42 protein-coding genes and 1 pseudogene are annotated in these 40,834 nt (G+C 70.9%); 22 read left to right on the top strand and 21 right to left on the bottom strand.

Annotation, left to right across the window (positions count from 1 at the left end):
- Positions 1–125: 125 nt before the first annotated feature.
- A complete protein-coding gene (locus tag LXN57_RS45435) occupies positions 126–923 on the bottom strand; it encodes a class I SAM-dependent methyltransferase (RefSeq protein ID WP_251804532.1) in 798 nt (265 codons plus the stop codon).
- A gap of 112 nt (positions 924–1,035) precedes the next feature.
- On the opposite strand from LXN57_RS45435, the gene LXN57_RS45430 reads away from it, so the two are divergent.
- Together LXN57_RS45430 and LXN57_RS45425 are read left to right on the top strand one after the other, a co-directional pair.
- Positions 1,036–2,061 (top strand): aspartate-semialdehyde dehydrogenase, encoded by a 1,026-nt coding sequence (locus LXN57_RS45430; protein WP_251804531.1) that lies wholly within the window; start codon positions 1,036–1,038, stop codon positions 2,059–2,061.
- A 137-nt stretch (positions 2,062–2,198) separates the two neighbouring features.
- Positions 2,199–2,402, top strand: a complete 204-nt coding sequence (locus tag LXN57_RS45425) for a hypothetical protein (protein WP_221376276.1) — start codon at positions 2,199–2,201, stop codon at positions 2,400–2,402.
- Between the two features lie 203 nt (positions 2,403–2,605).
- Here LXN57_RS45425 and LXN57_RS45420 read toward each other — a convergent pair whose 3' ends face one another.
- Complete coding sequence (locus LXN57_RS45420) at positions 2,606–2,902, bottom strand: hypothetical protein (RefSeq protein WP_251804530.1); 297 nt, start codon at positions 2,900–2,902, stop codon at positions 2,606–2,608.
- A 43-nt stretch (positions 2,903–2,945) separates the two neighbouring features.
- On the opposite strand from LXN57_RS45420, the gene LXN57_RS45415 reads away from it, so the two are divergent.
- Both LXN57_RS45415 and LXN57_RS45410 read left to right on the top strand, forming a co-directional pair.
- Positions 2,946–4,394: a hypothetical protein gene (locus tag LXN57_RS45415; protein ID WP_251804529.1), complete on the top strand. Its 1,449-nt coding sequence runs from the start codon at positions 2,946–2,948 to the stop codon at positions 4,392–4,394.
- 298 nt (positions 4,395–4,692) lie between these two features.
- Positions 4,693–6,111 (top strand): RNB domain-containing ribonuclease, encoded by a 1,419-nt coding sequence (locus LXN57_RS45410; RefSeq protein ID WP_251804528.1) that lies wholly within the window; start codon positions 4,693–4,695, stop codon positions 6,109–6,111.
- Between the two features lie 170 nt (positions 6,112–6,281).
- Here the strand turns inward: LXN57_RS45410 and panB are convergent, their stop codons facing one another.
- Complete coding sequence (gene panB / locus LXN57_RS45405; protein WP_251804527.1) at positions 6,282–7,112, bottom strand: 3-methyl-2-oxobutanoate hydroxymethyltransferase; 831 nt, start codon at positions 7,110–7,112, stop codon at positions 6,282–6,284.
- A gap of 214 nt (positions 7,113–7,326) precedes the next feature.
- Here panB and LXN57_RS45400 point away from each other — a divergent pair, with 214 nt between their 5' ends.
- Complete coding sequence (locus tag LXN57_RS45400) at positions 7,327–8,679, top strand: glutamine synthetase family protein (RefSeq protein WP_221376271.1); 1,353 nt, start codon at positions 7,327–7,329, stop codon at positions 8,677–8,679.
- 96 nt (positions 8,680–8,775) lie between these two features.
- Positions 8,776–9,201 carry a DUF350 domain-containing protein gene (locus tag LXN57_RS45395; protein WP_251804526.1) on the top strand — a complete coding sequence of 142 codons (426 nt, stop codon included), beginning with the start codon at positions 8,776–8,778 and terminating at the stop codon, positions 9,199–9,201.
- Positions 9,202–9,402: 201 nt separating this feature from the next.
- On the opposite strand, the gene LXN57_RS48485 is transcribed toward LXN57_RS45395, so the two are convergent.
- A complete protein-coding gene (locus tag LXN57_RS48485) occupies positions 9,403–9,546 on the bottom strand; it encodes a transposase (protein ID WP_369077309.1) in 144 nt (47 codons plus the stop codon).
- Between LXN57_RS48485 and LXN57_RS45385 the strand changes: the two genes are divergently transcribed.
- Positions 9,541–10,773: an RNA-guided endonuclease InsQ/TnpB family protein gene (locus LXN57_RS45385; protein WP_251804525.1), complete on the top strand. Its 1,233-nt coding sequence runs from the start codon at positions 9,541–9,543 to the stop codon at positions 10,771–10,773. The genes LXN57_RS48485 and LXN57_RS45385 overlap by 6 nt on opposite strands.
- Positions 10,774–10,860: 87 nt before the next feature.
- Positions 10,861–11,124 (top strand): GNAT family N-acetyltransferase, encoded by a 264-nt coding sequence (locus LXN57_RS45380; protein ID WP_308206711.1) that lies wholly within the window; start codon positions 10,861–10,863, stop codon positions 11,122–11,124.
- On the opposite strand, the gene LXN57_RS45375 is transcribed toward LXN57_RS45380, so the two are convergent.
- On the bottom strand, positions 11,006–11,929 hold the full coding sequence (locus tag LXN57_RS45375; protein WP_251804523.1) for an EamA family transporter: 924 nt from the start codon (positions 11,927–11,929) through the stop codon (positions 11,006–11,008). The two genes, LXN57_RS45380 and LXN57_RS45375, sit on opposite strands and share 119 nt — an antisense overlap.
- A 27-nt stretch (positions 11,930–11,956) precedes the next feature.
- Here LXN57_RS45375 and LXN57_RS45370 point away from each other — a divergent pair, with 27 nt between their 5' ends.
- From LXN57_RS45370 to LXN57_RS45355, 4 genes are read left to right on the top strand one after another with little or no spacing between them, the layout of a single operon-like run.
- Positions 11,957–12,772, top strand: coding sequence for an alpha/beta fold hydrolase (locus LXN57_RS45370; protein ID WP_251804522.1), 816 nt, complete (start codon positions 11,957–11,959; stop codon positions 12,770–12,772).
- Positions 12,773–12,782: 10 nt separating this feature from the next.
- Positions 12,783–13,568 carry a type 1 glutamine amidotransferase gene (locus tag LXN57_RS45365; RefSeq protein ID WP_251804521.1) on the top strand — a complete coding sequence of 262 codons (786 nt, stop codon included), beginning with the start codon at positions 12,783–12,785 and terminating at the stop codon, positions 13,566–13,568.
- A 2-nt stretch (positions 13,569–13,570) separates the two neighbouring features.
- Positions 13,571–16,582, top strand: a complete 3,012-nt coding sequence (locus LXN57_RS45360) for a bifunctional [glutamine synthetase] adenylyltransferase/[glutamine synthetase]-adenylyl-L-tyrosine phosphorylase (protein WP_251804520.1) — start codon at positions 13,571–13,573, stop codon at positions 16,580–16,582.
- 28 nt (positions 16,583–16,610) lie between these two features.
- A complete protein-coding gene (locus LXN57_RS45355) occupies positions 16,611–16,808 on the top strand; it encodes a hypothetical protein (RefSeq protein ID WP_251804519.1) in 198 nt (65 codons plus the stop codon).
- A 10-nt stretch (positions 16,809–16,818) separates the two neighbouring features.
- Here the strand turns inward: LXN57_RS45355 and LXN57_RS45350 are convergent, their stop codons facing one another.
- Genes LXN57_RS45350 through LXN57_RS45340 form a run of 3 tightly spaced genes read right to left on the bottom strand, consistent with a single transcriptional unit; the run spans position 16,819 to position 18,255 of the window.
- Positions 16,819–17,070 carry a hypothetical protein gene (locus tag LXN57_RS45350; protein ID WP_251804518.1) on the bottom strand — a complete coding sequence of 84 codons (252 nt, stop codon included), beginning with the start codon at positions 17,068–17,070 and terminating at the stop codon, positions 16,819–16,821.
- Between the two features lie 41 nt (positions 17,071–17,111).
- Positions 17,112–17,996 carry a helix-turn-helix domain-containing protein gene (locus LXN57_RS45345; protein ID WP_251804517.1) on the bottom strand — a complete coding sequence of 295 codons (885 nt, stop codon included), beginning with the start codon at positions 17,994–17,996 and terminating at the stop codon, positions 17,112–17,114.
- A 19-nt stretch (positions 17,997–18,015) separates the two neighbouring features.
- Positions 18,016–18,255, bottom strand: a complete 240-nt coding sequence (locus LXN57_RS45340; RefSeq protein ID WP_251804516.1) for a hypothetical protein — start codon at positions 18,253–18,255, stop codon at positions 18,016–18,018.
- Between the two features lie 386 nt (positions 18,256–18,641).
- Here LXN57_RS45340 and LXN57_RS45335 point away from each other — a divergent pair, with 386 nt between their 5' ends.
- A complete protein-coding gene (locus tag LXN57_RS45335) occupies positions 18,642–19,004 on the top strand; it encodes a hypothetical protein (protein WP_251804515.1) in 363 nt (120 codons plus the stop codon).
- Here LXN57_RS45335 and LXN57_RS45330 read toward each other — a convergent pair whose 3' ends face one another.
- Both LXN57_RS45330 and LXN57_RS45325 read right to left on the bottom strand, forming a co-directional pair.
- Complete coding sequence (locus tag LXN57_RS45330) at positions 19,005–20,027, bottom strand: Glu/Leu/Phe/Val dehydrogenase dimerization domain-containing protein (RefSeq protein WP_251804514.1); 1,023 nt, start codon at positions 20,025–20,027, stop codon at positions 19,005–19,007.
- 160 nt (positions 20,028–20,187) lie between these two features.
- A complete protein-coding gene (locus LXN57_RS45325; RefSeq protein WP_251804513.1) occupies positions 20,188–21,762 on the bottom strand; it encodes a hypothetical protein in 1,575 nt (524 codons plus the stop codon).
- On the opposite strand from LXN57_RS45325, the gene mptB reads away from it, so the two are divergent.
- From mptB to LXN57_RS45310, 3 genes are read left to right on the top strand one after another with little or no spacing between them, the layout of a single operon-like run.
- On the top strand, positions 21,701–23,314 hold the full coding sequence (gene mptB / locus LXN57_RS45320; protein WP_308206710.1) for a polyprenol phosphomannose-dependent alpha 1,6 mannosyltransferase MptB: 1,614 nt from the start codon (positions 21,701–21,703) through the stop codon (positions 23,312–23,314). The two genes, LXN57_RS45325 and mptB, sit on opposite strands and share 62 nt — an antisense overlap.
- Positions 23,238–24,389 carry a glycosyltransferase 87 family protein gene (locus tag LXN57_RS45315; RefSeq protein WP_251804511.1) on the top strand — a complete coding sequence of 384 codons (1,152 nt, stop codon included), beginning with the start codon at positions 23,238–23,240 and terminating at the stop codon, positions 24,387–24,389. Before mptB ends, LXN57_RS45315 begins: the two co-directional genes overlap by 77 nt.
- Before the next feature lie 9 nt (positions 24,390–24,398).
- Positions 24,399–26,510, top strand: a complete 2,112-nt coding sequence (locus LXN57_RS45310; RefSeq protein ID WP_251804510.1) for an esterase-like activity of phytase family protein — start codon at positions 24,399–24,401, stop codon at positions 26,508–26,510.
- 124 nt (positions 26,511–26,634) lie between these two features.
- Here LXN57_RS45310 and LXN57_RS48700 read toward each other — a convergent pair.
- The 5 genes and pseudogenes from LXN57_RS48700 to LXN57_RS45285 form a co-directional block, all read right to left on the bottom strand.
- A pseudogene (locus tag LXN57_RS48700) lies at positions 26,635–27,956 on the bottom strand (AfsR/SARP family transcriptional regulator); the annotation flags it as partial.
- Between the two features lie 14 nt (positions 27,957–27,970).
- Positions 27,971–28,561 (bottom strand): dihydrofolate reductase family protein, encoded by a 591-nt coding sequence (locus LXN57_RS45300; RefSeq protein WP_251804508.1) that lies wholly within the window; start codon positions 28,559–28,561, stop codon positions 27,971–27,973.
- 200 nt (positions 28,562–28,761) lie between these two features.
- Positions 28,762–28,929 carry a hypothetical protein gene (locus tag LXN57_RS45295; RefSeq protein WP_251804507.1) on the bottom strand — a complete coding sequence of 56 codons (168 nt, stop codon included), beginning with the start codon at positions 28,927–28,929 and terminating at the stop codon, positions 28,762–28,764.
- A gap of 27 nt (positions 28,930–28,956) precedes the next feature.
- On the bottom strand, positions 28,957–29,109 hold the full coding sequence (locus LXN57_RS45290) for a hypothetical protein (protein ID WP_251804506.1): 153 nt from the start codon (positions 29,107–29,109) through the stop codon (positions 28,957–28,959).
- Between the two features lie 64 nt (positions 29,110–29,173).
- Positions 29,174–29,647: an MSMEG_6728 family protein gene (locus LXN57_RS45285; RefSeq protein WP_251804505.1), complete on the bottom strand. Its 474-nt coding sequence runs from the start codon at positions 29,645–29,647 to the stop codon at positions 29,174–29,176.
- Between the two features lie 106 nt (positions 29,648–29,753).
- Between LXN57_RS45285 and LXN57_RS45280 the strand changes: the two genes are divergently transcribed.
- Complete coding sequence (locus tag LXN57_RS45280; protein ID WP_251804504.1) at positions 29,754–30,056, top strand: GNAT family N-acetyltransferase; 303 nt, start codon at positions 29,754–29,756, stop codon at positions 30,054–30,056.
- A gap of 6 nt (positions 30,057–30,062) precedes the next feature.
- Here the strand turns inward: LXN57_RS45280 and LXN57_RS45275 are convergent, their stop codons facing one another.
- Genes LXN57_RS45275 through LXN57_RS45265 form a run of 3 tightly spaced genes read right to left on the bottom strand, consistent with a single transcriptional unit; the run spans position 30,063 to position 31,186 of the window.
- Positions 30,063–30,224: a hypothetical protein gene (locus LXN57_RS45275; protein WP_251804503.1), complete on the bottom strand. Its 162-nt coding sequence runs from the start codon at positions 30,222–30,224 to the stop codon at positions 30,063–30,065.
- A 29-nt stretch (positions 30,225–30,253) separates the two neighbouring features.
- A complete protein-coding gene (locus LXN57_RS45270; RefSeq protein WP_251804502.1) occupies positions 30,254–30,589 on the bottom strand; it encodes a TraR/DksA family transcriptional regulator in 336 nt (111 codons plus the stop codon).
- A 33-nt stretch (positions 30,590–30,622) separates the two neighbouring features.
- Positions 30,623–31,186, bottom strand: a complete 564-nt coding sequence (locus LXN57_RS45265; protein ID WP_251804501.1) for a TetR/AcrR family transcriptional regulator — start codon at positions 31,184–31,186, stop codon at positions 30,623–30,625.
- 45 nt (positions 31,187–31,231) lie between these two features.
- On the opposite strand from LXN57_RS45265, the gene LXN57_RS45260 reads away from it, so the two are divergent.
- Entirely contained in the window at positions 31,232–31,819 is a 588-nt protein-coding gene (locus LXN57_RS45260) for a dihydrofolate reductase family protein (protein WP_251804500.1), read from the top strand.
- Between the two features lie 36 nt (positions 31,820–31,855).
- Here the strand turns inward: LXN57_RS45260 and LXN57_RS45255 are convergent, their stop codons facing one another.
- Complete coding sequence (locus LXN57_RS45255) at positions 31,856–32,986, bottom strand: erythromycin esterase family protein (RefSeq protein ID WP_251804499.1); 1,131 nt, start codon at positions 32,984–32,986, stop codon at positions 31,856–31,858.
- A gap of 59 nt (positions 32,987–33,045) precedes the next feature.
- Here LXN57_RS45255 and LXN57_RS45250 point away from each other — a divergent pair, with 59 nt between their 5' ends.
- Positions 33,046–33,765 carry a TioE family transcriptional regulator gene (locus tag LXN57_RS45250; protein ID WP_251804498.1) on the top strand — a complete coding sequence of 240 codons (720 nt, stop codon included), beginning with the start codon at positions 33,046–33,048 and terminating at the stop codon, positions 33,763–33,765.
- A gap of 274 nt (positions 33,766–34,039) precedes the next feature.
- Here LXN57_RS45250 and glnA read toward each other — a convergent pair whose 3' ends face one another.
- Complete coding sequence (gene glnA, locus LXN57_RS45245; protein WP_251804533.1) at positions 34,040–35,464, bottom strand: type I glutamate--ammonia ligase; 1,425 nt, start codon at positions 35,462–35,464, stop codon at positions 34,040–34,042.
- Between the two features lie 202 nt (positions 35,465–35,666).
- On the opposite strand from glnA, the gene LXN57_RS45240 reads away from it, so the two are divergent.
- The gene (locus LXN57_RS45240; RefSeq protein WP_221376243.1) at positions 35,667–36,071 is read left to right on the top strand and encodes an RDD family protein; all 405 of its coding nucleotides are present in this window, start codon (positions 35,667–35,669) and stop codon (positions 36,069–36,071) included.
- A gap of 211 nt (positions 36,072–36,282) precedes the next feature.
- On the opposite strand, the gene LXN57_RS45235 is transcribed toward LXN57_RS45240, so the two are convergent.
- On the bottom strand, positions 36,283–36,972 hold the full coding sequence (locus LXN57_RS45235; RefSeq protein WP_251804497.1) for a DUF4191 domain-containing protein: 690 nt from the start codon (positions 36,970–36,972) through the stop codon (positions 36,283–36,285).
- A 161-nt stretch (positions 36,973–37,133) separates the two neighbouring features.
- On the opposite strand from LXN57_RS45235, the gene LXN57_RS45230 reads away from it, so the two are divergent.
- Entirely contained in the window at positions 37,134–37,316 is a 183-nt protein-coding gene (locus tag LXN57_RS45230) for a hypothetical protein (protein ID WP_251804496.1), read from the top strand.
- A 65-nt stretch (positions 37,317–37,381) separates the two neighbouring features.
- On the top strand, positions 37,382–40,372 hold the full coding sequence (locus LXN57_RS45225; RefSeq protein WP_438872986.1) for a helix-turn-helix transcriptional regulator: 2,991 nt from the start codon (positions 37,382–37,384) through the stop codon (positions 40,370–40,372).
- Positions 40,373–40,834: the final 462 nt, after the last annotated feature.

Here is a 40,834-nt window from a genome sequence, read left to right as displayed (position 1 = left end):
TCCAGATTTCGTCTGGTGGTGGCCCGTGGAAGCCCGGCTCCCGGTGTTGGAACCGGGTTTTCGCGGGACGCCGCCAGACGAAATCTGGACCGCGCCTCGCTCCCACCCCAACTACGAAACAGAACCTAGACGCGGGCGATCAGCTCGCCGTGCAGCAGTGACATCCAGCCGTCGGGGTCGGCGGCCCAGCGCTGCCAGGCGGCCGAGATGCGGGTCAGGTCGGCCCGGGTCGCCGCGCCGGTGCGCTCGGCCGTGGCCGCCATCTCCGACTTCAGGATCCGGTCGGCCCACATGCCGCCCCACCACTCGCGGTCGGCCGGGGTGGCCAAGCACCACGTGCTGGACGTCGCTGTCACGTCGGTCAGCCCGGCCGCGTGGGCCCAGGCCAGCAGGCGCCGACCGGCGTCCGGCTCGCCGCCGTTGCCCCGCGCCACCCGCTGATAGAGGCCGAGCCACTCGTCGAGCTCGGGCAGCTGCGGATACCAGGTGAAGGCCGCGTAGTCGCTGTCGCGCACCGCGATCAGCCCGCCCGGCCGGGCGACGCGGCGCATCTCGCGCAGGGCGGCCACCGGGTCGCCCACATGCTGCAGCACCTGGTGGGCGTGCACGACGTCGAACGTGTCGTCGGCGAAGTCCAGCCGGTGCACGTCGCCGACGGCGAAGTCGACGTTGGTCAGCCCGCGCCGGATGATCTCGGCCCGGGCCAGGTTCAGCGCGTCCTCCGTCACCTCCAGGGCGGTGACTCTCGCCGGAGTGACGAGGCTCGCGAAGTCGGCGGTGATCGTGCCGGGACCGCAGCCGATGTCGAGCACCGTCACGCCGGAGGAAAGGTGCGGCAGCAGGTACTCCGCCGAATTCTCTGCGGTGCGCCACCGGTGCGAGCGCAAGACCGATTCATGATGACCATGGGTGTACGTCGCCATGCCACCGACCGTATGCCCGCCGTCCCTTAATGTGGGACATATTTCCCACTGTGTGAAACTCGAAGAGCAAACTGATTTCTCCGTACGCAGATCAAGCCGTACTTTTGTCGCCATGAGGATCGGCATTGTGGGCGCGACGGGACAGGTGGGCGGCGTCATGCGGCGCATCCTGGCCGAGCGTGCCTTCCCCGTTGAGCAGCTTCGTCTTTTCGCCTCCGCCCGCAGCGCGGGCCGCGCCCTCGCCTGGGGTGACGGCGAGGTGACCGTGGAGGACGCGTCGGCCGCCGACTACAGCGGTCTCGACATCGTCCTGTTCTCGGCGGGCAAGGGCAGCTCCAAAGAGCTCGCGCCCCGGGTGGCCGAGGCCGGCGCCGTCGTCGTCGACAACTCGTCGGCCTGGCGCATGGACCCGGAGGTGCCGCTGGTCGTCAGCGAGGTCAACCCCGGCGCCGCGCGCAACCGGCCCAAGGGCATCATCGCCAACCCCAACTGCACCACCATGGCCGCGATGCCGGTGCTGCGCCCGCTGCACGACGAGGCCGGACTGGTCGCGATGGTGGCCACGACGTATCAGGCCGTCGGTGGCGCCGGGCTGGCCGGCGTCAGCGAGCTCGACGAGCAGATCAAGAAGGTGGCCGACCGGGCCACCGAGCTGACCTTCGACGGGTCCGCCGTCGAGTTCCCGGCCCCGCGCTCGTTCGCCAAGCCGATCGCGTTCAACGTGCTGCCGCTGGCCGGCTCGATCGTCGACGACGGCCTCGGCGAGACCGACGAGGAACAGAAGCTCCGTAACGAGAGCCGCAAAATTCTCGATCTTCCGTCGCTGCTCGTCTCGGGCACCTGCGTGCGTGTCCCGGTCTTCACCGGCCACTCGCTCCAGATCAACGCCCGCTTCGCCCGTCCGGTCACCCCGGCCCGGGCCCGCGAGCTGCTCGCGAGCGCGCCCGGCGTCGAACTGTCCGAGGTGCCGACGCCGCTCGAGGCGGCCGGCCGCGATCCGTCCTACGTGGGCCGCATCCGCGCCGACGAGACGGTCGACAACGGTCTCGCGCTGTTCGTCTCGAACGACAATCTGCGCAAGGGCGCGGCGCTCAATGCCGTCCAGATCGCCGAATTGGTCGCCGCCGAACTCCGGTAGCGCCAGTAATACAGAACCGCCCCGGCCGTACGGCCGGGGCGGTTTTTGTGCTCTTCCCCTCATCATCCAATGTGGAAATCTAGGACTTTTTGCCCGAATCGGTGGCGGATGGTCGGTTTGAGGTGCAGAGTGATTGCATGAGCGACAGTGGGTCCGGCGGTGGCTGGTTCTGGTGCCTCCGCCACCATCGGGTCGAGCACGGCGACGACGTTTGTCCTGCTCAATATCGACTCGGCCCCTACGCCACGGCCGACGAAGCTTCGCATGCCCTCGAGACGGTCGAGAAGCGCAACGCGGACTGGGACGCCGAAGATGCCCGCTGGAACGGGGAGGTCAGCTGACCGAGGCGCCAGCTGAATCAGCCGCCTCCAGCTTCGCTATCGATCGTTCTCTTACTGAACGTCGCAGTCTCCGTGCGGAGACGAGCCCGCAGCCATTCGCGCAGTCATTCGCAAGGAGGAAACACCCAGATGGCCGCTGCCAAAAAGGCCCCCCGTTCTGCCACCACGGCGGACAAAAGCCGTATTTCGCGTACGGGGGCAAGTCAGTCCACGAAGTCTTCCGCGCCCGCCGCCGCCCGGAAGCCGGCCACCGCGGCCACCGCCCGTAAGTCGGCCACCGCGTCCGCTGCCGCCCGGAAGCCGGCCACCGCGTCCGGCGCCGCCCGGAAGCCGGCCACCACTGCGGCCCGGCCCGCCGCGGCTCGATCGGCAGCAGCAAAGGCGACCGCGAAGCGGCCCGTGACCCCGCGGCGCACCGTTGCGGCGGCCGAGCCGGGCCCGGCCACCACGACGGCGACGATCGCCGCGCCCAAGAAGACGACGGCCAGGACTGCGGTCAAGAAGGCTGCGCCGAAGAAGACGGCGGCAACCAAGGCTGGTGCGATGACGACTGCGAGCAAGAAGACCGCGGCCGCGAAGAAGGCGGCGACGGGGGCCGGCAGCGCCGCTTCGCGCAACGCGACGGCGTCGGCCAACAAATCGGCTGCCGCCGCGTCGAAGGCGGCGACCGCGGCCGGTAGTGCCGCCGCGCGTAGTGCCACGGCGACGGCGAACAAGTCGGCTGCCGGTACGTCCAAGGTAGCGTCGTCGGCCCGTAGTGCTGCCGCGCGTAGTGCCACTGCGGCGGCGAACAAGTCGGCTGCCGCTGCGTCGAAGGCGGCGTCCGCGGCTGGTAGTGCTGCCGCGCGTAGTGCCACGGCGTCGGCGAACAAGTCGGCTGCCACCACGGCGAAGGCCGGTTACCACCGCAGCTCCACCGCGTCGGCCAACAAGGCGGCGGCGACCAGCGCCAAGTCGGGCGCCAACCGGGTCGCCGCGTCGGCCGACCGCAGTTCGGCGGCGTCGGCCAACCGGGCCGCGGCGGCCGCGGCCAAGGGCGCCAAGGCGACCGCGACGGCGCGGAAGGCGGCGAGCGGCGCGGCCAAGCCCGCTACCAAGAAGGCCGCCCCGGCCAAGAAGGCAACGCCGGCGAAGGCTGCCGCCGCCAAGGCGACGGCGGCCAAGAAGACGGCCGCCACTGCGGCTAAGACGGCCGCCACTGCGGTGAAGAAGGCCGCTGCCACTGCGGCCAAGAAGACCGCTACTGCGGCCAAGAAGGCCACCGCCACCGCGGGCGGTAAGACCGCTGCCACGAAGGCGACGACGGCCCGGAAGGCCGCGGCGACGAAGGCTCCGGCGACCAAGGTGGCCGCGAAGAAGGCGCCCGCCACGAAGGCCGTGTCGAAGAAGGCCCCCACCACCAAGGCCCCCACCACCAAGGCCCCGGCCACGAAGGCCGCCAACGCGGCCGCCAACGCGGCCGCCACCAAGCGCGCGTCGACGGCCAAGGCAGCCGCGGCCAAGAAGGCGCCGGCCACCAGGACGGCTGCGAAGCAGGCGCCCGCGACCAAGGCGGCGACGGCCCGCAAGGCCACGCCGCCCCGCTCGCTCGGGCGCACGGCGATCGAGGGCACGGCGGCCTCCCGGCCCGCGACCAGCTCCCGCTCGGCGACCAGCTCCCGCTCGGCAAGTGGCTCGCGCTCGGCGGTGGCCAAGGTGGCCGGGCTGAGCCCGGTTGCGGCCCGCGGCGGCAACAAGCCCGCCGCCACGCCTACGGCTAAGCGCAGCACCGCCAACGAGGCCGGGGCGACCCGCGATCGGGCGGCGCGGACGGCGAACGTTCCGCGGGCCGGAGCCACCGCCAAGACTTCGGCCACCAACGCGTCGCGGGTCAAGCGGGCCACCACGGCCGCCGCAGCCCGTCAGGCCGCGCTGGGCAACACCCCGGCCGCGGACATGATGGACGCCGCCCCGGCCAAGCCCCGCAAGACGGCCACCCGCCGCAGCCGCTAGAACCACCGCACAAGGAAGGGCCGCGCCACTCCGGCGCGGCCCTTCCTCGGCTTCAGCGGCTGCTTCGTAGTTCGGTCGGGCCGACCTCGGCCGCGAGGCCGACCGGCGCGACGCGGACGGGCGTGTGGCCAGATTCTGCGCGACGCGGACGGGCGTGTGGCCAGATCCTGCGTGGCGGCGTCCTGTCGAAGCCTGCTTTCAACAGCCGGGCTTTGACGGGCCACCACCGGGCGAAATCTGAACCGCGGCTCGCTCCCGTCCGAACTGCGAAGCGCGCGCCGGCTGGTAAGAATGAGCCGTGCCGATCAGACGAGTGTGGGCGCCGCATATCGACTTCGCTGCGCTGCGGGGTGAGCTCGGGCTTCCGGCGGCGTTTCCGCCCGAGGCGCTCGGCGAGGCCGAAGCCGCGGCCGCCGGGCCGATGCCGCCGGTGGCCGACCGCACCGACGTGCCGTTCGTGACGATCGACCCGGCCACCTCCAAGGACCTCGACCAGGCCATGCACCTGAGCCGGCGGCCGGGCGGCGGTTACCGGGTGCTCTACGCGATCGCCGACGTCGCCTCCTACGTGAGCCCGGGGGGCGCGCTCGAGGCCGAGACCTGGGTCCGCGGCCAGACGATCTATCTGCCCGACGGCCGCGTCCCGCTGCACCCGGCGGTGCTGAGCGAGGACGCGGTCAGCCTGTTTCCCGACGTCGACCGGGCCGCCGTGGTGTGGACGATCGAGCTCGACGCCGACGGCGCGACAACCTCGGTGGCGCTCGAACGGGCGCGGGTCCGCAGCCGGGCCAAGCTCAGCTACGAAGAGGTGCAGCAGCAGGTGGACGCGGGCGCGCCGCCCGAGCCGCTGGCGCTGCTGCCCGAGCTCGGCACGCTGCTCGCGGCCCGGGCCACGGAGCGCGGGGCGGTGAACCTGCCGCTGCCCGAGCAGGAGGTCGAGGAGCACGAGGGCGGCTGGCGTCTGGTGCTCCGGGCGCCGCTCGCGATCGAGGAGCACAACGCCCAGATCTCCCTGCTCACCGGCATGGCCGCGGCCGACCTGATGCTGCGGGGCGGCGTGGGCCTGCTGCGCACGATGCCGGCGCCGAAGCCGGAGGCGGTGGCCAAGCTCCAGGCCGCCGCGAAGTCGCTGGGCGTGCTGTGGCCGGCGGGGGCACCGGTCGGCACGGTGGTCGCCGCCGTCGACCCGGCCAGCCCGCGCGGTGCCGCGTTCCTCGATCAGGCGGCCGATCTGTTGCGGGGCGCGGCGTACACCCCGTTCGACGGGACGCCGCCCGAGCAGACCGGGCACGGCGGGGTGGGTGCGCCGTACGCGCACGTCACGGCCCCGCTGCGGCGGCTGGCCGACCGTTACGCGACCGAGGTCTGCCTGGCCGTCGCGGCCGGCGACCCGATTCCGGAGTGGGCCCGGGCGGCGCTGCCGCGGCTGCCCAAGGCGATATCCGAGTCCGACCGGCTGGCCGGCGCGGCCAACCGCGGCGCGATCGACCTGGCCGAGGCGGTGTTGCTGCACGACCGCGTCGGTGAGCTGTTCGACGCGGGCGTGGTCGACCTCGACGAGCCCTCGAAGAACCGCCCGCCCGGCGGCACGGTCGCGATCGACGATCCCGCCGTGCGGGCGCGTTGCCTGGGTGCGCTGCCGTTGGGCGCGCGTATCCAGGCGCGTCTGATCGAGGCCGACCCGGCCACCCGCAAGGTGCGGTTCGAGCAGGCCTGAATTCAGTCGGGCGGCCCGGCGTGGCGGGGTTCGAGCGTCACCACTCACGCACGTCGTCGTGGTGGGGTGAGCGCCCTGGACGCGCCAGCGGCCAGCTCACCCCGCCGCGACCCTCGGCGGGAGCAGCGGTCGGTTACCCACCACCCCGCTACGAAATCTGCCTTTAAGCCTTAAAACGTATGCTCGGACGCCGGGAACTCGCCGCCTCGTACCTCCGCCGCAAACTGCTGAGTAGCCGAAGCAAGCACCCCGGCCAGATCGGCGTACTGCTTGACGAAGCGCGGCATGCGACCCGTGCGCAGGCCCGCCATGTCCTGCCAGACCAGCACCTGGGCGTCGGCGTCGGGGCCGGCGCCGATGCCCACCGTGGGGATCGCCAGCTCCTTGGTGATGGTCTTGGCGACCTCGCCCGGCACCATCTCGAGCACCACGGCGAACGCGCCCGCCCCGGCCACCGCGCGGGCGTCGGCCAGCACCTCGGCGCCGTCCTGCTCGCGGCCCTGCACGCGGTAACCGCCCAGCGTGTGCTCGCTCTGCGGGGTGAAGCCGACGTGGCCCATGACCGGGATGCCGGCGCCGGTCAGCGCCTCGATCTGGGCGGCCACGCGGCGCCCGCCCTCGAGCTTGACGGCGTGCGCGCCGCTCTCCTTCATGAACCGGACGGCCGTGCGCAGGGCCTGGGTCGGCCCCTCCTCGTAGCTGCCGAACGGCAGGTCGGCCACGATCAGGGCCGTCCTGGTGGCCCGGACGACCGCGCGGACCAGCGGCAACAGCTCGTCGACGGTGATCGGCAGGGTGGTCTCGTGGCCGAATACGTTGTTGGCCGCCGAGTCGCCGACCAGCAGCACGGGCACGCCGTTCTGATCGAAGATCGAGGCGGTGTACTGGTCGTAGGAGGTCAGCATCGGCCATCGGTCGCCGCGGCTCTTGGCGGCGATGAGGTCGCGGGTGCGTACCCGTCGGGTGGGCGGGCCACCGTACAGGGCCGGGATCTCCGACATTGTGCTTCTCCTTCCCTCGAGGCCGCGGAAGTGCAGTCCCCGGGTATGGACGAATCGTCGCACCCGGGACAGCGCGGCAGTCAGGGGTGAGTGGAGGTTCTCACAACCCGATTATCGTGACCCGGGGCGTCGGCCGGGGGCCGGGCCAGCGTAATCTCGGCGTAATCGAGTCGGGGAAGACTGGCTCGTCAGGGCATCGTCACGAGGGGTGAACGTGGACCGACAGCAGGAGTTCGTGCTCCGGACTCTCGAGGAGCGCGACATCCGTTTTGTCCGGCTCTGGTTCACCGATGTGCTCGGCACGCTCAAGAGCGTGTCGGTGGCCCCGGCCGAGCTCGAGTCCGCCTTCGAAGAGGGCATCGGCATCGACGGCTCGGCGATCGAGGGCTTCGCCCGGGTCTTCGAGTCCGACATGGTGGCCATGCCCGACCCGACCACCTTCCAGGTGTTCCCGTTCGAGGGCGGCGCCAGCGGCGAGAGCGCCCGCATGTTCTGCGACATCCTGCTGCCCGACGGCAGCGCCGCCTGGGCCGACCCGCGGCACGTGCTGCGCCGCGCCCTGGCCAAGGCGGCCGAGAAGGGCTTCACCTTCTACACCCACCCCGAGGTCGAGTTCTTCCTGGTGCAGGACGGTCCGCTCGACGGCTCGCTGCCCATCCCGGTCGACAACGGCGGCTACTTCGACCACACCACCCACTCGATCGCCCGCGATTTCCGCCGCCAGGCGGTGCTCGCGCTCGAGCGGATCGGCATCTCGGTCGAGTTCAGCCACCACGAGGTCGCCCCCGGCCAGCAGGAGATCGACCTGCGCTACGCCGACGCGCTGACCACGGCCGACAACATCATGACCTTCCGCCACGTGGTCAAAGAGGTGGCGCTGTCCCAGGGGGTGCGGGCCACCTTCATGCCGAAGCCATACACCGACCAGCCCGGCAGCGGCATGCACACCCACCTGTCGCTCATGGAAGGCGAGCGCAACGCCTTCTACGACGCCGACGACCCGCAGAAGCTGTCCAAGACCGCGCGCTCGTTCATCGCCGGTCTGCTGGTGCACGCCCGCGAATACACCGCCGTCACCAACCAGTACGTCAACTCGTACAAGCGCCTGTTCCCGCTCCAGCTGCCGAACGTGGTCACCGAGTCCCCGGCCTTCGTGAGCTGGGGCCACCTCAACCGCTCGGCTCTGGTTCGCGTGCCGGCGTTCGGCAAGCCCAGCTCGGCCCGCGTCGAGGTCCGCTCGATCGACTCGGCCACCAACCCCTACCTGGCCTTCGCGGTCATGCTCGGGGCCGGCCTCAAGGGCATCGAGGAGGGCTACGAACTGCCCCCCGGCGCCGAGGACGACGTGTGGTCGCTCTCGCCGGCAGAGCGCAAGGCCGCCGGCTACGAGGCGCTGCCGGAGAACCTGTCCGAGGCGATCGACGTGATGAGCAAGTCGGAGCTGGTGGCCGAGGTTCTCGGCGAGCACGTCTTCGACTTCTTCCTGCGTAACAAAACGGCCGAATGGGAGCAGTACCGGCGCGAGGTGACGCCGTACGAGCGGCAGCGTTACCTGGGCGCGCTGTAAATCCAGGTTCGCCTGTGGTTTTCGGCTGCAGGGATGCGCAGACGTAGCTACTGTCTTGTACGGTCTCTCCTGACGTCGCATGACAAGGGAGAGGCCGTGCTGGAAGATCTGCTAGAGGGTGCCGGGCGCAGCATCGTGTTCGGGTTGGTGGGCATCGGACTGATGGCCGTCGGTTACCTGCTCATCGACGTGCTCACGCCGGGCAAGCTGCGCGACCTGATCTTCGTGGAGCGCAACCCCAACGCCTCGCTTCTGCTGGCGGCCAACCAGCTGGGTATCGCGGCCATCGTCTTCACCGCGATCTTCACGACCTACGACTCGTTCGGCCGGGGCCTGGCCTCCACGGTCATCTTCGGCCTGCTCGGCATCGGGATCATGGGCCTGGCGTTCCTGGTGCTCGACTGGATGACCCCGGGCAAGCTGGGCGAGGTGATCTGCACCCCCGAGCGGCACGGTGGAGCCCTGGTCAGCGCGGCCTCGCACTTCGGCGCCGCCCTGATCGTGTGCGCCGCGATCTCCTGACGGCGCGATGGCACCCGATCCGACGATCGAGCTGGTTCCGGTTACCGCTGAGAACTGGCGCGACTGCGCCGAACTTTCTGTGCACCGCGAGCAGCAGCGGTTCGTGAGCGCCGTCAGCTACCTGAATGCGGGCCAGTGCTCCGGCCTTCAGGCCGGGGGTGAAGGCCCGCGCTGGGAGGGCCGCCAGGCCCGAGCAGTGCCTTAGCCGGGACGGGTCTGCTGCTCGATGTACTGCTTGATCACACTCAGCGGTGCGCCGCCGACGGACCCGGCGAAGTACGAGCCGGACCAGAGCTTGTTGGCCTGGTAGTAGTGGCGTACGAGGTTACGGTGTTGTCCATGCAGCTCCGTTACAACTTCCGGGTCACCCCGGACGCCGCCCAGCGCACCGCGCTGGCGCAGGCGTTCGGGTGTGCCCGCGTGGTTTTCAACGATGCGCTGCGGCTGCGTCAGCAGGCCCGCGAGGCGGGCGAGAAGTACGTCTCCGACGGCGACCTGTCGCGCCGGATCATCACCGAGGCGAAGGCGACCGCGGAACGGGCGTGGCTGGGCGAGGTTTCGGCCGTGGTGTTGCAGCAGGCCCTCGCTGACCTGAACACCGCGTATCGCAACTTCTTCGCCTCGATCTCGGGCAAGCGTAAGGGCCGCAAGGTGGCCCCGCCCCGGTACCGCTCACGCAAGGACAACCGGCAGGCTGTCCGGTTCACCAAGAACAGCAGGTTCAAGGTCCTCGACAACGGCCGGCTGCGGCTGCGGAAGATCGGCGACCTTGCGGTCCGCTGGTCGCGAACCCTGCCCTCGGACCCGTCCAGCGTCACGATCATCAAGGACGCGGCAGGCCGGTATTCCGCCTCGTTCGTCGTGACCATCGGCGAGGACGAGACGCTGCCGCCGGTCGAGCCGGAGATCGGCATCGACCTGGGGCTGACCCACTTCGCCGTGATGTCCGACGGTAGCAAGGTGACCGCGCCGAAGTTCCTGCGCCGCGCAGCCCGCAAACTCAAGCGGTTGCAGCAGGCACTTTCGCGTAAGACCAAGGGCAGCAACCGGCGCAAGAAAGCCGTCATGCAGGTCGCCCGCGCTCACGCGCGGGTGGCCGACACTCGGCGCGACTGGCAGCACAAGCTGTCCACGGCGATCATCCGCGACAACCAAGCGGTGTACGTCGAGGACCTGTGCGTGGTCGGTCTCGGTCGGACCCGGCTCGCGAAGTCCGTGCACGATGCGGGCTGGGCCAGTTTCACCAGCATGTTGGAGTACAAAGCGGCGCGGTCCGGGCGCAGGTTCGGCCGGGTCGACCGGTGGTTCCCGTCCACCCGGATGTGCTCCGGCTGCGGCCGGATCAACCACAAGATGGCGCTGAACGTCCGGGAGTGGGACTGCCCGTGCGGCAGTCACCACAACCGGGACGTCAACGCCGCCATCAACATCAAGGCCGCCGGACAGGCGGACTTCAACGACCGTGGAGCGCAGGTAAGACCAGGACTTGTCCCGGCACCGCGCGGCGAAGCGGTAACCCACCCGGACGTTGCGTGTTCCACGCGCAGCGTGGAGGGAACCTCCGTCCTTTAAGGCGGAGAGGATGTCAATACCTGTGCCTGTGCAACTACTACTACTACTACTACTACTACTACTACTACGGCGACACCTGGAATCCGCATGTGGGGGATGGACGACGACCGCAGCGCCTGGATCGGTGGGCTGGTGGTCGACGGGCGGCGCCAGCGGCAGGGGATCGGGCATGCGATCGTCCGGCAGCTTCGGGAGCGGCTGATCGCCGAGCCGGGCACGCCGAATGTCGCGCTCAGCTATGCCGCCGACAACACGGCTGCCCGTCATCTGTATCGGACGCTCGGCTTTCACGAGACGGGCGAGACTGAGGGGACGGAGCTGGTGGCCCGCTGGCGCCCGGCACGAGGGTGACGCCGGCGCCGGCCAGCGTCACCAGGGCGAGCGCGATGACCTCGGGCGGGCCCAGGCGCTGATCCAGGACGATCAGTCCGGCCAGCGCCGCTGCGGCGGGGTTGAGGCTGGCGAGGATGCCGAAGACCCGGGTGGGCAGCCTGCGCAGGGCGGCCAGCTCCAGGACGTACGGGAAAATGGTCTGCAACAGCGCCACGGCCCCGGCGCCCACCAGCAGAGCGGGTCGCTCGACGACCGCACCCGCGCCGGTCGCGCCGAACGGCAGGGCTATGGCAGCCGCGACGGTCAGCGAAACCGGCAGCCCGCCCGCGCCCGGCACCAGACCGCCCAGCCGTGCCGTCAGCAGTATGTAGCCGGCCCCGCACACCCCCGCCAGCGCGGCCAGCAGGAGCCCGCCGAGCGGCACCGAAGCGCCCGGCTGCCACCACAGCAGTGCCACCCCGCCTCCGGCGAGCAGGGCCCACAACAGGTCCAGCAGCCGGCGCGTCTGCACCAGCGAGACCGTGAGCGGCCCCAGGAACGACACCGTGACCACCACGCCCAGCGGGACCGTCCGCAACGCCAGCGCGGACAGCAGATTCAGACCGGCGACCGCGACCCCGAGCAGCGCCGCCGCCCGCCAGGCCGCCCGCGTCCAGCTTCGCAGACGGGGCCGGGTCACCACGGCCAGAACCACCGCCGAGATCGCCACGCGCAGCAGCACCACACCGGTGGCGCCTAGATCGTCGAACAGGGTGCGCCCGACGGCCTGCCCGAACTGGATCGAGACGACCGACATCAGCACCAGCAGGGGTGCGGCGTTCATGTCGTACCCCCGGTCTAGGTTTCCGCCATGGACGCTATCGAGCCGGTCAACGGGATCAAACTCTTCGTCCGCCGTCTCGGTGACCCCGCGCTGCCGATGCTGGTGGTGATCCACGGTGGACCGCCCTGGGACCACTCGTATCTGCTGCCCCTGGCCGAGCTGGCCGACGCGTTCCACGTCGTGTTCTTCGACCTGCGGGGCAGCGGCCGGTCCAGCCGCGACGTGCCCCTGCAGCCCGACCTGATCGCCGACGACGTGGCCGCCCTGATCCGCCATCTGGGCGCCGATCGGGCCAACGTGCTGGGCTTCTCGTACGGCGGTGGCGTCGCCATGCGGGTGGCCGAGCAACATCCGGCGGTGATCCGGCGGTTGATCCTCGCGTCCACCACGGCGTACGGCGATTTCGAGCCCGCCATCCCGGCCGAGCGGGCGGCCCTGTGCGGCGAGGTCGACGAGACCGGCAACGGCGAAGACGGCGCGCTGGCCCGGGCGCTGGCCGAGGCCGACCTGCCGGTGACGATCTGGCGGCTCGACCGGGCCGACGAGTGGCGGGCCGTGCTGGCCGAGGTCCGCTTCTCCAGCGCGTGGGACGGCCCGTACGCGGAAGGAAAGCTGAAACCGGCCCGCCCGCACGACCCGCCTGCCGTTCTGCGCCGGTGGGGCGGCGAGGTGCTGATCCTGCACGGCGAGCGCGAGATGACGTTTCCGCCCGAGGTGGCCCACCGCCTGCACGCCGCCGTGCCCGGCAGCCGGCTGCGGCTGATCCCCGACGCGGCCCACATGGCCCAGTTCGACAATCCGGTCGCCTGGCTCGCCTCCGTGCGTGAGTTCCTGAGGGACTAGCCTCGTGACTGTGGCGACTGCACTTGTCATCGAGAACGATCCGACCGACGACCTGCGCCGGCTGGGCGATTGGCTGACCGAGGCGGGGCTCGAGCTCACCGTCCTGCGGCCGCACGCCGGTGACGAGCTTCCCGAGACGCTCGACGATCATCTGGCGCTCGTCGTCCTGGGCGGCGACCAGAGCGCGTATTCGGACGCCGAGGGAATGCCCGGGGCGCCCTGGTTCCCGGCGCTCGAGGGGCTGCTGCGCAAGGCGGTCCGCCATCGGGTGCCGACGCTCGGCGTCTGCCTCGGCGGTCAGCTGCTGGCCACGGCGCACGGCGGCCTGGTCGAGCGCAGCACCAGCGGGCCCGAGATCGGCCCCGGCCTGGTGGGCAAGCGCGACGCCGCCGACAAGGACCCGCTCTTCAAGTGGGTGCCGCTGCTGCCCGACGTGATCCAGTGGCACCGCGACGAGATCACCGAGCTGCCGCTCACCGCGGTGCTGCTCGCGGCCTCGAGCCGTTTCCCGAATCAGGCCTTCCGCATCGGCGACCGGGCCTGGGGCATCCAGTTCCACATCGAGTGCGACGCCGCGATGATCGAGCAGTGGGCCGCGAGCGACCGGGCCGCCCTCGACGAGCTGGGTTACGACCCCGAGGCGGTCGTCTACGCGACGGCCGAGCAGCTGCCCGACGTCGAAGAGGTGTGGCAGCCGTTCGCCGCCCGGTTCGCCTCGCTGGCTCTGGGCACCCTGCCCGACGCCGACATACCCGACGCCGGCACCGGCCGCACCCTGCCGCTGCTGGGGAACTGACCGTGACCCGGCCCAGCCGGCTGGCCCGGTACGGCTTCGCCGACAACGGCGTCCGCGCGTCCGACCTGCTCGGCGCGACCGGTCTGCGGCTGTGGGACGCCGAGACGCAGGCGCCCCGCGACGCCGACGCCGCCGAGTTGCTCAGTTCGCTGTCCCGCGCGGCCGACCCCAACCTGGCCCTGCGCCAGCTGCACCGGCTGGTCGAGGCGGCCGGGCGGGCCGCCGCCCGCGGCAACGGCGGCCGGGTCACCGGCCCCGGCGGCGAGATCAGCACCAACGCGGCCACCGACGAGCTGATCGGCGCCCTGGCCCTCGACGCGGGCCTGCGCCGCCGCCTGATCGCCGTGCTGGGCGCCTCGTCCGCGCTCGGCGACCATCTGGTGGCCAACCCCGACGACTGGCGGGTGCTGGCCACCGGCAAGACCGGCCTGCCGCCCAACGCCGAGGGCCATCTCGAGGTCGAGGGCGACGAACCCAGCGTGCCCGCGCTGCGCCGGGCCTACCGCATTTCCCTGCTGCGCATCGCCGCCGCCGACCTCACCGGCGGGCGCGGGCTCGAGCCGACCATGGCCGCGCTGTCGCGCCTGGCCGACGAGACGCTCGCCACCGCGTACGCCATCGCCGTGGCCGGTCTGACCGCGGGCGCCGCCGAGCCGAGCCTGGCCGTGGTCGCGATGGGCAAGTGCGGCGGCAACGAGCTCAACTACGTCTCCGACGTCGACGTCATCTTCGTCGCCGACAACGACGACGACCTGAGCGCCGGCACCATCGTCGCCGCCCGGATCATCGAGATCTGCGGCATGGTGGCGTGGCCGGTCGATGCGGCGCTGCGTCCCGAGGGCAGCCGGGGCCCGCTGGTCCGTACGCTGGCCAGCCACCAGGCGTACTACCGCCGCTGGGCCCGCACCTGGGAGTTCCAGGCGCTGCTCAAGGCCCGGCCGGCCGCCGGCGATCTGGCGCTGGGCAGGCGCTGGATCGAGGACCTGGCCCCCCTGGTGTGGCACGCGGCCGAGCGGCCCGAGGCGGTCGCCGACGTCCGCGACATGCGCCGCAAGATCATCGACAACGTGCCCCCGGGCCTGGTCGACCGCGAGATCAAGCGGGGTCCGGGCGGGCTGCGCGACATCGAGTTCGCGGTCCAGTTGCTCCAGCTCGTGCACGGCCGGATCGACGAGACTCTGCGTGCCCCGGGCACCATCCCGGCGCTGCGCGCGCTGGTCACCGGGGGCTATGTGGGCCGCGACGACGGCGAGACGCTGCTGCGCGGCTACCGCTTCCTGCGCAGCGTCGAGCACCGCCTGCAACTGCAACAGCTCCGGCGTACGCACACCGTGCCCGACGACCCGGACGGCCTCCGCTGGCTGGCCGCCTCGATGGGCTACACGGCCATGCCCGGCAGCGACGCCGTCGAGGCGTTCCGCTCCGACTGGGTGGGTCACGCCGCCCAGGTGCGCCGCCTGCACGTCAAGCTGCTCTACCAGCCGCTGCTCGAGGCGGTGGCCCGGGTGCCGGCCGAGGCGCTGCGCATGACCACCGAGTCGGCCGGACGCCGCCTCGAGATCCTCGGCTTCGCCGACCCGGCCGGTGCCCTGCGCCACCTGCAGGCGCTCACCGGGGGCGTCACCCGCACGTCGGCGATCCAGCGCACCCTCCTGCCGATGCTGCTGCAAGAGTTCGCCGACGCTCCCGAGCCCGACCGCGGCCTGCTCAACTACCGCCACGTCTCCGACAAACTCGGCAGCACCCCGTGGTATCTGCGCCTGCTGCGCGACGGTGGCCCGGTGGCCCGCCGGCTGGCCCGGGTGATCAGCCTTTCCCGGTACGCGACCGACCTGCTCACCCGCGACCCCGAGGCGCTGCGGCTGCTCGCCGACGACACCGAGCTGCTGCCCCGCTCCCGCGAGTCGCTGCTCGACGGGTTCGTGGCCGCCGCCGACCGCTACGCGGACGACCCGGTGAAGGCGATCGCCGCCGTTCGTGCCCGGCGCCGGCGCGAGCTGTTCCGTCTGGCCTGCGCCGACATCCTGAGCCGGGCCGGCGAGCTGGCCCCGGCCCATCCGCTCGATGTCAACGCGATCGGCATCGCTCTCTCCGACGTCACCGACGCCACACTCAACGCGGCCCTGCGCGTGGCCCGCCGCGCTCATCCCGGCCCCGAGGGGCTGCGTTTCGCCATCATCGGCATGGGACGCCTCGGCGGCTACGAGATGAGTTACCCGTCCGACGCCGACGTCCTGTTCGTCTACGAGCCACCGGCCGGCGTCCCCGAGAACGAGTCGAGCGCCGCCGCCCAGGTCATCGCCGAAGAGTTGCGCCGCGCCCTGAACGCCCCCGCGCCCGATCCCGAGCTGGGCATCGACGCCGACCTGCGCCCCGAGGGCCGGCAGGGTCCGCTGGTCCGCAGCCTGGCCGCCTACCAGCAGTACTACGCCCGGTGGTCGCGGGTCTGGGAGGCGCAGGCCCTGCTCCGGGCCCGCTTCGTCTGCGGCGACGCCGAGCTGGGCGGCCGTTTCGAAGAGCTGGCCGACCGGATGCGCTACCCCGAGGGCGGCCTGACCCGCGAACAGGTCGTCGAGATCCGTCGCATCAAGGCCCGCGTCGAGGTCGAGCGGATGCCGCGCAACGCCGACCCGCACACCCACACCAAGCTGGGCCGGGGTGGCCTGTCCGACGTGGAATGGGCCGTCCAGCTGCTGCAACTGCGGCACGCGTACGCGGTTCCCGACCTCCGCCGCACCCGCACTCTCGAAGCGCTGGACGCAGCCGTCCAAGCCGCGCTGCTCGACCCGGCGGACGCGGCCGCGATGACCGTCGGCTGGACGCTGGCGGCCCAGGTCCGCAACGCGTTGACGCTGGTGCGTGGCCGCCCCAACGACCAACTGCCGCGCCACGGCGTCGAGCTGGCCGGCACCGTCCAGCTGCTGGGTGGCGGCGACCCGGGCGAGTTCGTCGACCGCTATCTGCGCCTGACCCGGCGTTCCCGCGCCGCCATGGAAAGGGTGCTCGAGTCTTAAGTCGCGCCCGGGTGGGTATTACCCCTGCATGCTGTTCAACTTGGTGAAGCGCTTCGCAATCATGGCCGTTGCCGTCCCGCTCGCGGCGGCGGGCGCCCGCAAGCTCAGCGAGAGGCTGGAAGCCAAGCGTGGCCCCAGCCGCGGCACCCGCGCGCTCCGGCAGGGCGCCGACTTCCTCGGCGGCCTGCGCGGCCAGCAGAAGAAGAAGCGCCGTTTCGCCTGGTGACGACGCTGTCTCAGGCCTGCTTACGAATCTGGTCGGCGGCGGCGAGCAAGACCTCGACGGGAATCTCGACGAGGCGCTCGCCGTCGGGCACCTCGACACCGGCATTCTCGCCCGATACGGCGTAGCCCTGCACCACGATCGTCGCGCGATCGGTCGAGTACACGGTCGGGCAACTGCCGCTGCTGCAGTTGGACGCGAGCGCATGCAGTCGCAGACCGATGCTGGTCGCTTCGACCGTGGTGGCGTCCTCATGGATCGTCATGACATCAACGGTACGGAAGGGAACTCTTCCGTCACAACGGGTCAGGCCGCGGCGCCGGGGAGCAACCGTACGTAGCGCTTCTGATGCGCGTCCAGGATCGGCTCGATGTCGCTGGTCGCGACGGATTCGTAAGCATCGAAGACCCGGCGGTAGTAGCGGATGGTTTGACGGCCACGCGACAGAAGGCCGGTGTTGTAGAGGTCGATCATCACGCATCGGTCGCCCATCAGTTCGAAGCCGTGCAGGGCCGCGACGGGCCAGATCGCTGACTCCGGCACGATCCGTACGTTGACATTGGGCAGGGCCGCGACCTCGCGCAGGCGGGCGATCTGGGCGAGCATGTCGGCCGGCCGGCACACCTGGTTGCTGAGGACGGACTCGGCCATGACGAAGAAGAACTGCCGGTCGGTCTCGTAGAGCACCTGGCTGCGCTGAATGCGGGCGGCCACCGTTTCCGAGACTGCGAGCGCCTTCTCGGCGATGTTGTGGTCGTCGGCCTGCTGGGCCTGCAGTCCGGTGAGAACAGCCCGGGCGTATTCACTGGTCTGTATAAGGCCGACGAACACCGAGGGCTGGAAGGTCCGGATCTCCTTGGCGTTCGCCTCGAGCTGCCGTACGAAGTGCTGACGGTGCGGCAGATCCGGCTCGGCTGACTGCCAATCGATCAGTTGATCGCTGGGGCGGTCAGTCAGGGCGACGAGGCGGCTGACCTCGGCTGCGGGCAACTCCAGCGCTTCGGCTATGCGCCGGACGTCGAGCATGTCGGGGATGGAGACGCCGGTTTCCAGCCGCGAGATCTTGGCTTGACTCATGCCCACCAGTTCGCCGAGAGCCTGGCCGGAGAGTTTCCTCTCCTTGCGCCAGCGTGCGAGCACGACGCCGACCGGCTCGTCGAGGCTCGGTGGGAGGTTGGGCGAGTCGCTCATGTCGCTCGCCCCCTTCCTCTTACTCGTGTTCGGCCGCGGCCTTCATCGCTTCCGCGAGAAGTCCGGCGGGAATCTCCACCAGTTGCTCACCCGGCGGAAGATCGAGACCAGCCGTTTCGCCGGTGACGGTGTATCCCTGCACCACGTAGGTGTCGCGGTCAGTGCGGTAGATGGTCGGGCAGGTGCTTGATCCGCAGAGAGTGGCGATGAAGGTGAGCCTCGGCGCATCCTGAGCGTCCGTTAAGGGCGTTTTTGTCACTGGCGAACGATACCGCAACGCCGGAGTTCTATGCGGGCGACTTGCATAGTCGTTATGCAACCACACGCGTGCGGGTATGGGTAACCGGTCGTTCCCATGATGAATGACGCAGAAGGAACTCATTCATCTCCCTGAGTTACTCTTGCGTCACCCTGCATAGCCGTGGATATTCATGGGTAAGGGGTCAGGGGCGAGGGCAGCACAGACCGTCATCTCCGCTTCACCTGTGTTCTCTCATCTGTCGACGATGAGGTCGGGCCCGTTTCTTCCACCGTGTATCCGGACTCCGTCGCGCTTCCCGTTCGTAGGTAGCCCTACGCGTCATCACAGCGGCCTGGCTTCGGTGCCGGCCGCACCGCCCTCATCTGCAGGACCGGAGGACTCCGATGACTTTCACCTTGCTGGCCGGGATTGTTGCGCTCATCGTGCTGCTGGTCGTTCTCAGTGAGATCGTCGCGGCCGTCATCCCTCTGATCATCGTTCTGACCTGCGTACCGGTGGGTGAGCGGGATGCGCTGGCCCGGGTGCTGGCGGCGCTCGACTCGTCGCGGCGGTTGCGGGTGTGGTCGGCACTGCGCCTCGCGGTGACGCTGCGTAGGCAGGAAATCGAGCATGCGCGGGTGGCGCGCGACCCGCGCATGAACCCGTATTCGCATCTCAACGCGTACTTCGCCGAGCCGTCGGCGGCCGCGCCGGTCAACCCGCCGTACGACCGGGCCGAACCGGTCAGCCCGCCCCTTCGCGATTGATCAACCGGCCCGGCGGCGGGCCTCGGCGGTGGCGGCGGCGCTGGGGGTGACGCCGTCGCGCTGCGCGGACGCGAACACCTCGGTGAGCGTGTCCGCGATGGCGTCCAGTCGGGCGGTGACCTGTTGCGGGGACTCGTGGTGCAGCTCGACGGCGGTGGCGCTGATGACGCCGCCGGCGCTGACCACGTAGTCGGGGGCCCAGAGGATGTCCCGGTTGTGCAGCAGGTCGGCGGTGGCGGGGGTGTCGAGCTGGTTGTTCGCTGGGCCGGCCACGGCGGCGCAGCGCAGAGCGGCCACGCTCGTGGGGGTCAGCAGTCCGCCCAGGGCGGCCGGCACCAGGACGTCGACGGCCGCAGTCAGGGCTTCTTCCGGCGTTGCCCAGGTGGCGCCCAGCTCGTCGGCCAGGGACCGCTTGGCCGGGTCGACGTCGGCGACGACGAGCTTCGCGCCGGACTCGGCGAGCAGCCGGGCCACCCGTCCGCCGACCCGGCCCAGGCCGACGACCGCGAAGGAGCGTCCGGCCGGGTCGGTTGAACCGAATCGGGCGCGGCAGACCGCCCGCAGAGCCGCGACCGTGCCGGCGGCGGTGCCCGGGGACGAGTCGCCGCTGCCGCCCGCGCCGGCCGGGCGGCAGAAGACATGGTTCGTACGGTGGCCGATCGTGACCATGTCGTCCGGGCCGGTGCCGACGTCGGGGCCGGTCGCGTAGTGGCCGCCCAGCTCCTCGATCACCGAACCCGCGTCGTGCAGGGCGGCCACTCGTAGGCCGGGATCCGGTGTGGCGCCGGTGGGAAGGGCGATCACGGTCTTGCCGCCGCCGTTGGGCAGCCCGGCCAGGGCGCACTTGTCGGTCATGGCGGCCGAGAGCCGCAGGGCGTCGGCCAGGCCGTCCTGCCATTGCGGGTACGCCTTCAAGCGGCAGCCGCCGAGGGCCGTCCCCAGCGCCGTCGAGTGCACGGCCACGATGATCGGCAGCCCCGACTCGGGGCCGCGCCGGATGATGATCCGTTCATGCGAGAACATGGGTTCAAGTTAGGCATCCGCCCGCCCGCCGAAGCGCCGTGCCGAACGAAATTCGGTGCGATTACCGAAGGTGGCCGGGTGAGCGACGTTGATTCGGCGATCGCGCGGGAACGGCAGTCGAACATCCGGCAGAAACCCCGAACCGGGTGCTGAGCGAGCGTCAACTGCTGATCGTGTAGCGGCCCTGATCGGTGACCTTGACGGCGAGCCAGTCGCCCTGGCGTTCCAGGGTGGCGTCGTTGTCGACGGTGAGCCAGCGGTTCCAGCGGACGCGTACGGGGACGGTGCCGGGGGTGGCGTCGAAGGTCAGGGAGGCCGCGTCCTGGCGGACCAGGCGGGCCGGCGCGGCGACGATGGGCCGCGGGTCGGCTACCGCGTAGAGGCGCCAGTCGGCGTTGCTCCACAGTTCGGTCAGATAGGGCAGGCCGGCCTTGATCAGCTCTGCCTCGGGGCGGCCCGACCAGGTCAGTTCGGCGTCGGGGACGGCGACGAACTGGACGGCCAGCTCGTCGAGCCAGGCGCGGTAGGTGTCGGCGGTCAGGGGTACGCCGGTGCCGCGGGCGCCGGGGATCTCGGTGAAGAAGAGCGGGTTACGGTCGATGTCGGCCTGCCGCAGCCAGCCGCGGGCCAGGGGGACGTCGCCCATGTGAGCGGCTTCCCAGTAGTCGCGCGTAGCGGGGATCTCCACCCGGCCGGTCAGGCTTTCCTGGGCCAGGCGGTCGAGCAGGGGGCGGAAGTAGGCGGCGTCCGCGGTCGGGTTGCCGATGTCGCGTACGTCGCCGGTGACGACGGGGGGCTGCCACCAGCAGGCCACGGCTACAAGGATCACTACCGCCCATCCGGGTAGTGGCCGGACGGCACCCGTCCACGGCGAGGTGCGGGAGAGGACGGGGAGGGTGGCGTAGGCGGCCAGCAGGGGAAGGGTGAACATCACGGCCAGGCGGGTGGCGTTGAGGCCGACCGGGGTGTGGATCAGGGACGCGGCCAGGACTCCGGCCGAGGAGAGCAGGGCGCCGATCCGTACCGGGCGGCGTGGCACCAGCGCCGCGACGACCAGGCCGGCGATCACTGCGCGCAGGGTGTCGGTGCGGCTGATGTTCATCCAGCCGCCGTCGCCGAACAGCAGGGCCGTCAGGGCCAGGGGGACGGCGGCGGGAATCGCCAGCAGCAGGCCGGAGCGCACCCGGCCGGACAGGATCAACGCGACACCGGCCAGGCCCAGGAACAACGCGACGACCGGGCTCGTGGCCCCGGCCAGCAGGGTGAGCAGGGCGGCCGGCCAGCCAGCAGAAATGGGGGCAGGCGCCTGCCGGGTGGTCAGGGCGACCAGCGCGCCGAGGGCCAGGCACACCCCGAGGCCGTACGTCACCCGGCCGCTCACCAGGTTGCCGGCCAGGCACGCGGTGCCGACCAGGGCGCCGAGCAGGGGGCGCGGGGCGTCGGTGCGGCGCAGCAGGACGGCGAGGAGCACGGCTGCGAACGGCAGACAGAGGGCGCCGGTCAGGCGTACGCCCAGTAACGCCATCACTGGCTGTGAGATCAGGCTGTAGCCGAGCTGGTTCACACCGGCGTACCAGCGCAGGTCGATGGGGGTGTAGCCGTGCGCGGCGAAGAAATCGGCCCGGGCCACCTGGGCTGCCAGGTCGGAGCCCATGGCCGGCAGCAGCAGATAGGTGGCGCCGAGCACCGCCGCGAGCACGGCGGTGAACACTTCCAGCCGGTGCCGGGCCCACACGCGACCAAACCCTACAGCGCGTCACGATAGGGTGCTCGCCATGCCCCGCCTCGCCGTCGTCCGCTACGCGGGCCTGGGCGGCAGCGTCCTCCTGGCGGTGGCCGCCTGGCTCGGCGGCGCGACGAATCCGTGGCAGCCGACGATCAAACCCGGGACGATCTTCGCTGGTGACGACGGCGTGCTGCTGCCGATCGCCTGGCTGCTCGGCACGGGGCTGCTGATCACCGCGTGGGTTCTCGGTGTGCGTGCCGTGCCCTCGGCGCGCTGGGCGTACGTCACGGCCGGGCTCTGGATGCTGCCCCTGCTGGCATTCCTGCCGTTGGGGAGCTACGACGCCTACTCGTACGCCTGCCAGGGCTGGCAGCAGAGTGCGGGCCTCGACCCGTACGCGGGCGGGGTCGATGTTCTGGGTTGTCCCTGGGCCGACGCCGTTGCCCCCACCTGGCGCGACGCCCCGGCCCCGTACGGCCCGCTGTTTCTGGTGCTGGCCGGCGTCGCGGCCAAGACCGGCAGCCTGGCCGGGACGCTGGCCGGGCTGCGGGTGATCGCCCTGGTCGGCGTCGCGCTGATCGCGGTGTCGTTGCCGGTGCTGGCCCGGCGTGGCGGTGTTCCGCTGGGTCGTGCGGTGTGGCTGGTGCTGGCCTGCCCGCTGGTGCCGATCCATCTGATCTCGGGCGCGCACAACGACGCGCTGATGGTGGGGCTGATGGTGTCCGGGCTGGCGTTCGCGATCGCCAGGAAGGGCTGGGCGGCCGGCCTGCTGCTGGGACTGGCGGTGGCTGTGAAGGCGACCGCGGTTGTCGTGGCGCCATTCGCGCTGCTGCTCCTGCTCGATTGTCGGAAGCTGCCTGTGGATAACTCCGCGGTTCTGTCGCCCCCGCGGCGTAGCGTTCGCCACGTCCCTGGGTGGGCGGGGGAGGCGATGGCACCCCGCGAGGCGACTTACAACACGGTGCGGCGGGGCTGGCGACCCGCCGCGGCACTGGCCGGGGGGTTGGTTCTGGCTCTGGCGGGGGTCTCGCTCGTCAGCGGGCGCGGGTTCGGGTGGGTCACGGCGCTCAGCGGCAGCGGGGTCTCGGTGCAGTGGACGTCGCTGCCCACCGCGATCGGCATGACGATCGACCTCGTCGGCCCGGATGCCGTGCCGGTCACCCGGGTTCTCGGCATCGTGGCGCTCGCCGTCGTCCTCGCGTACCTCTGGTGGAAAGCCCGCCACCGCGACGCGCTGCTCTACGCCGGGTACGCCCTCGCGGCGACCGTTCTGCTCGCGCCGGTCTTCCACCCCTGGTACGCGTTCTGGCCGCTCGCCGTCCTTGCCGCCACCCTGCACACCCACCTGAAGTGGCTGGTCGTGCCGTGCGCGGTCGCCTCCGCCCTGTGCCTGCCGGACGGTTACAACCTGGCGCTGGCGGTGAAGGCGCAGGGTGCCGTCGCCATGACCGCGTTCATCATCTACTTAGCCTGGAAATCGGTACATGAAGCGAAAAATCGCGCTGCTGAGCGTCGCCGGGCTGATCACGTTCCTGATCGTCTATCTGGCCCAGACGCGTAACGGGTACTTCGACTCCAAGGTCTACTACGGGGCGATCCAGTACTGGTTCCGCGGCGACGGCGGCATGGTCTACGACTGGCTGCGGCCCGGAACCCCCTACGGCTTCACGTATCCGCCGTTCGCGGGGCTGGTCATGTCGCCCATGGCCTTCCTGCCGTTCGGCGCGGTGGTGGTGATCGCCATCGTGGCCACGGTGCTCACCACGGCGTTGCTCATCTGGTGGTTCGCCCGGGACCTGATCCGTCGCCAGGGGTGGACGGTCTGGTTCGCGTACGGCATCGCGGTGTGCCTGGCCATCTCGTTCGAGCCGGTGCGCGAGACGATCACGTTCGGCCAGGTCAACACGCTGCTGCTCACGCTCGTGGCCGGGGACCTGCTGTTCGGCCTGGGCCGGGGGCGCAAGTGGGCCGGCGTCGGCATCGGCGTGGCCACCGCGATCAAGCTCACGCCGGGCATTTTCATCGTCTATCTGCTGGTCACCCGGCGCTGGCGGGCCGCCGCCACGGCGAGCGGCACCGCGGCCGGCGCGACCCTGCTGGCGGCCGCCATCTTCCCGGACGAGTCGCGGGAGTTCTGGACGTCGGCGCTGTGGGACACCAACCGGGTCGGCGTGCTGTCCTTTCTGTCCAACCAGTCGGAGCGCGGCTTCCTGGCCCGCCTGCCCATCGCGCAGGTCGAGGCGAAGGTGTGGCTGGTGTGCGTACTGGTCACCCTGGCCTTCTGGGCGTGGCGGGTGGCCAAGGCGCCGGACGACATCATGGGCGGCCTCGCGCTGACCGGCGTCGTCGGCTGCCTGATCAGCCCCGTCACCTGGATCCACCACTGCGTCTGGCTGCTGCCGGCGATCGTCCGCTGCGTCGACCTGGGCGCCCGCAACCAGAAGATCCTGGGTGGAGCCGCCTACCTGCTGATGACGAGCCGGCTGACCTGGCTGTGGGAGAAACGCCCGCGCCCGCCGCTGGAGCTGATCGGCGGCAACCTCTATGTCTGGTTCAGCCTGGCCCTGCTGATCTGGACACCCATCGGCACCCCTCGTTCAGCGGACGTCCATGAAGAGGACAAGATCCTCACGTAGTCAGAGCGCATGCACAAACGCTCGGCAATCGCTCTGCTCGGCCTGGCCGCCACCTTCGTCGCCACGCCGGCGGCCGCTCACGCGCCCCACGGGGAATTCCGCAGGCTGGCCACCTTCCCGGCCTATCTGAACTCGTCGATCGACGACACCGCGGCGGCGGAGATCTCCACGGTCACCGGGGACGGCCGCACGGTCGTCTACACCGACAGCCCGGGCAAGCGCCTCGGCTTCGTCGACATCAGCAATCCCAGCCGGCCGCGACCGTCCGGCACACTGGCGCTGGACGGCGAGCCCACCTCGGTGGCGCACCTCGGTCACCTGCTGCTCGCCGGCGTGAACACGCGCGAGAGCTTCACCGACCCGTCGGGCAAGCTCGTCGTGATCGACGACCGCAGCCGCGAGGTCGTGCGGCAGATCGACCTGGGTGGGCAGCCCGACTCGGTCGCGGTGGCGCCGAGCGGCCGCTACATCGCCGTGGCGATCGAGAACGAGCGCGACGAGGATGTCGACGACGGCGCGATCCCGCAGCTGCCGGCCGGCTACCTGTCGGTGATCGACACGAAGACGTGGAAGGCCTCGAAGGTGGGCCTGACCGGGCTGGCCGCGGTCGCGCCGAGCGATCCCGAGCCGGAGTACGTCAGCATCAACTCGCGCGACGAGGCGGTCGTCTCCCTGCAGGAGAACAACCACCTGGCTGTCGTGTCGCTGAGGTCGGGCAAGGTTGTCGAGGACTTCCCGGCGGGCGCGGTCACGGTGTCCGGTGTGGACACCAAGGACGACGACACCATCACGCTGGACGGCTCGATCACCGCCGAGCGGGAGCCGGACGGCGTCGCGTGGATCAGCGACGACCTGTTCGCCACGGCCAACGAGGGCGACTACGAGGGCGGCTCGCGCGGCTGGACGATCTTCTCGCGCGACGGCCGGGTCGTCTGGGACGCCGGCAACACGCTTGAGCACCTCGCCGTCGAGCACGGCCTCTACCCGGACAAGCGCTCCGACGCCAAGGGCATCGAGCCCGAGAACGTGGCGTTCGCGAAGATCGGCCGTACGCCGTACGTCTTCGTCAACTCGGAGCGGGGCAACTTCACCGCGGTGTACGACGTGTCGAACCCGCGGAAGCCGAAGTTCCAGCAACTGCTGCCGACCACCAACGGCCCCGAGGGCGTCGTCGCGGTGCCGTCGCGGGGCCTGCTGGTGGTCTCCAGCGAGGAGGAGATCCCGGACGCCAACATTCGCGGCTCGGTGCAGATCTACGGAATCGGCCGCGGCCGGTTCCCGTCGATCGTCTCGGACGACCTGATCCCGTTCGGCACGCTGTCGGCGCTGTCCGCCGTGCCCGGCAAGCGTTCCCAGCTCGTCTCGGTCACCGACTCGGCGTACACCCCGACCCGGATCCTGACGATCGACACCGCCTCCTCTCCCGCGGAGGTCGACAAGCAGCTGACCGTCACCAAGGCCGGCCGGCCGGTCGGTTACGACGCCGAGGGCATCGTGGCACGCCAGGGCGGCGGCTACTGGCTGGCCAGTGAGGGCTCGGCCGAGACCCCCAACCTTCTGGTAGGCCTCGACGCCCGCGGCGCGGTGCAGCAGGAGCTCCCGCTGCCGGCCGACATCGCCGCCGCCGTCACGACCAACGGTTTCGAGGGCGTGGCCGAGACCGGCGCCGCTGTCTGGGTCGCGATCCAGCGCCCGCTCAAGACCGACCCGGCGAACGTCGTCCGGATCGGCCGGCACGACCTCAGGACCGGCGCCTGGTCGTGGCTGCTCTACCCGCTCGACGCCGCTCCGCTGGGCTGGACCGGCCTGTCCGAGCTGGTCGCGGTCGACGGCAACACGTTCGCGGTGATCGAGCGCGACAACCAGCGCGGCCCGCAGGCCTCGATCAAGAAGATCTACCAGTTCGACGTCCCGGCCACCTGGACCGGCACGCCGACCGTCAGGAAGACGCTCGTCAAGGACCTGCTGCCCGCGCTGAAGGCCGGCAACGGCTGGGTGCAGGACAAGGTGGAGGGCCTGGCGATCGGCGGTGACGGCCGGACCTACGCCGTGACCGACAACGACGCCATCGACGACGCCACCGGCGAGACGGTCTTCCTGCGGCTGGGCCGGCTGCTCTAGAGAAGGCCCACCGCGTCGGCCACCGTGGTGCCGGTGGCCCGGCGGTAAGCCTCGTCGAAGCCCGCGTCGCCCAGTGCGGCGCGGGCTTCGACCATGATGCGGTCGACGTCGGGCACCGAACGGCCTCGGCCAGCCGCTCGAGCCCGTACTCGCGAATGGTCTCGAGCATGCGGTAGCGGCCGCCGGGGCCGAGCACGAGCAGCGACTTGTCGACCAGCGCGGCCAGCACCTCGAGATCGGTGGCGCAGACCCGCTCGGCCACGTCGACGCCGGCGCCGCCCTTGAACAGCGCGAACCGGCGCCACAGCTGCCGCTCCGGTTCGCTGAGCAGCTCCCAGCTCCAGTCGACGACCGCGCGCAGGGTCTGATGGCGGGGCAGCGCGGCGCGGTTGCCCCCGGTGAGCAGGCGGAACCGGTCGGCCAGACGGTCGGCCAGCACGGCTACGGGCAGGGTGCGCAGGCGGGCGGCGGCCAGCTCGATGGCCAGCGGCATGCCGTCGAGCTCGCGGCAGACACGGACGACGGCCCCGGTGTTCTGTGCGGTGAGGGCGAAGCCGGCGGCTCGGTCGAGCAGAAGCCGTACGGAAGCAAAAGCGGAAGCGGTCGACGCGTCCGCACCCACCGGCGGCAGAGCCAGCGGCTCGACCGGATGAAGCTGTTCGCCCGGAATGCCGAGCGGCTCGCGGCTCGTGGTCAGCACTCGCAGGCCCGGCGCGGCCCGCTCACCAGCCGGTGCTCGCCGAGCAGCCGGCGGACGGTGCTGACATCCGCCTCCCGCCCGACGAAGCTGCTCACCTCGGCCGGCAGGTTGCCGCTCGGCCTGTCCTGCAGCAGTTCGACGTGCAGGGCTCGCAGCTCGGCCGACGGGTCGGCGCCGAGCACCTCGGCCAGGCGGCGGCGAGCCTGCTCGAAGACCTCCAGCGCGCGGCCCGGGTTGCCGGCGGCCCGCAGCGCACGCATCAGCAGGGCCACCAGCTGCTCGTCGAGCCGATGCTGGGTGACCAGGCCCTCGAGCGCCGGCACGGCTCCCGCCCCGGTGACGCTGCGCTTGATCGCGTCGAGGCGCAGCTCGTGCAACCGCGCCGCCTCGGCCCGGGCCACCTCGGGAAAGTCGAGATCACCGCGCCAATAGCTGAGCGCCCGGCCCGGACCGGTGGCGGCGAGCCGGGCGAAGACGTGCGCGTCGATCTGCTCGGGCTCGATGACCAGGCGATAGCCGTACGAGGCGGCCTCGATCACCAGCCCGGCCCGGCGCAGCCGCGAGACCAGGGCCTGAAGCGCGTTGCCGGACGGTGGCTCGTCACCCCAGACGCCGTCGATCAGCCGCTCGGCCGACACGACCCGCCCCGGTTCCAGGGCGAGCAGCACCAGCAGGCTCCGCAGGCGCGCGCCCGCGACTGGCACGACCTCGCCGGTCGGGCCGCGCAGCTCCAACGGCCCGAGCACGGCGATCTCCACACCTACGATTCTGCCCGCTTGTAGCGGGCGATGAGTACGCCCTTCGTCGTGGCGACGCAGTCGATCAGCTCGAACTCGGCGAGCGGGGCCGGCTGCTCGAACAACCGCGCGCCCGATCCCAGGGTCAGCGGGTGGATCAGCAGCGTGTAATCGTCGATCAGGCCGGCCGCGTGCAGGCTGCGGACCAACGCCGCGCTGCCGTTGATGGCGAGGTCAGGGCCGGGTGACGCCTTCAGCTCGGCGACTGTCGCGGCGGCGTCACCGCGCAGCAGGATCGAATTCTCCCAGCCGCCGGCATCGTTCAGGGTGGTCGAGACGACGTACTTGGTCGCCTTGTTCATGAGAGCCGAGAACGGGTTGCCGTCGGTGGCGCGCCCCCAGACGTTCGCGAAGTCCTGCCAGGTACGCCGGCCGAACAACAGGTCACCGGCCTGGGCCATGCCTTTGCCGAGTTCCTGCCCCATGACCTCGTCGTTGTACCGCGGCCCCCAGCCACCATGGGCGAAACCGCCGCGCGCGTCCTCGTCGGGCCGCCCCAGCCCCTGCACCACCCCGTCCAAAGTCATGAACGTCGTCACACCGATCGAACGCATGCTTGTCTCCCTGTCCTGGTCCGGCCTTCCCCTCCTGTACGAACGGCGGTCGCACGTTTCGACACTGCCGGATTTCGACTGGACCCAGGAGCGGTTCGGGTGTCCTGGGTGGGCGGGAACTGAGCCCGGGTAGGGCGGCGCCGGCGAGGGGGACGCGGTCTCTGTTCGTACGACATGCTCGTTCCGCGCCGGGCGCGGTTTCAGGCCGGCTTCGCTCGGCGCAGGCGCAGCGACGGCATCATCATGACCACGGCCACCGCCGTCAGCACGATCGCGACGCTGACGCCGACCAGCACCCAGCCGGGCGCGCGGTCGTCGAAGAACGCGCCGATGCCCAGGAGCGCCGACAGGGCCCGCGAGCCGATCACGACGGCGGCGGCTTTGCGGGTCCCCCGTCACGCCGGAACGGCGGCGGCCAGGCTGATCAGGCCGAGCGTGAGCCCGGCGATGACGACCCCGACCGGTGGGCGGTTGTCGCCGAAGGGCAGTGAGCTCACCACGTCGAGCAGGGCGAGCAGGACAAGAAGGACCAGGCCGGTGCGATACAACGGAACCTCCCGATGACAGGTGCGAACATCGGGAAGGGGCGGCGGCCCTCAGCGAGATACGTCGTCAGCCCAGGTCGCGGCCGGGACGGTCGGAAACCGGCCACACGTACGGCAGGTCGTCCGGCACGTCGGGGCCGAAGAACGGCCGGTAGAGCTCCGGGTCCTTGCGCAGCAGGGCCGACTGGTGGCTACGGTGCACGGCCTCGTCGCCCAGCCACGGCGGCAGCTCGCCGACTTGTTCGAGAGCTTCCCGCGGACGAACCTGGGGCCCACCGCCCCAGTCGGCGATCAAGGTCGCCGCGGTGGTGTCGGCGCGCCCCGTCCCGGTCCACACGGCCACCATGTCGAGGCCGTAGCGCACGAGCCCCTCCTCGTACCCGCGCCACATCTTGACCGCCGGGTGATGCCGCCACCCGTAACCCGGCGTGGTCAGCCCGCGCAGCACCTGGATCGTCTCGACCCGCTGCTTGCCGAGCCGCTTCGGGTCGAGCACCCTCGCCGAGGCCAGGAAGTCCGGGTACGGGAGAAAGGTCTGCACTCCCCGACGTTACTGTCTCGGACGTGACCACGGCCCTGCTCGCCGACGTGACCGACGAGCCGATTCCGCGGGTGGCGGAGCTCGTCCTCCGTGATTGGATGGGGTCGTGACGATTGCGGTGACCGACGCGCCGGAGAAGAGCCGTTTCGAGGCGCGCGACGACGACGGGACGCTGGCCGGGGTGATCACCTATCAGGTGACCGGCAACGTCATCGCCTACACGCACACCAAGGTCGAGCCCGCCTACGAGGGCCATGGCGTCGGCGGCCTGCTGGCCCGCGCCGCCATGGAGGACGCGCAGGCCAAGCACCGCCTGGTCGTGCCGATCTGCCCGTTCCTGGCCGCCTGGCTCGACGAGCACCACGAGTACGAGAAGATGGTCGCCCGCAGCCACCGGCGCGTGAAGTAGCCGCGCTCACGAGAACGGCGTCACCGGCCGGGCCTCGGGCTCGCCGTCGGGGAAGCCGTGGTCGCTGATCTCGTCGAGCAGCAGGGCGCGCCCGCTGTCGGCGACGACGGTGGGTCCAGGCGCACCCCGGATGCGGCACGGGATCGGCTCGATGGTCGTCTCCGGCATACACCCGTACGCCGCCCGCTGGGAAGCCGCTACGAAGCGCAGGCGATGCAGGTCGTCGCGAACGGCCGGATGTCGAGGCGCTCACTCGCGATGGCCAGCCCGCACGACTCGCACCGCCCGTAGGCGCCGGCGTCCAGGCGGGAGAGTGCCTCGTTGACCGCCACCAACTGCGCCCGGGCCCCAGCGAGCACGGCCGTGAGCTGCGCCCGCTCGTACGCGATGGTGGCGCCCTCGGGGTCGTGCTCGTCGTCGGCGTTGTCGGCGCGGGACGCCTCGAAGAGCGCGTGCAGGTCGGCGTCCAGGGCCGCGATCTCGCCCTCGGCCTGCTCGCGGAGCCGCTCCAACGCCGTGCGGTGGCTGTCCATGGTCCCTCCACGGTAGCCAGCGCGGCGCCGCGTTCATGCCAGGCGGTCGACGAAGGCGGTCAGGGCTTCGTCGGGGGTGACGCCGGCGTCGATCGAGGTGGTCAGCATGTCGAGGAGCAGGCCGTCCATCGCGTAGTGGAGCAGGGCGATCTCGAGCGGGCCGCCGGGCAGGCCGGTGGTCGCGTGGAAGGCGACATCCTCCCGGTAGCCGGTGCGCAGAGTGGTGCCGAGGATCTCGGCGAGGCCGGGGCGGCGGGCGGCCTCCAGACGCAGCTCGATGAGGGCCCGGGTCAGCTCGGGGTGGGCCGTCGTGCGTTCCAGGATGTAGCGCAGATAGTCGATGAACAGCTCACGCCCGGGTGGGCGGCCGGCGAGCCGCTCGACCACGGCCGGGTCGGGCGCGAATCGTTCGAAGATGCGCTCGCCGAGCGCGCCGAGCAGGGCGTCGCGCGAGCGGAAGTAGTTGGACGCCGTGCCGCTGGGCACGCCGGCCTCGGTGTCGACCGCGCGGTGGGTGAGACCGCGGGCGCCCGACTCGGCCAGCACGCGCAGGCCCGCGTCGGCCAGCAGGCGGCGTCGTTCCGGATTTCTGACCACGAGGAGAGACTAGCTCAACCACTACAGGTGTTGTAGTTTAGGCACATGCGAAAACTCATCTACTACGTCGCCTCCACCGTCGATGGGTTCATCGCCGCGCCGGACGGTGACTTCGCGTTCTTCGGGCCGCTCGACGAGGAACTGAACGCCTACATCAGCTCGCGCTATCCCGAGACGCTGCCGACGGCGCTGCGCGAGCACTTCGGGGTCACCGCGCCCAACCAGGTCTTCGACACCGTCGTGATGGGCCGCGGCACGTACGAGCCGGCTCTGAAGGCCGGCATCACCAGCCCGTACGCGCATCTCGAGCAGTTCGTCTTCTCGAGCACGATCGACCCTGCGATCGACCCGGCGGTGACCGTGGTGACCGAGGACGCCCTGCCCTATGTGCGGAAGCTGAAGGAGCGCCCGGGCCGGCACATCTGGCTCTGCGGCGGCGGCGCCTTCGCCGGCGCCGTGCGTTCCGAGATCGACGAGTACGTGATCAAGCTGAACCCGCTGCTGGCCGGCGACGGCATCCCGTTGACGGCGGGCCCGTTCGACCCGGTCCGGCTGGCCTTGATCGACGCCACGCCGGTCGGGTCGAGTGGAGTGGTGGTGCTGCGGTACCGGGCGAACAACGCGGCGGCATGAGCCGACCGCGTGCGATGACCGACGACTGGGCCCTTCCTACTGAGGGCCAGTTCGAGCCGACGCGCCGGCAATGGGAGTGACGTCGCGGACGAACACGACTCCGTCGACGCCCGCGAGCCGGGCCGGGTCGAGCGGCGCGTAGCCGTACCAGGGGGACTCCCTTCGTGCTCCGGGCAGGTCGCGGGCTCCTGTCACGAGCTGATCTTGCGGGAACGCGTACAGGTGGCCCTCGACGGTGTCCGGGGGTGGAGCCGGCACGCCGTGCTCGTGGATCGTGCCGACGGCGGTGGCGACGAACGCGTAGCCCGTACCCAGTTCGGCGTCGACCAGAGATCCGGCGCCCCACCACTCAAGAGGCCGGCCGCCCATCCGCATGCTGCTTCGCCCGCGCTGCAGATGCGAGTTGTGGCCGTACGCGAAGGTCGGGCCCCGGTCGGCCAGGGCACGCAGGTTGTCCGCCATCATCGAGTCGCGGATGCCGAGCAGCCAGGACAGGCGGTCCGGGGAGGAATCCGCCATCCAGTAGTGGTAGCGCAGCAGGCCGGTGGCGGTGCGGGCGTACAGGCGGGCGCGTTCGTCGGGGCGCGGCTGCATGGCCACGCGGGCCGCCAGGTCGTCGGCCAACAGACGTAGTTCCTTGGCCTCGGGGGAGCGGCCCACCGACTGCGACGGATCCATCATGGCGGCCGGGTTGGTCCAGCGTTCGTCGTCGCCGAGCAGGCGGTCCATGTCCGGCGCGAGAGTGCCGGTGCTCTCGGCCAGAGCGGCAAGGATCGGGCGTGGACTGGCGGCGGCGGTGATCTCCAACGGGCCGTCGAAACCGGCGAAACGGACCTGCTCCCCGGGTGGACGGCCGTCGTTGTACGAGCGCATCCACCGTACGAGCTCGTGGTTGCCCTGGTAGTGGCCCCACTCGTGGCTGAAGCCGTTGCGAACCACATCGCCGAGGTCGCCGACGCCCGTGGTGACGTAGTCGTCGACGGTGAGGGCCCGCAGGCAGTCGCTCTCCAGGGCGATCGTGCGGTAACCCTCGTGCTCGACGAGATGCTTCCACAGCAGGTTGCGCAGCGTGAGCAGGTTGTTGTCGCCGTGGGTCGGTTCGCCCACAGCCAGCAGGCGGGGCCGGGCCTTGAGCAGGCGCATCACATCTTCGGGAGCAGAAGTCATGCCTCTGAACAGTATCGTTGAACCGTCCATTGAAACTTCGGCGCTTTCGGTGAGGGTGTATGGCCCGGAACCCTCAAACGCTGCGACCGGTCGACCTGGCGCGGGCGCATGGTTTGTCGACCCAGGCGATCCGCAACTACGAGGAGGCCGGGATCCTTCCCGCGGCCGGTCGCACGCCGTACGGCTATCGCACCTACACGCCGCGTCACGCGCAGGCGCTCCGCGCGTTCCTCGCCCTGATCCCCGGTCACGGCCACCGGACGGCCTCGCTGATCATGCAGGCGGTCAACCAGGACCTGCCCGCCGAGGCGTTGCAGCGCATCGACGAGAGTCACGCCCAGCTGCTCGACGACCGCCGTACGCTGCGGGCCGTCGAAGCCGCGCTTCGCGACCTGTCTCCCATGCCGGCGGAACGAGGTGACATGTTCGTCGGCCGGCTGGCCGGACTGCTCGGCGTCCGGCCGGCCACGCTCCGCAAATGGGAGCGGGCCGACCTGGTCCACCCGCGGCGCGACCGACGGACGGGATATCGCGTGTACGGTCCGGCCGACATCCGCGACGCGCAACTCGTCCACCAGCTCCGCCGGGGCGGCTACCGGCTGGAACGGATCGCCCCGCTGATCGCCCAGGTGCGCACGGCCGGCGGCGTGGAGCCCCTGGAGTCGGCGCTCAGCGACTGGCACGCGCGGTTGGCGGCCCGCGGCCGCGCGATGCTCGCCGGCGCGGCCGCCCTGGACGCCTTCCTCACGCTTCCTGCGGGTCCTGCTGAACGAACTTGATCGATCGCGCCTGGTTGTCCATGGTGGTGTACGACAGGTCGGGGTGGCCGGTCCAGGCGTCCGGGAAAGTCGACCTTGGTCAGATCGGGCAAGGCCGCGTACGCGCCGAAGCGGTACGAAGCCCTGGAGCCCCCGTGCGTGCGTGAAACATCGTCGCCGGCGGGCAATATCACCGTTAGTCGATGCCTATGGGCCTGTAACGAGCACCCGCGCGCGAAACGGCGGCCACCCCGGCCGAAGCCGGGCGTGACCGCCGTTCCGTCCCTGAGCGGGATCAGACGTTGTAGTACATCTCGAACTCGTGCGGGGTCGGGCGGAGGCGGACCGGGTCGATCTCGTTGGTGCGCTTCCAGTCGATCCAGGTGCTGATCAGGTCGTCGGTGAAGACGCCACCGGCGGTGAGGAACTCGTGGTCGGTCTCGAGGCTGTTGAGCACCGCGTCGAGGGAGCCGGGCACCTGCTTGACGCTGCCCCACTCCTCCGGGGGCAGGTCGTACAGGTCCTTGTCGATCGGGGCCGGGGGCTCGATCTTGTTCTTGATGCCGTCGAGGCCGGCCATCATCTGGGCCGAGAACGCCAGGTACGGGTTCGACGACGGGTCCGGCACGCGGAACTCGACGCGCTTGGCCTTCGGGTTGCTGCCCGTCACCGGGATGCGGGTGCAGGCCGAGCGGTTGCGCTGCGAGTACACCAGGTTGACCGGGGCCTCGTAGCCGGGCACCAGGCGACGGTACGAGTTGACCGTCGGGTTGGTGAAGGCCAGCAGGCTGGGCGCGTGGTGCAGCAGGCCGCCGATGTACCAGCGGGCCGTGTCGGACAGGCCGGCGTAGCCGGTCTCGTCGTAGAACAGCGGCTCGCCGTTCAGCCACAGACTCTGGTGGGTGTGCATGCCCGAGCCGTTGTCGCCGAACAGCGGCTTCGGCATGAACGTGGCGGTCTTGCCGTGCTCCCAGGCGGTGTTCTTGATGATGTACTTGAACATCTGCATCTGGTCGCCGGCGTGCAGGAGGGTCGAGAACTTGTAGTTGATCTCGGCCTGGCCGGCGGTGCCGACCTCGTGGTGCGAGCGCTCGACGGTGAAGCCGACGTCGATCAGACGGCGGACCATCGCGTCGCGCAGGTCGCTGTAGTGGTCGAGCGGGGCGACCGGGAAGTAGCCGCCCTTGTAGGCGGTCTTGTAACCCTTGTTGCCGCCCTCTTCGTCCTTGCCGGAGTTCCAGGCGCCCTCGATCGAGTCGATGTGGTAGTACGCCTCGTTGGCACTGGTGGAGTGGCGGATCGAGTCGAAGATGTAGAACTCGGCTTCGGCGCCGAAGAACGCGGTGTCGGCGATGCCGCTGGAGGCCAGGTAGGTCTCCGCCTTCTTGGCCACGTTCCGCGGGTCACGCGAGTAGGCCTCGCGGGTGAACGGGTCGTGGATGAAGAAGTTGAGCGCCAGCGTCTTCTGGATCCGGAACGGGTCGACGAAGGCGGTGGTGACGTCCGGCAGCAGCATCATGTCGGACTCGTGGATGGCCTGGAACCCGCGGATCGAGGATCCGTCGAAGGCGAGGCCGTCGGTTACCACGCTGTCGTCGAACGACTCGACCGGCATGTTGAAGTGCTGCATCACACCGGGCAGGTCACAGAACCGTACGTCGACGAACTTGACGTCCTCGTCCTTGAGGTATCGCAGCAATTCCTCGGGGTTGGCGAACAACACGTCCTCCTGGTACAGGATTTCGATACCGGGGCGGCGTTCTTCCGCCGCATGGCTGGGCTGGTCGCGACGCTATGGGGCGGGAGTTGCCCGGGCGTATCCCTATTGTTTCCGTCATGTTACGGAGTCTGTGGGTCTCCGCCGACGGTCAGGCCGACCCCAGCGAGGCTATCGCGAAAACGGCCGCGGTTACGCTGGTTGCATGGTTTCGGCAGGCAAGACCCCGCCCGGCACGCGGGGCGCGCTCGATCTGTCCGGCGTGACCCACGCCTCGTTCGGCCGCCGGTTCGGCGCCCTGCTGATCGACTGGGCGCTCGCCACCGTGGTGGCCGCCGTGATCGTCGACGACCTGCGAGCCAATCCCTGGCCCCAGCTGGGCATCTTCGTGCTGGTGCACGCGTTCTTCGTGGGCCTGTTCGGGCAGACTCTCGGCATGGCGCTGGCCCGCATCCGCTGCGTCTCCATCGTGGACGGCGGCGCGATCGGCCTGCCCCGCGCGATCCTCCGGGCCCTGCTGCTGGCCGTCGTCATCCCCGCGGTGATCAACGACGGCGACGGCCGGGGCCTGCACGACCGCGCGGCCCGCTCGGTCATGGTCCAGCGCTAGCGAAAATCCAACTGCGTTTTTCGTACGACGCGTGGATGCGCTCGTCCCGAGCGGTCAACCCGTTCCAGGCATGCCGGCTAGGTGCCGTCCGAGGCGGTAAGCGCTGTCCGAAGCGGTCGCGCCCGGGGCCGCGTACGGCGGGATGTCGGCCTCGACCGCCAGGCCGATGCCCGTACTCGGGAAAGAAGTTGACCTTGAATTTGGGTCGTGCTCAGCGGGGGCGTTGCTGGCGGAACGCGCCCTTGCTGGGGCGCATGTTCTTGGGGATGGCGCCCTTGGGCATCTGCGGGCGGGCCATCAGGGCGCCGAGGCGCTTGTCGAGCGCGTTGACGTCCTTGCCGGTGAGGTTGCGCGGCAGCCGCATCATCGTCGTGCGCAGCTTCCTGACCGGGAGCTGGCCCTCGTCGGAGCCGATCACGTAGTCGTAGAGCGGCGCGTTGCCGATGACCTTGGACAGGCGGCGCTTCTCTTGCCCCAGCAGGCCGCGGACGCGCTGCGGGTTGCCCTCGGCCAGCAGGATCACGCCGGGGCGGCCGATCACCACGTGCACCATGTCGAACTGGGTCGTCGAGGCGGCCGCGGGGCGGACCCGCCAGTCGCCGCGCATGTTCTCGATCAGGGAGGCGGCGGCGCCGGGCTGGCCCTCGGCCGCGTTCATCATCGCGGCGTTGGAGCGCAGGTTGAGCACGATGACCGCGGCCAGCAGGGTGACCATGATGCCGATCGGCAGGTAGATCCAGCCGAACAGGATCACCAGGACGACAGTCAGGGCGAGCGGGATCAGCACGGCCGCGAGGAGCAGTGGGACGAACCACTTGTCCTGCTTCGCGGTGAACGAGAACACCTGACCGATCTGCTTCAGGCGCGTGCCGAACGACACCTTCTCCTGCTCTTTTGCCATAACTCGAAAGTGTAGTGGGGCGGGTCCTTACCCACGCACCGGTGGTCCTCCCCATGGGTAAGGAGGCACGGGCCGCCAATATGAGGCAGGTTCCCCATGCCCGGCGGGTGCCTTCCGGCGAAGAGTTCCTTCCAGAAGAACTCCGACGGAAGGACACCGGGATGTTCCCGTACAACGACCCTCAGACCATGCTCGACCTGCACCACCAGCGCGCCGGTGAGCTGAGCCGCCGCGCGACCGACGCCCGCCGCGTGCGGGAGGCCGGCGTCGGCCGGTCCCGCCGCTTCGGGCGGTGGCCCCGCAGGCGGGCCGAGCAGCCGGCCAGGGCCGTCGTGGCCGCATGACGGCCGTGTTGTCCGGGGGGCCCGGGCCGGTTTCCGCGGCGGAAAATCTGTCGCACCCCCATGGCATGCTCGACCTCATGACGGTGCATGCGCACAGCGAGGTGCTCGTCGGCCGGGGGGCCGACCTCGCTGTTCTGCGCGATGCGCTGAAACGGGCCCGCCACGCCGAGCCGTCGACTGTGCTGGTCGGCGGCGAGGCCGGCGTGGGCAAGACCCGCCTGGTCGAGGAATTCGCCCGCGGCCTGGCCGGCGAGCCCGTGCGGGTGCTGTCCGGCCAGTGCCTCGAGCTGGGCGAAGAGGGTCTGCCCTTCGCCCCGTTCGCGGGCGCGCTGCGCGAGCTGGTGCGGGCCGAGGGCGTCGGCGCGCTCGACGGTCACGAGCGCGAACTGGCCCGTCTGCTGCCCGAGCTGGGTCCGCCGCCGCTCGAGGGCGACGCCCGCCGCGGCCTGCTCTTCGAGGCGGTCGCCGCGCTGCTCGGGCGGGGCCCGCTGGTCCTGGTGCTCGAAGACCTGCACTGGGCCGACCGTTCCACCCGCGATCTGATCGCCTTCCTGGTGCGGGCGGCCCGCCTGCCCCAGCTGCTGCTGATCACCACCTACCGCACCGACGAACTGCACCGCGGTCATCCGCTGCGCGCGTTCCTGGCCGAGCTCGACCGCGTGCGCGGCGTGCTGCGCCTCGAACTCGACCGGCTCGACCGCGAGGGCACCGCCGAGATGCTCACCCATCTGCTCGGCGCCGAGCCCGACGCGCGCGTGGTCGACGCGATCAACGAGCGCGCCCAGGGCAACCCGTTCTTCATCGAGCAGTTCGCCGGCTCGGGCCTCAACGAGATCCCCGCCAGCCTGCGTGACCTGCTGCTCTCCCGGGTCGACCAGCTGCCCGAGCCGGCCCAGCAGGTGCTGCGGGTGGCCGCCGTGGGCGGCACCCGGTTCGGCCACGAACTGCTGGCCCGGGTGGCCGGGCTCGACGACGCGGCCCTCGAATCGGCGCTGCGCGTCATCGTGGCCGCCCAGCTCGTCGCGGTCGTCGACGCCGAGGGCGGCTTCGAGTTCCGCCACGCCCTGGTGCGCGAGGCCGTGCACGACGACCTGCTGCCCGGCGAGCACGCCCGGCTGCACGCCCGCTACGCCCGCGCCGTCGAGGCCGAGCCTCACCTGGTCCCCATGGGCCGGGCCGCCGCCGAGACCGCCCATCACTGGCACGCGGCCCGCGACCATCCGCGCGCGCTCATCACTGCCAAGATCGCCGCCGACGAGGCCAAACAGCGTTTCGCGTACGGGGAACAGGCGCGCCTGCTCGACCGGGTTCTCCAGCTGTGGGAAGACGTGCCCGACGCCCAGACCCTGCTCGGCCTCGACCACCTGGACCTGCTCGAAGAGTCCGCCTTGGCCGCGATCGACTCCGGCGAGCACATGCGGGCGCTCACCCTCACCCGCGCCGCCCTGGCCGACCTCGACGCCGAGGCCGAACCACTGCGGGCCGGCCGCCTGCTCGTGCGCCGGGCCAAACTGCTGCGCACGGCCGGCAAGTCCGACGGCCGGGCCGAGTGCGAAGAGGCGTTCCGCCTGCTCAGCAAGGCCCCGCGCGGCTCCACCAGGGTGCGCCTGCTGGCCGACGTGGCCCACCAGCTGGCCGGCCTCGACCCCGACCGCGCGGCCGAGGTCGCCCGCGTCGCGATGGCCGACGCCTCCGACCAGGGCGACCTCGCCGCCCTGGTGACGGCCGAGGTGGCGTTCGGCTCGACCTGCTCGGGCCGGGTGCCCGCGGGCGAGGTGCTACCGGTCATGCGCGACGCGGTCGAACGAGCCCGCGCCGCCGGCGACCTGCCCGCCTTCACCAGCGGCCTGATCAACGTCTCCGACACGCTGTTCGAGCTGGGCCGCTACGAGGAATCGGCCGCAGCCGCCGCCGACGGCCTGCCCGGCGCGGGCCGGGTCGGCGTCAGCCGCACCACGGGCGTCTTCCTGCTGGCCAACCACGCCGAGGCGCTGATCGCCCTGGGCCGCTGGGACGAGGCCGACGCCCGCCTGGCCGAAGCGGCCCGGCTCGACCCGCCCGAGACGCTGGCCCTGCCCTGGCTGCGCCTGCGCGCCCGCATCCGCCTGGCCCGCGGCCGCGAGGGCGCACAAGCCCTGGTCAACCGGTCGCTGGCCTTCCTGGGCCGACCCTACCTCAGCAACGAGGGCCGTCTGGCCACGCTCGACCTGAGGCTGCTGGCCGCCCTCGACGACCCCGACCCGGCCGCCGCCGTCGAGGCCGCCCGTTCCGCCCTGGCCGACCCGTCGCTGACGGTCCTGCCGCGCTACTGCTGGTCGATCCTGTCCCACGCCGCCCGAGCCGCCACCCGCGCCACAGACGCCGCCCTGGCCGCCCAGGTAGCCGAGGCCGCCACCCGCCTCCCGATCCGCTACCCGGCCGAGGTCGCCTTCGCCGCCGAGGTCCGGGCCCTGCTTGAGGGCGGCGAACCCCGCTGGCACGAGGCCGTCCAGGCCTGGCGCGACGACGGCCATCGCCACGAACTGGCCCGAGCCCTCCTCGACCTGGCCGAGGCCCAGGCTGCAGCCCGCTCAACCCACCGCTCCGACGCCGCCGCCCGCGAGGCCGCCTCCCGCTCCGATGCTGTTTCTCGCTCCGAGGCCGTTTCTGGCTCCGAGGCCGCGTCTCGTTCCGAGGCCGCGTCTCGTTCCGAGGCCGCGTCTCGTCCTGAGGTCGCTTATCGCTTCGACCCAGCCGAGTCGATCGCTGAGGCTGTCGCGGTGGCCTCGGCGCTGGGCGCGACCCCGCTGGTCGAGGCGGCCGACATCTTGTCGCGCCGCCTCGGCATCCGCCCGTCGACCCCGGCCGCTGTGCGCGACGACCTGCTGACCACTCGCGAACGCGAGGTGCTGCGCCTGGTCGCCGAGGGCCACACCAACAGCCGCATAGCCGCCGACCTCTACATCTCACCCAAGACCGCGAGCGTCCACGTCTCCCGCATCATCGCCAAGCTCGAAGTCACCAACCGTGGCGAGGCCGCCGCCGTGGCCCGCCGCCTGGGCCTGCTCGACGACTGACCCAACGCGAACGCCTTCACCGTGACCGTGCGCCGTCCAAGGACCCGCCCGTCGTGATCCATCAACGCGGCGACTTGCTTGTCCTCACCCAAATCGATCGCCAGGATCGCCCGATCCGGCGTCACCACCCGACGCAACGCCTCGATCCGGTCATTCCGGCGGCGATCGCCCCGGGTCAACCCGCTACGCTGAACCACGAACGTCCTCCTCGATGGGTACTGGGACACCAAGCCCGCTCATCCCACCAGGGAGGACGTTGCTTGATCTCAGGCCCCTAAATCCTTCGAGATCTTTTCTACGGCGACACGCCCGGCTGTGGTGGTGATTGCCGTGCTCGGCGGCTGGCGGCGGCACGTCTGGCTGTGGTGGTGGTTGCCGTGCTCCACGACTAAGGGCTCGCCGAGAAATAACACGTTGGTTGGATCTTTATCGGGCGGGGTTTAGGACCGTTTGGTGCCGGCC

Origin of the sequence: Paractinoplanes hotanensis (genome assembly GCF_023717965.1) — a bacterium.
Lineage (GTDB): Bacteria > Actinomycetota > Actinomycetes > Mycobacteriales > Micromonosporaceae > Actinoplanes > Actinoplanes polyasparticus.
The sequence above is the reverse complement of the archived record's forward strand: the minus strand, read 5'-3'. Positions and strand labels throughout refer to the sequence as shown.

Excerpts from the sequence above, each read along its gene's own strand:
- LXN57_RS45435 (WP_251804532.1), bottom strand. The coding sequence starts at position 923 with ATGGCGACGTACACCCATGGTCATCATGAATCGGTCTTGCGCTCGCAC.
- LXN57_RS45430 (WP_251804531.1), top strand. The coding sequence starts at position 1,036 with ATGAGGATCGGCATTGTGGGCGCGACGGGACAGGTGGGCGGCGTCATG.
- LXN57_RS45425 (WP_221376276.1), top strand. The coding sequence starts at position 2,199 with ATGAGCGACAGTGGGTCCGGCGGTGGCTGGTTCTGGTGCCTCCGCCAC.
- LXN57_RS45415 (WP_251804529.1), top strand. The coding sequence starts at position 2,946 with ATGACGACTGCGAGCAAGAAGACCGCGGCCGCGAAGAAGGCGGCGACG.
- panB (WP_251804527.1), bottom strand. The coding sequence starts at position 7,112 with ATGTCGGAGATCCCGGCCCTGTACGGTGGCCCGCCCACCCGACGGGTA.
- LXN57_RS45385 (WP_251804525.1), top strand. The coding sequence starts at position 9,541 with ATGCAGCTCCGTTACAACTTCCGGGTCACCCCGGACGCCGCCCAGCGC.
- LXN57_RS45380 (WP_308206711.1), top strand. The coding sequence starts at position 10,861 with ATGTGGGGGATGGACGACGACCGCAGCGCCTGGATCGGTGGGCTGGTG.
- LXN57_RS45375 (WP_251804523.1), bottom strand. The coding sequence starts at position 11,929 with ATGAACGCCGCACCCCTGCTGGTGCTGATGTCGGTCGTCTCGATCCAG.
- LXN57_RS45370 (WP_251804522.1), top strand. The coding sequence starts at position 11,957 with ATGGACGCTATCGAGCCGGTCAACGGGATCAAACTCTTCGTCCGCCGT.
- LXN57_RS45355 (WP_251804519.1), top strand. The coding sequence starts at position 16,611 with ATGCTGTTCAACTTGGTGAAGCGCTTCGCAATCATGGCCGTTGCCGTC.
- LXN57_RS45350 (WP_251804518.1), bottom strand. The coding sequence starts at position 17,070 with ATGACGATCCATGAGGACGCCACCACGGTCGAAGCGACCAGCATCGGT.
- LXN57_RS45345 (WP_251804517.1), bottom strand. The coding sequence starts at position 17,996 with ATGAGCGACTCGCCCAACCTCCCACCGAGCCTCGACGAGCCGGTCGGC.
- LXN57_RS45335 (WP_251804515.1), top strand. The coding sequence starts at position 18,642 with ATGACTTTCACCTTGCTGGCCGGGATTGTTGCGCTCATCGTGCTGCTG.
- LXN57_RS45330 (WP_251804514.1), bottom strand. The coding sequence starts at position 20,027 with ATGTTCTCGCATGAACGGATCATCATCCGGCGCGGCCCCGAGTCGGGG.
- LXN57_RS45315 (WP_251804511.1), top strand. The coding sequence starts at position 23,238 with ATGAAGCGAAAAATCGCGCTGCTGAGCGTCGCCGGGCTGATCACGTTC.
- LXN57_RS45310 (WP_251804510.1), top strand. The coding sequence starts at position 24,399 with ATGCACAAACGCTCGGCAATCGCTCTGCTCGGCCTGGCCGCCACCTTC.
- LXN57_RS45300 (WP_251804508.1), bottom strand. The coding sequence starts at position 28,561 with ATGCGTTCGATCGGTGTGACGACGTTCATGACTTTGGACGGGGTGGTG.
- LXN57_RS45275 (WP_251804503.1), bottom strand. The coding sequence starts at position 30,224 with ATGCCGGAGACGACCATCGAGCCGATCCCGTGCCGCATCCGGGGTGCG.
- LXN57_RS45270 (WP_251804502.1), bottom strand. The coding sequence starts at position 30,589 with ATGGACAGCCACCGCACGGCGTTGGAGCGGCTCCGCGAGCAGGCCGAG.
- LXN57_RS45260 (WP_251804500.1), top strand. The coding sequence starts at position 31,232 with ATGCGAAAACTCATCTACTACGTCGCCTCCACCGTCGATGGGTTCATC.
- LXN57_RS45255 (WP_251804499.1), bottom strand. The coding sequence starts at position 32,986 with ATGACTTCTGCTCCCGAAGATGTGATGCGCCTGCTCAAGGCCCGGCCC.
- LXN57_RS45250 (WP_251804498.1), top strand. The coding sequence starts at position 33,046 with ATGGCCCGGAACCCTCAAACGCTGCGACCGGTCGACCTGGCGCGGGCG.
- LXN57_RS45240 (WP_221376243.1), top strand. The coding sequence starts at position 35,667 with ATGGTTTCGGCAGGCAAGACCCCGCCCGGCACGCGGGGCGCGCTCGAT.
- LXN57_RS45235 (WP_251804497.1), bottom strand. The coding sequence starts at position 36,972 with ATGGCAAAAGAGCAGGAGAAGGTGTCGTTCGGCACGCGCCTGAAGCAG.
- LXN57_RS45230 (WP_251804496.1), top strand. The coding sequence starts at position 37,134 with ATGTTCCCGTACAACGACCCTCAGACCATGCTCGACCTGCACCACCAG.
- LXN57_RS45225 (WP_438872986.1), top strand. The coding sequence starts at position 37,382 with ATGCTCGACCTCATGACGGTGCATGCGCACAGCGAGGTGCTCGTCGGC.